The organism is Amycolatopsis sp. cmx-11-51, assembly GCF_047608665.1.
In the GTDB taxonomy this organism is placed as follows: Bacteria; Actinomycetota; Actinomycetes; order Mycobacteriales; family Pseudonocardiaceae; genus Amycolatopsis.
Map to the genome: position 1 here is coordinate 1 of NZ_JADNQO010000021.1, position 56,821 is coordinate 56,821.

Consider the following 56,821-nt stretch of genomic DNA (forward strand, 5'->3'; position numbering starts at 1 on the left):
GAACCCTCGGAACCCGCCCGCCGACACGACAGTCGGCCAACAACCCTGCCCACACAACGAATTTCGACCAAACCCCGCCACCGCAACAAACTCGCCCTACTCCACAGTCCCATGTGCAAGATCGAGGCTAAGGCCGCCGAGGTCGTCTGTTCGGCAGGAACTTTCCAGCAACGGCCGAGATAGCTCAGAGCGCCATGCACATTGGCACCCGTTCGACTCGACACTGGCGGATCTTCACGAGTTTGACATGCAGCCCTGCCGCCTAACGTCAAGGTCACCTTCCTTGCCGACAGGCGGAATACCATCCACCGCCACGATGGAACCTGCCCAACTCCTCGTTGATCCCGAGCGAGGTTTGGTGGCGGTAGAACCCTTCAATCGACAGTGCCGACCGGCCATACGGGCGCGCCTCGGGATGCTCGTCCCCTCAGTCCAGCTGAGAGTTCAACCCGGCTGGGAAACGAGAGCTGGACCGCGACCGATGATTTGACGATCGACCCCGGAGAGCAATTGTTGCAAATCGCTTGAAAGGATCAGCTCCAGCCCGCAGGAGTCCGTGTGGGCGTTGCGGCTGCACTCGGGGGTGGTGGTACGCATCGGACATCGCCTCTTGGACCGCGCAGTGGTGCCCGCAGCTGCTGCACCAGGATCTGATCTCGGCGACGGTCTTCGCGAGGTCGGTGCCGGCGGTGGCGCCATGGCATGGGCTGCGCTGCCCGTGTCGTTATCGCGGTGTGCAGGTTGCCTTTTTGACCGATTTAGCGTCTGCGCGGGGTCGGGGCGCTATCATCGCCAAAATGCCTGGGGAGGTGGTTCCATGGATCCGGACACGTCTGACGAACACACGAGAGGCGGTTTCACCGCCGATGTGGTCAGCATGGAAGAAGCGCGGCAGAAGCTGCTCGAGGTGAAGGCCTACTTTCAGGCCAAGACCGACAGGTTGGCGGCCTTGCCCGGCGCGCTCGACGACGCCTTCTTCAGGGGACACGCGGGTGAGACAGGTCAGTACCAACGGAGTTATCAGGCCTTCGGCCGCGAGTGGGACAATCAGTTCAGCAGAATGCTTGTGCTCGAACAACGGTTCGTTGACCTCATCAACGAGCACGGTGCAGCACTGAAGCAGGCCATCGCGATGTATTCGGAGGCCGACGACGCCGCGCGCACGACACTCGAATCCATCCTCGGCAGGATGCCGTAGCCACACCTTGGGGGGATAATGGTGAACGAATGGCCGCCGCCTGCCGATGAGTCGAGCAGATTGCTGGCCGAAGTGGACACCGGCGAAATGCCGCACGCCGCCGGGTTCGCCGCCTGTCTTGAGGCGCTGGCGAACAGCTCCAACGTCTACGCGTGGATCCCGTGCATCGGCACCCTCTACGAGGTGAAGTACGAATTCCACAACCGCGGCGTCCCTGGTCACGATTACGGTGCGTCTTCGATCCCCGTGGCGACTCCCGACGAATACCTGAATGCGATGACCAAGCCGCAGTACGTCTCCTCGGTGATCGAGCACCTCGGCACGACGCCGGAGCACTTCATGGCATTCGCCGAAGTGCTGTCCGGGCAGCACGTCCTGATGAGCGACTCGGGGTATGCCGGTCCCGACGCCTACTCGCCGCCCATCGATTGGGCGTTCTACAACCTCGCGTTCGACAAGGGTGCCGACACGGGCTCGGCATCACAGGACGTCAAGGAAGCCCTCGCCGACTTCGCCGAGCTCAACAGCGCAATACAGGTGCTGACCGAGGCGGTGTGGGAAGGCCCCGGACAGGTCGCCGCGCTGAACAAGTTCACTCAGCTGATGAACTTCCTGATCCACGTCCGGGGGCCGATGCACGCGGAGTTCGGCGCAACCCTGGTGGCCTACGCCGCTCTCGTCAAGTCGGCCAGGAAGCAGCTGGACGGGATCATGGGCCAGGCGGACGCAGCGATCCGCAACCTGGACGCCTCCCCGATCGACCTCATCAAGACCTTAGGAGTGCTGCTGACCTTGGCGGGATTCATCCCCGCTATGCCGTACGCGCTTTCCTTCGGTATCGCGGTGGCCTCCATGGTGGCCTCGAAGCTCGAGTCAGTGGCGAAGAGCCGCCAGGACCCCGAGGAGATCACGATTCCCACCGAACAGTCCAGCTCGTGCGTGGACATCCTCCACTGGTACTTCAAACAGGCGCGCGCGACGTGCGAAGCCCTCTCCGACGGCATCGGCAAGCTGTCGAAGCGCCTGCCCGAACTGCTCGACGAGGTGGTGAACTCGGTGCCGGAGGACGTGCACCTCCCGGAACAGCTCAGGGAACTGCCGCAATGAGACGCTGCCACTCCTTCCCGGACGGCCGGGGACCGGCGCGGTGGTCGAACTGGTGGTCGAGACGATCGAGTCTACGAAGGCGCGGTTCGTGCGAGCGCCGACGGAGTTGCGCAGTAGCGCCCACGTCCTGGAATGCCCGGCTGTAACCCCGTGTCGTTCTGGGCTGAGGCTCTTTGACCTCCCATACTGGTGAGAACGCTCGAGGTACGAGGCCAGGAGGAGTAGCCGTGCGCGTCCCGCGTCAGTCACCCTCTCTCGCACGCTGCCTGCGGCACATGAGCGCAGACAGGACTTGAGGCGGTAAGTCAGCCTCTCGGTCGGGACAGCCGCTCGCCGGTCGACGGGTGGTGCCGGGTCCAGAGGTAGCTGGTGCCGGTCCTCGACCACTGTCCAGAGCTGTCTGCTGATGGACAGGGTCGGCCGCTTGCGGGTTGAGCCGGGCTTTGGTGACGCGGCCGCAGGTCTCGCCGAGCCCGGCCGGTTCCAAGAGCTGGCCGTCCTGCACATTCGCTGTGGTCGCGGGGTGCGACTTCAGCAACGCGCCTTGAACGACAGGCAGGCCGAGCCGTCCGATCGCCAGCCCGGCCCCGCCGCGGTGTTCTCGGGCACGCGGGGTCAGCTTTGTCCGGCGGGGGCCGGCACGCCGGTGATCGGCAATCCGGCAGTTCGTCGTCTCTTCTCCTGCAGCATCGTCCGCTCATCGGCACGAGCGGACGTGGCAGTCGGAGCTTCCAGGCCAGATTAGTGGAGGACTCATCCCACTACCGCGCTGAGCTGGCAACTGAAGCGCTCGGCCGCGGTCACTGCTCGGCGTCCAATCGAACCTGGAACCGCCTCGTCGCATGCCAACTATCGCCTGTCGTCACAATGTGCTGGTGGGCACGCAGGCGATATCTGCAAGTGCCGGCTGGAGTCCGCGCGGAAGGGGCTGTCTCCTCGCCTGTGGAGTGCTGTGCTCATTGTGTCGTTACCGGCGCCGGCGTACTGACGGGCTGAGCGAAACGAACGGTGGGGCTGAAATGGTGGGCCAGACAACAGCCAGCACGACCAGGGTCGTGAGGTGATCGAGGTGAGCTGATTGGTGGGGCTGCAGTGGCTTGACCACCGGGGGTGGTGGTGGACAGGTTGCCGTTCGAATCCGCGGCCAACGCCCCACCGTCACCGATGATCGCCGATCTCCTCGGTCGTCGTATCCATGATCAAATCCTGGTACTTGCCCTCCATCCGGCAGTTCCAGCCCTGGAACAAGTACTGCATCGTCACCGATATCTCACCGAACACACCATCGATGAGCTTCTGCGTTTTGCGCGCGCTGAAGCAAGTTGGTATGACGAAACACCGGCCTCGGCTTTTCGTGCACGACAGCGGGTCCCCCTCACCGGCGCTGAGATCCAGGGACGCCCTTCGACGCGGAAAATAATCATTCCGGCATGATTCGCCCGGGTTGTTCGTTTATCCCGGCACCGGCCGGGTATACGGTTGCCATGCCGGACGTCATCACTCCCCCGAGTCGCCCGACGGCCCACGCCATCTGGCGGATAGACCGTGTCGAGAATTTCCGCTACCGGGCAGAGTACTGCTGTCGGGGTCGCGCACCGGGAACATTCGACGTTCTGCTCAGTCCTTGTCTGCGTGAACGGGTCACCCTGCCCGCGCACGCGACGGATTCTGACGTGGTGCTGTGCGCCGTGGGTTTGATCCTCGACAGTGTGCTTCCGTCGGCTCTCGCCCTCCTTCCAGAGATCGACCTGGCGGTCATGGCCTCTACGGATGCGTCATTCGTCTCGGAACTACGCAGCCGCCTGCGGTCACCGAGCTGACGGCGGGATGAGCCAGGTGAGCCGGGCGGCGATACTGCTGGGGCTGGGCCTCGGCGGATTCGTCGACGGCATCGTCGCCCACCAGATCTTGAACTGGCACCACATGTTGTCGAGCTGGTATCCACCGGACACCGCGGAGAACCTGCACCTCAATATGGTCGGCGACGGGTTGTTCCATTTACTGTGCCTTCTCTTCGTGATCGCCGGTATCACGTCGCTCAATCGCGGTCGCCGCCTGCCCTCGCGAACCCTCTGGGGCGGCGTAGCGGTCGGGTGGGGCGTGTTCAATCTCGTCGAAGGCACTGTCGACCATCTGATTCTCGGCGTGCACCACGTTCGCTCCGGGCCTGATCAGCTGGGGTACGACCTCGGTTTCCTCGCGCTCGGCGCCACACTCGTGGTGATCGGCCTGCTGATGTCCCGGCGTGCAGCCAACGCGGACTCGGGTAGTCCTGACGTATGAAACCCGTCAGTTCCTTCGTGTCGTTGAGTCCTTTCGTACGGCCGACTTTCCTGTCGCCGCCGTAGCATCGCGGTTCGCTGCGTGCCAGCCGCATCCGCTGATCGTCACTGTCCCTGGGCGCGTGGATCTCCTCGGCCGTCTTCGAGCTGGCTGGTGGCCGTGAGCGACCGGTACAACCGCGTATTGGCTCCTTCGCCGCTTGCGGCACGCGATTGGGTCATGCTCAGCGGGGGAACACCGCGGTATGACCACTGCGATCAAGTCGGTGTTTCGTCTGTTAGCGGCGCTCAGGCGCGCATCTGCCGTTCATCCCCGTGGTGTGCTGCTAGCGGGCGAGGTTGTCTCGGTATCAACCGAATCCCTTCCACTTCGGCCTGGGCCCGTGCTCGCCAGGATGTCGAAAGGCGCGGGAATGCCGGGCGCCGTGCCTGACGCGCTGGGGCTGGCCCTGAGGTTTGGCACCTCACCCCGGCACTGGGACCTCCTGCTCACCACCTCGATGCCCGGCCGCCGCATCGGCCGAATGCTGCCTTGGCCCCTACGCTCCTGGAACAGCGATCGGTACTGCAGCCTCATGCCCTACCGCGTCGATGACCGAAACCTCTGGTTCGGTGCCGAGGTGGCCGACCTGCCGGTGGATCGTGCTTCGATCGCCGATGTGGTCCGGTCGCTGGACGACGGTCCGCTGCGACTACGGCTGAAGGTAGCTGAGGCCGGAGCATCGTGGCGCCCAGTCGCCGAGATCGTCCTGTCGCGCGTCGACACCGAAAGACCGGGCATCGCCTTCGACCCGGTGACGGCCCAACCGCCCGGGTTGCGTTTGGTGCCGCAATGGCTGGCGTCGATGCGCGCGGCCGCTTACTCCGGTAGCCGCGAGGGAAGACCGCGCTTACCGTGACGTCGTTTCGAAGCCGCACGTCCTGCTCGAGCAACTACCGGAACGCGCCGGGCTGTCGGTGGCTTTGTCGACGGTGACTCCGCGATCGAAGCAGGCGGGCCCACGCACGGCCTGTGGCGGCGTTGGACCAGGCCCGCCGGGAAACCGGGACCGCGTCGAGACCGAACCCTGATGACGCCCAGCCGGCTCGTCGTGGCGACAGCGCTCAGACTGGCCGCCCACTCGCGAGCAGGCCCTCGGTCGCACTTGACGGGCTTGCATCCAGCTTTGTCAATCGAGTGGGGCGGCGTCGACCCGTTGTCCGTGCTCGCTGATCTCAGCACCAGAGAGATCCACTACGACCCCGACAAGGTCCTCGCACCCGCGTGAACTTTCGATCGCCACCGGCATCTGCTGGGTGTCGAACGACCAGGGCCACCGGCTCCGGACGGAGTGTGGTCCCGGGCACAGGCGTCGATACCTGATCACGAGTTCACCCCTCTGACTTCCTCAGCGCCTTCCACCTGCCCGGCACCGAACTGCTTGGACGGAACCTACTGCTCGAGGGCCACTTTCTGGTGTCCGATTCCTGTTGGGCGTGCGGACTACCCACCTGCTCGACGAGGAAGACCAGCACTGGGCCCGAAGTCGAGTTCCTCGCGACCAGCTATATCAACGGCGGCTGGATCCGAGAGTACGCCGCGCCCTCACCGAGCAGATCGCGATCAATCGGAGAATCTACCGCGAAGCGCGGCAGGTATCGACATGCTGCATCCGGCGTCCCGCCCCTGTGTGGCGACTTCGTTACGGCTGTATTCGGGAATCCCTGATCGCAGATACGAGCCCACCGCGACCGCAGACTCCACGGCGCGCCGAACGGCGTCGTCCGTGCCTCGCCCTCACGTCAATGGTAAGCGGTACGCACCTCGTAGCGCCGCTCCGCGTAGGCGAGATCGTCTCGCCACAACCGCGCGGACGCGCGGCGCATCAGCGGCCGGAGCATCGGCGCGATCCGCGTAGCCTTGGCGAATCCCGGCCGGTCCGACGCGGCGATCGTCGCTTCGATCACGGCGGTGCGCGGGCGGCCGTCGTGGCCGGCACCGAGCGGGGTCGCGTGGGTCTCGACCACGCTTCCCGCACCTTCACCCTCGACGATCGTCATCACCACGGTGCGCGGCTCGGGACAGGTGAACTCAGCGATCACCGGCACGCCCAGCTTGCCCGCGAGCCGGAAGGTCACCTCGACGACAAACCGGTCGTCCGCCTCGGCGACGTCGTTTCCTTGCGGCGCCGAGAGAACACGCAGCCGAGCGAACGAGTACGGGTGGAACCAAGCGCCGTGCCAGGGATCGAGGCGATTGGCGACGACGTCCTCCGGTTCGCAGATCCCGGTCAGGGTGGCGACAGCGTCGATCATGGCATTTCCGTCCGGCCTTGGCGCCACGAACGGCCGCTCGGTGGGAGCTTCACCTCCAAGCCGGTCGAGCCGCGCCCACACGAGGACGCCGTCGTCATAGGACGGGAAAGGCGTCCAACCGGGCCGCTCAGGACCGACCCGCAGACCGTGCCAGCGGCAGACCAATTCGCCGCAGTGCACGCGAGCCTGATCGAGGGGCGCGCCCAGATGGGGACACGCGCCGGGGCCGATCGTCGTGAGTCCGTCTTCGCCGCGCCAGGCCACGAGTTCCTGCGTGCCGACCCGGAGGCCGAGGGGTTCGTTCGCACGAATCGCACGGCTGGCCGCGACGACGTACCAGTTGCCCGCGGGACGCGCGTCGGCGCGTTTGACGGCGCCGGCGATCAAGGTGGGACTGCAGTCGCGGTAAGTCGGTTCCTGCCGCACCCAGGCCGGCTCCTGGAACGGCTGGACCGGCCACCGCTCCGGCCAGCGTTCGATCACCTGTCGCCTGAAGTCCACAAGTCACACTCCTGCCGTGCGATCGACCGAGCCGACCGACGACAAGCATCCTCTGATATTTGGAGCGATTGCGCAACGCTTTGGCCAGGAGGTTCAGGCTTTCAAGCTTTCGGCGACAAGATCCAGCGCGTCGGTCAGCTCGTTGACCCACGGGATGTCGTTGACGTTGCGTTCCTTCCACCCCGGACCGGCCAGGGCGACGTCGAACCCGCGGCGCTGCAGACGCTGGCTCAGCATGTCGTCGGCGGTGTTGACCGACATCGACCACAACAGAATCAAGACCGGGTCCAGTTTCGACGCCATCCCGAACGTGGTTTCGGCGGAAGCCATCTGCCCGAGGAACACAGCAGGGATGTCCACTTCGGCCATCGACGCCCGGAGAACCTCCATCGGCAGGCTGTGCCGCTCTTCCGGACAGCAGGCAAGGAGCACGATACGGCCGGGGGCGGTGTTGGCGAACCTGCCGCTGAAACGCTGGAGCGCCAGCGAGACTTCGGCGGTCAACGCCCATTCCGACTCGAAGCACACGTCGCCGCGCAACCAACGGCCTCCGAGGTTGCGCAGGACCGGGACCACCACGCCTGCCCACATCCCGGCGGGGCCGAGCGCGTCGAGGGTCTCGTCCAACAGCGCCGCCAAGGACGTGAACTCGAGCTCCTCAGCGGCCGTCTCGATCTCGTCGGCTCGTCGCTTCACGGAGATCTCGGGGATCGCGTCTTCATCGCCGGAGAACGCCGCCGCAGCGGCCTCGCGGGCACGCATGCCACGATCGGTGAGCCGCTGCATGTGCTGAAGCCTGCGCACGTCGGCATCGGAGTACCGGCGATGGCGCCCATCCGCGCGAAGCGAGGGGCCAACCCCGTAGCGCGTCCCCCAAGTTCGGAGCGTGACCGGTGAGACGCCCAGCAATTCCGCAACCTTGCCAGGGGTCCACGAGCCCGCACCCCGGGGTCCGGCAGGGTGATTCATCTCGTCGACGTCCATCAACTCCACGTTTCCACAGGACGGAAACCGCCTGTCGGCACGCCCGCTTCCCCTTGCCTCCCTCCGGGCGGCTGACAACCGGTCAACGTCCGCCTGAATCGCGCAACATCATGAGCATCAACCGGTTTTGCGCCACAAGTCATAGCGTGTGTGGCTGCTGTACCCGTACAGAACAATACTCCGTCGACCGCCGAACACTCAGGCGCTAGCGATGTGCGCGTACGGTCCGCACCGCGCCTTCGAGGCTGCGATCGATCGAGCCGATCCGATTTCCGGTCGCACAAATCGCTTGCGCAACGTTTCAGTGGGACAATTGACGTACACAGCTCCGAAACGTGCCCTGAGCTGGAAATACTCCGGACTCTACTGTGTGTTTTCGCATCGATTCTCGCGTGCGGGGGCTTGCGCGATCAGCGTCGTTCCAGCGTCGGTGCGCTCCACGCTCAGCGTGAGCCGGAAACCGAGCAGGAGCATCACGTGCAGGAGATAGAGCCAGAGTACGAGTGCCGAGAGGACGCCCACCCCGGTGAGGCCGCCGAACGGGATGCTCCAGTCGAGCGGGATGGCAAGGAACAGGAGAAAGCCGTGGAAGAACCCCGCGAGGAAGGAGGCCACCGCGAGGGCGCCGAGCAGCAGGGGTCTGCGGCGCGCACCGCGCGGCGCACTACCGACGAACACGATCGCGGTGACGGCGGCGATGATCAGCCAGTCGATATGAAAGGACACCGTGATTCCCCAGAACGTCGACCAGCCACCCCCGGTGTACAAGTCGGCGACGACATCCGCGGTGGCGAGCGGCACGATCGCCAAAGTCGGGCTGATCAGAAGAACAGGGACGAACATCAGGCGCCCGCGCCAGCCGACGAATGCCCCGGGCGAATGGCCGGACACCTGCGCGAACCCGCGCAGCAATCCTTCGCCGTAGAAGGTGGCGGGAAGCAAGGTCACCACCAGCGCGGTCCACGGGCTACGCAGCGCGGCGGAGGTGAGCGCGTCCAGGGCGGCGCCCGGATCGTGAGTGGGCGGCAACGCGTCGCCCCACCGGGAGACGCCGTGGAGGACGAACTCCGGCGAAACGACGAAAGCGGCTCCGCGCAAGGCGACGAGCGCGAGCGGGACCACAGCCAGTATGGCGAAGAACGTCACGCCGGCGGCCCAGAGCGACAGGTCACGCCCCTGCAAGGAGTGCTTGACGTCGCTCAGCACCACTCCGGTCCGGCGCCGGACGCTTCCGCCACTCACTCCGGCGCACCGGCTTCGGCTGAAGACGGAGTCGCGGGCTGGTCGCGGTTACACGCACACGACGCTTCCGGAAGCGCATTGACGGTCCGCTGGTTGCGTGCGGTGCAGACGCTGGCCCGACCGATCCTCAAGGTGCCTCCGGACGTGCTCACCGGCTGCGGGGTCCTGAGCGCTGGGGCCGCGGTGTTCCTGGCCTCGGCGAACGGCTGGTGGCTGTGGCTCGCACTGGTGGCACTCCTCGCGACCGGGGTGTTCGACGGGCTGGACGGGGCGGTCGCACTGCTCACCGGCCGGGCGCGGCCGGCCGGCGCGGTACTGGACGCGGTCGCGGACAGGGTCACCGAACTCTGTTTCGCCGCGGTGCTTTTCGTTCTCGGCGCACCGTTCGCCTGGTGCGCCGGGCTGGCGATGCTCCTGCTGTTGCACGAATTTCTCCGGGCACGTGCCCAGGGCGTGGGGCTGCGGGGCGCCGGGGCGATCACGGTCGCCGAACGTCCGACGCGCCTGATCGTGGCGGCAGTCGCGGTGACGGGCGTCGCGCTCGCTCCGGCCGGCACACCGTGGACGGGCTGGCAGTGGGCGGAGACGTGCGCGGTGCTGTGGGCCGGGTTGTCAGTCATCGGCCTGATTCACCTCTCGATCGCCGTGGCCCGCGGTCTCCCGGACCGCTGGGCCGATCAGTCCGGCGACGATCGCGGCTGACATCGCGACCAACGGCAGACCTCCGCCGGGATGGGCTGAGCCACCGGCAAGGTAGAGGCCGGGAATCGGGCTGAAATTGGCCGGCCGGAGGAGAGCCGCGCGAGGGCCGTTCGACGAAGAGCCGTAGATCGAACCGCCCGGCGCCCCGGCTTCGTGTTCCAGTGTGGCCGGTGTGCGAATTTCGCGCCATAGCAAGCGATCGCGGACGTCGAGTCCGCGCTCGGCCAAGACATCGAGGACACGATCCGCGTATTTCTCGGCCAGCCCGGGCGCCGCCCAGTCCACTCCGGACTCCGGGTCGTGCCGGGGGGCGTTGACCAGGACGAACCACGATTCGCAGTCCGGCGGGTGCAGGTCGGGATCGTCGGGAGCGCAGATGTAGACCGTAGGATCCGGCACCGGGTGCGGATTCTTGCCGAAGATGGCGTCGAACTCCGCGTCGTAGTCCGCGGGGAACAGCACCCGGTGGTGGCGGGGAGACGGCGTCACCCCGCGTAGGGCGAGCAGCAGCACGAACCCGGCCAGTGACGGCTGAACCTGCCGGAGCGCCCGGCGAGGCGCCCGGGCGCGCGGGTCGTCGAGAAGATGGCCGTAAAGATGCGCGGCATCGGCGTTGCACACCACCGCCTTCGCCGCCAGGCGTTCACCGTCGGCGAGACGTACCCCGCTCACTCCCCCCGCTCCCGTCTCGATCGCGGTGACCTCGGCGCCGGTCCGGATCTCGACGCCGAGTTCGGCGAGCCTGCCCAGTAGCGCGTCGCCGAGCCGGCGAAGCCCTCCACGGACGTGCCAGCTGCCGAACTCCTGCTCGACGTAGGGCACGACAGCCATGACCGCCGGAAGCTTGCGGGGATCTGATCCCGTATAGGTGGCGTAGCGGTCGAGCAACATCCGTGCCCGCGGATCTCGCAACCGGCGGCGTCCGAGCCCGCGCAGGGTGCGCCACGGTGCGATGGCGAGGAGGTCGCGGACGCCGGTGGCGTGCCGGAGCAGGTCCCGGGTGCCGCGCAGCGGACGCCGGAGGACTTGTTCGCCGACGAGGTCCCAGAGGTGTTCCGCCTCCCGCATCAGACAAGTCCATTCCGCACCGGCACCGGTACCGAATGCGTCATCCAGGCTGCGGGACACCTCAGCCCGGTCGTGGGGCATGGCCAGTTCGGTACCGTCCGCGAAACGGTACTGGCAGGCAGGATCGACCGGCACGACGTCGACCACTTCGTCGAGGTCGGTGCCCGTCGCCGCGAAGAGTTCGCGGTAGACACCCGGCAGAGTCAGCAAGGACGGACCGGTATCGAAGGTGAAGCCGTCCCGGCTGAAGGTTCCCAGCTTCCCCCCGCATCGCGGAGCCCGCTCGAGCACGGTCACCACATGACCGGCCGCGGCGAGCCGGGCGGCGGCCGCGAGTCCGCCCATACCGCCACCGACCACCACGACGTCGCTCATCCGGTCTCCTTCTGGCGCAGCGCGCGGTTCTTCCAAGCGATTCGCCCATTCTTTCGTGCCCACCACGAGCGGGCGATGAGTCCGACAAGGGTGAGAATCGAGACCGGGTGAGCCAGGCTGTCCGGCCAGACCCGGCCTCGGGTGCGGCGTGCGGTGACCACGCGTCCGGCGACGCCCGCGGCGTACCCGACGAGTCCGGCGCGGGATCCGGTCAGGGCCGCGACGGCGGGCAGGACCCAAATCCCCAGCAGCGCGGCGGAGATCGCCACGGCTCCGGGCGCCGATCCGGTGGCCGACCAGAGCGATTTGGCGTAGCCGTCGCGCAATTGCGGCCATGTCTCGTACATATGACATTCGGCGACCCCGCTGCCGTCCGCGACCACACCGCGTCCGCCAGCGCGTTTGACCGCCCGCATCAGCGCGATGTCGTCGAGGACTTCATGGCCGACCGCGAGGAAACCACCGCATTCGCGCAGCATCGCGGCGTCGATCAGGAAGAACTGGCCGTTGGCGGCGGTGAGCGAGGGCCGCGGCGAGCGCTCGGCCTGCCGCAACGGCAACAGCACCAGCCATGACCACTGCAGCAACGGCTGCACCAGGCGAGCACCGGCACCGTCCGCGCGCTGCCGGGGAAATGGCGAAACGGCGTCCAGACGCGCCTCGCGTAGCAGGGAAACCGCCGCCGCGACGGCGTGCGGGGCGAGCACGACGTCAGCGTCGACGCACACCAGGACAGAGCCACGGGCCCGCTCGGCGAGTTGATGGCACGCGTGCGGTTTGCCGAGTACCCTATCCGGCGGTTCGACTCCGGTGAACACGGCAACCCGCGGGTCCTCGCCCGCGACCTGCCGCACGACCTCCGCTGTTCCGTCGGTCGAACAGTCGTCCAGCACCAGGATTTCGACGTCGTCGAGCCCCTGCTGTTCCAGCAACGACCTCAAAGCGGGCGCCACACGCGAAGCCTCATCCCGCAGAGGAAGCAGGATCGAGACGGCCTCCGGACAACGGTCCGGTTTCTCCGGTGGCACCCGGACGATGCGCGCGTTGTAGGCCGCGTGCCCGGCCGCGGCGACGGCGGCCGATGACGCCGCCCGCACGATCAGGCGGCCGAGTGAGACCACAGCCACCCCCGCACGATGCGCACGGTGAACGGCACAGCCAAGGCTCCCATGGTCAGGCCGCCGACCAGTGCCACCCACGGGCGGCCGAAGAAAGCGAGATGCGCCCAGATCGACGAGAACCACGTCCACAGGTACATCACCGGGGCAGGCCCGGTGGCCAAGCTCGGCACTGGATCTTCGGCTCGGGGTGACAACAGATGCAATACCGCCTGGATGATAGCGGCGACGAGCAACCAGCCCAGAAAGTTGGTCAGCGGGATCCCCACGACGCCGGGCAAAGACGGCTCCGGCGACACCCACGTCCAGTAGCCTTCGTCCACCATCTGCGGGTCGAGGAACACATCCCAGGACGCCAAGGCGCAGGCCGCCACCACGACGACGCCGGCCGGTCGTTCGGCCAGCGCTCGGCCGACCAGGAGCGCGGGCCAAGCCATCATCAGCCACGCCAGTGGGATGAGGACCGGTACGCCGGCGACCGACCAGCCAAGCAGATCGGTGTACTGGTAGTGGCCGAATGGGAAGCCCGTGTGCAGACCGGTGATCTCGGCGAGCAAGCCGCCGCCTCCGGCCACGACGACGAGCGTCACGACCGTGCGAACCCCGGCACGTGCCCAGGCGTCGGCGAGCGATGCCGAGGCGAAGCAGACCACTGTCAGGATGGTGAGCGGCGTGCGCTCTCCTGGATCAGTGACCGAGTAGAGAATCTGGCAGAGCACGGTCGCGGCTGCGAAGGTCCACGCGGCCAGCGCGCGGGGGAATGTCAGGGAACGTGAGAATGCTGCAGTCCGCGTAACCATCACAACGCGACGATGGACCTGGCCGACCACCACACAGACTTTTTCCCACCATGCCAACAAAAAAGTCTTCACGACACACTGCCAAATGATCGGGACGACACTAACGAATGTATTCCTGTCACACCCGGCGGGCGCCCTGACCCGGCGGCGGGGCGAGACCGGGCCCGTCGAGGGCGGGCGGGTGGCCACACCACCCTCGTTCACCGGGACGTCACTTTCGATTCGTCAACGACCCGCGCCGACCACCACGACGAACAGCCCTTCTGACGCTTTCCTTGCCATGTCGACGACACGTCCTCCAGGTGCGACGGATCACCGGGTCCAGTGGACAAGCTACACCAGGTATGAAACGGTTGCGAATCGAATGGGTCGGCAACTGGAGGGTGGTCGGATGGCGGTGACCGTGGCGGCGGGAGTGGCGCCGGCGGAGGAGTCACCTGCCGTGTGGCTGGACAGGGTAGGTGAGCGTTGCCTCGCCGAGGCGCACGACTTCGTCACGGCGCGGGCGGCGGAACATCTCTCGGGTCATCGCGAAGGCGCACTCGCGGAAACCGTGATACCCGAGTTCGTGGCGGGCGGTAAATGCCTGCGGCCGATGTTCGCCCATGTCGGCTGGTGTTGCGGCAGACCGGAATCGGATGCCGCGCTCCGTGCCGCGTCCAGCTTGGAATTGCTGCACTGTTTCGCATTGGCGCAGGACGACGTGATGGACGGATCGTCGGTCCGGCGACGACGCCCCGCCCTGCACGTGCGGTTCGCCCGCTGGCATGCCGAGCAGGGGTGGAGCGGTTCCGCGACGCGGTTCGGCGAATCGGCGGCGACCCTGTTCGGTGACCTGTTCCTGGTCTGGTCGGAGCAGTTGCTGCGGGAGAGCGGCCTGGATCCGCAAACACTGGCTCGGGGCTGGCCGGTGTACGACCTGATGAGGGCCGAACTGGCCGTCGGCCAGCTCGGCGATCTGGTGAACGACGCGCGCTCCCTGCCCAGCTGGGACGGTCTTCTCGATGTCCTGCGGCGCAAATCCGGCAACTACACCGTCCGGCGCCCCCTGGAATTCGGAGCGGCGCTGGCCGGATGCGGGCCGGCCGTGCTCGCCGGGCTCGCGGAGTACGGCGGTCTCCTCGGCGAGGCGTTCCAGTTCCGCGATGACCTGCTCGGCGTGTTCGGCGACCCGGCGATCACCGGAAAACCCGCGGGACAGGATCTTCGTGACCGGAAGGCGTCCAGCGTGATCGTGCTCGCAGCCACTATGACCGACCGAGGGCAACGAACCGAGCTGACGAACCTCATCGAACTGACCACTGTGGACGATGCTGCCGTCTCGCGCTGGCGAGAGCTCATCGTCGCGACCGGGGCACGAGAACGCCTCGGAGAGCTGATTCGGGAGCGCGCCGAGAAGGCTCTCGCGGTGATCGATCCGGCGGTCGTACCGCGGCACGCCGCGGAAGTACTCGCCGTGCTCGCCGCCCGGTGCACGGAGCGAGACCAGTGAAGACGGTGCCGGGGCCGACGAACCGGGTCGTCGTGGTCGGAGCGGGACTCTCGGGATTGGCCGCGGCGCTGCACCTGGCGGGTCGAGGACGCGAGGTCGTCGTCCTGGAACGGGACAACGGGCCAGGCGGACGGGCGGGCCGGATCGACCGAGACGGCTATCTGCTCGACACCGGTCCCACCGTCCTGACCATGCCCTCGATTCTTCAGGACACCTTCGGGGCCGTCGGTGCCGAGCTGGCCACGGAGCTGCCGCTGACCCGTCTGGATCCCGCCTACATGGCCCGGTTCGCGGACGGTAGTTCTCTCCCCGTGCACACCGACGGCCTGGCGATGGCGGACGCGGTCCGCGAGTTCGCCGGGTCGGCCGAGGCCGCCGGTTATCTCCGGCTTCGCGACTGGCTCACGCGGCTCTATCGCGCCGAGTTCGACCGGTTCATCGACAGGAACATCGACTCCCCGCTGGGCATGGTCCGGCCGGAACTGGCCCGCCTGCTCGCGCTCGGCGGCTTCCGCAAACTGGAACCCAGGATCGGCGCGTTCCTTTCCGACGAGCGTCTGAAGCGTGTCTTCACCTTTCAAGCCCTGTACGCGGGCGAGTCACCGATGCGCGCCTTGGCCCTCTACGCGGTCATCTCTTACATGGACACGGTCGGCGGCGTGTACTTCCCGCCCGGTGGCGTCGCCGCCCTCCCCCTCGCTCTCGCCAGGGTCGCCGCGGCAGCCGGAGTGACCTTCCACTACGGCGACGCGGTGGAAGGGCTCGAACGGACCGGCCCCCGCATCTCGGCCGTCCGAACGGTGTCGGGTGAGCGCCATCCGTGCGACGCCGTAGTCCTGACTTCCGAGCTGCACGAGAGCTATCGGTTGCTGGGGCACGCTCCGCGACGGCCTGCCCCGCTGAGGCCCGCGCCGTCCGCGCTGATCGTGCACGCGGGCGGTCCCGCCCGCGAGACAGACACGGCGCACCACACGATCTCGTTCGGGCGAGCGTGGGACACGACGTTCGACGAACTCATCACCGACGGCCGCCGGATGTCCGACCCGTCGTTGCTGATCACCCGGCCCACCGCGACCGATCCCGGACTCGCGCCACCGGGACGGCAGTTGTACTCCATCCTCGCCCCGGTACCCAACCTCGAACGCGGGAACATCGACTGGAGCATCGAAACCGCGCCCTATGCCGCGGAAATCCTCGACTTGGCCCGAAAACGCCTGCTCCCCGGATTCGAACCGGAGTTCACCGAGATCATCGGCCCCGCCGAGTGGGCTGAGCGCGGACTGGTCGCCGGGACACCGTTCAGCTATGCCCACTCGTTCGGCCAAACCGGACCGTTCCGGCCGAAGAACCTTCCGCGTGGTACCGAGAACGTGGTCCTCGCCGGAGGAGCGACCGTACCCGGAGTCGGCGTGCCGACAGTGCTGATCTCCGGGCGGCTCGCCGCCGACCGCATCACCGGGGTGACACGCGGTCGCTCACGAACCTTCGACCTGGCGAGAGAAGGCGCGCGATGACACGACGAGAACTCGATGCCGCCGGGATCGGCACTCCCGCGCTTCGCGACGCTTATGCCCGATGCCGTGAGCTCAACGCCCGGCACGGCCGTACGTACTTCCTGGCGACACGGCTGCTGACTCCGGCACAGCGCCCGGCCATCCACGCGCTCTACGGGTTTGCCCGCTGGCTGGACGACATCGTCGACGAGCCGGCGCCCGGTGCCACACCGGACACTCTGGACGCACAGTTGTCCGCAGTGGAGGATCGCTTCTTCGCCGACCTAAGTGCGGGCCAGAGCGAAGATCTCCTGTTGACAGCCGTGATCGACACCGCGACTCGATACACGTTGTCCCCGGCGTACTTCAAAGCCTTTTTCGCGTCGATGCGGATGGACCTCACTGTCACCGGCTACGCCACGCGGGCCGAACTCGACACCTACGTGCACGGCTCGGCGGAGGTGATCGGCCTTCAGGTACTCCCGGTCCTCGGCACAGTGTCCTGCCGCGAGGAAGCCGCTCCTCGCGCGGCCGCACTGGGAAAGGCCTTCCAGCTGACCAACTTTCTGCGCGATGTCGCCGAGGACCTCGAACGGGGCCGCGTCTACCTCCCCGCCGACGAACTGTCCGCGCACGGCGTCGACCGCGACCGCCTGAGCTGGTGCTCGAGCAACGGCGGCGCGGATACCGCGGTGCGAGCCGCGATTCGGCACCAGATCGCGGAAACACGACGGATCTACGCCGAAGCCAGGCCCGGGATCGCGATGCTGCATCCGATCTCACGGCCGTGCGTGAGTACCGCGGCGACCTTGTACGGCCGGATCCTGAACCGGATCGAAGACGCCGATCACGACGTCTTCGCCGGCCGGGCCACGGTGTCGCGCGGGCTCCGCCTCGCAGTCGCCGTCGGCGCCGTCGCCCGCACCCAGTGGGCACGACAGCGGCATGCGGCGCCCGCTCCCCCGATGGCGGTGGCCTGACGTGGGCAAAGTGGAGTACCTGCTCGTCTTGGCTGCCTGCGTGATCGTGACGCTCCCGCTCGAACTCGCAGGTGCTCGGGTGTACCGGCGTCCGCGACGGCTGGCCCGCGCGCTGCTTCCGGTAGCCACGGTGTTCCTGGTCTGGGACGCGGTGGCGATCGCCGGCGGCGTCTGGAGCTACGCACCCGAGCTGGTCACGGGAATTCGCGCGCCTTTCGCCATTCCTCTGGAAGAAATCCTCTTCTTCATCGTGATCCCCATCTGCGGGGTACTGACCTACGAGATTGTCCAGGTCACCCTCGCCGCCTTCCAGCGGCGCGGCGCGAAAGCGGTCCGGCGATGATCCCCTGGGGCTACACCGTGCCCGTCGTCGTCGCGGTCGCCGGGGTCGTGTTCGCTGAACTAGTCCTGCTGCGGACCGGGTTGTTCCGACGGCTCCCGTACTGGATCACGATCGTCATCGTCACCGGTTTCCAGATCCCGGTCGACGGCTGGCTGACCAAACTGTCCGAACCGATCGTCCTGTACGCGCCCGAACACCTCACGGGTTGGCGGTTTCCCTGGGACATTCCGGTCGAGGACTTCCTTTTCGGCTACGCACTGGTCACCGCCGTCCTGCTGTTATGGGAACGGGCCCGGCTACGAGAAGAGGAGCAGGCGTGAGCGGCATGGCGCGCGACGGTCTGCCCCGTGCGACCGTCCCCTCGGCGTTCGACACCGAGGCTCGCTGGTACGACCGGCTGGTCGCCAGGAATCCGGGTTACCACGAACATCTGCGGCTCTCCGCCCTGCGGCTCGACCTTCCCTTCGAGACGCGCGGGCTTCGCCTTCTGGACGCCGGCTGTGGCACGGGCGCGTCCACAGCGGCACTGCTCTCCGTGGCGCCGGACGCCGCGATCACGGCGTTCGACGCGTCCGGGGAGATGCTGAAAAGAGCTCGCGCCAAGTCCTGGCCGGCCAACGTCGAGTTCGTGCACACGCCCGTCAAGGAACTCGCCGGCATCCAAGGACCCTTCGACGCCCTTCTGGCTGCGTACCTGCTCCGTAATCTCGCGGACCCCACAGGCGAATTGCGGCGGCTGCGCGGGCTACTGAAGCCGGGTGGCCAAATCGCCCTGCACGAGTACTCGGTACGGGATTCCCGGCGTGCTCGCTGGATTTGGAAAGTGGTGTGCGCGGGCGTGATCATCCCGCTCGGGAAGGTCACCACCGGCGACGCGACACTCTACCGGCACCTTCGCCGCAGCGTGCTGGAATTCGACGGCATCGGGGCGCTGACCCAGCGCCTGTACGACGCGGGATTCACCGATGTCCGCACCGAATCAATGCCTGGCTGGCAACGCGGTGTCGTGCACACCGTCCTCGGTACCAATCCGCTGGAGACACCGTGACTCCCTCTCTGGGCACCGACCCTCGAATCGTCACCCGGCCGGCACTGGCAGGCCTGTCCGACGCCGGAAAGACCTGGCGACGTCCCACCGCGGCGGTGGTGGGCGCGGGAATCGCCGGGCTCACAGCGGCCACCGGGCTGGCCGAACGCGGCGTCACCGTCACCGTCTTCGAACGTGAAACCCATCTCGGCGGTCGAGTCGGCGGCTGGCGGGAGCGGTTACCGGACGGCTCCGACGTCACCATGAGCCGCGGCTTCCACGCATTCTTCCGTCAGTACTACAATCTCCGCGCGCTGCTGACCCGGACCGATCCTCACTTGGAACGGCTCACACCGCTGACCGACTATCCACTGCTCGACGCGCACGGTCGAACCGACACCTTCGCCGGGCTCCCCCGCAATCCGCCTTGGAACGCGCTGGCCTTCGCCTGGCGCAGCCCGACCTTCACACCGCGAGACCTGTTGCGGATCAGCGGCCGGGACGCGCTGCCCTTGGCGACGGTCAGCGTGCCGAAGACGTACTACGAGCTGGACAAGACGGATGCGAAGTCCTTCCTGGAGTCGATCAACTTCCCGGCGGCAGCACAGCACCTCGCGTTCGAAGTCTTCTCGCGGAGCTTCTTCGCCGACCCGAGCGAGCTCTCAGCCGCAGAATTGGCGACCATGTTCCACCTCTATTTCTTGGGCTCCAGCGAAGGTCTCGTCTTCGACGTGCCGACCGAGCCCTTCCCACAGGCACTGTGGGATCCGCTGGCGGCCTATCTCGCCGACAGGCGGGTCGAGATCCGCACCGGTACCGAGGTGAGCGCGCTGGAGCGCACCCCCGACGGGTTCGACGTCGAGGCAGCCGGCCGCACCGAACACTTCGACGCCGTCGTCCTCGCCTGCGAAGTCACCGGGCTGCGAAAGATCGTCGCGGCGTCACCGACACTCGGCACGGCTCCCTGGCGCACCGCCGTCGGCGCCCTGCGCACGGCGCCCCCCTTCCTGATCCGACGGCTCTGGCTCGACCGCCCAGTCCACCCTGACCGGTCACCTTTTCTCGGCACCGGAAGCGTCCCGCCCCTTGACAACATCAGCCTGCTAAATCGATTCGAGGGAGAAGCCCGGCGCTGGGCCGCGCACACCGAAGGCTCCGTGGTCGAACTCCACGCCTACGCGGCCACCGAAACCGATCAGGAAAGCCTGGCAGGCGCCATGGACGAACGACTGCACGAGATCTACCCGGAAACGCGCGAGGCAGGCGTGATCGGCGCGATCAACCTGTGGCGCCAAGACTGTCCGCTGTTCGGCGTCGGCGACTTCGCGCGACGCCCCACAGTGACGACACCGGACCCGGCACTGGCACTGGCGGGCGACGGCATCCGCATCGATCTGCCAGTCGCCCTCATGGAACGCGCCGCGGCCACCGGCTGGACCGCGGCCAACACCCTGCTACAGCACTGGGGGATCACCGGGCACCCGGTCCGGTCGGTTCCCAACCGCGGCCGAATCGGTGTTCTCAACCGCCTGGCCGAGTCACGGTACTTCACCGGAGCACGAGTGTGACGAGGGCGGACGCGGACCTCGCCGGGTCAGTACGGTGACCCGCCTGCAACGGTGTCCAGCAGGCGAGCCAGCTTCGGACGCGGTGCGCGAGTAGTCGGCACAGCCGGGGATTCCGCGCCCAGATACCGAGTATGCCGCAGCCTCGTCCGTCGTTGACGCTTCACGAAGGACACTCCTCGTATCGGCGCCGCCATGTCTCAGAAGACCTCTCTCCGATTTTCCTGCTCGACCAAAGCGTCCAAATCAGACAGCCGCTTCAGCCCGGCGAGCGGCTGCCGCATGCGCTGGTTGTCCCGCAGCCTGGCGGCGTTGCGATCGAGAAAGGCCCAGTAGCCCGCCGTGAACGGGCAGGCGTCGGGACCAACACGGACCTTGGGATCGAATCGGCAACCGGCGCAGTGATCGCTCATACGATTCACGTACGCCCCGCCCGCGGCGTAAGGTTTCGTCGCGACGACGCCACCGTCTGCGTACTGGCTCATGCCGATCACGTTCGTCGCCATCACCCACGGGAAACCGTCGACGAAAGCGGTGGCGAACCACTCACTGAGTTCACGTGGCTGGTAGCCACGCTGCAAAGCGTGGTTGCCGAGGATCATGAGTCGTTCGATGTGGTGGGCATAGCCTCGATCACGTACTCCGGCCAGCACGGTGCCGAGACAGCGGGCTGTCACCGCTTCCGGATCGAGATCCGACCACCACGACGGTACTGGGTTGTCGGCTTGGAGCCGGTTGCTGTCGAGATAGTCCGGGCCCAGATGCCAGTACAGATGCCACACCCATTCACGCCAGCCGAGTACTTGGCGGACGAATCCCTCGACGCTCCCGAGGGGCGCCACGCCGTTTTCGTAGCGGCGTTCGGCTTGCTCGACCACATCGAGGGGATCAAGCAAGCCAAGGTTGAGCGGCACGGACAGCAGGGCATGAGACATGGCCCAGTCCTCGCTGAGCATGGCGTCCTGGTGTCGCCCGAAGGTGGCGAGCCGCGTGTCCAGGAATACTTCGAGTGCGCGCTGTGCTTCGGCATTGCTGATCGCGAACCTGCGTGGGCCATCTGCTCCGACCGGACAAATCTTCCCTCGGCGGGTGAGGGTTTCGAGATCCGAGCGGACCTGCTCGTCGATGTCGTCTTCGCTCGGAAACCACGGTTTCGCCACGTCGAGAGTCCGCTGTTTCGGTGGCGGCTTTCGATTGTCATGATCGAAGTTCCATCGCCCCCCGGCAGGTTCTCCATCGGGTTCCATGAGCACCCCCGAACTGCGGCGCTGGTCTCGGTAGAAATCCTCCATCAAAAATCTTTTGCGTCCCTGTGCCCAGGAAGCGAAGTCCGCCTTCGAACGAACGAACCCGCGTGTCGGGAAAATCTCGGTGACCAGACCTTCGGCGTGCAGTCTGCGCACCAACCGGTCTGCCGCGTGGGACCCTGGTTCGTGCACGACGACTGGCTTGCCCAGCTTCACCAGTCCGGCTCGGTAGGTCTCTGCCCGTATCAAGGTGACCCGCTCGCCGAGCTCTGTCTCGAGCCGTCGCAGTGCGGCGAGAACGAGATGGAGCTTCTGCCTGTGATATCGCTTGTGCGCGAGGGCGTGCGCCGACTCGATGAGCACGATCGGCCGCTCGGCCAAGTCCCCACCATAGAAGTGTGGACCGAGCTGATCGGCGAAAAGCCACAAGGGTTCCCGCATGACACCAGCTTGCCGGTCCGGCGAGTCACTCGCATCACGACAACACGGTCGTGGCGGCGTGTAAGGACCCACTCCCCCACCTGCCGCCGTGAGACGGGCGAGCGGTGCACCCACCGCGGCCGGGCGCACCGCAGCCGTCCCGCAGCACGTGCTCATCACACCGGCGGGCACCTGCTGGAACCGCTACGCTCCACACGACCCACTCACCGGTCTCGCTACCGAACACGCTCCGAACGCCGCCGCTCCGCTCATGTCGAGCGCGTCTTCGGATCTGCCGGCGGTGGGCCTATCGTCGGAACCAGCGCCGCCGCTTGAGTGAGGTTTCCGCGGGGTCGGTCGGCTGCAGTCCCAATCTTCCGGTCAGGAAGAAGGTCCCACTCACGATGTCGCCGCGCGTGGGTGGTTGATCGAGGACGGTGGTCGCGATAGCGACGTCGAGTTCGATCGCGGCGATGGTGCGGACCCGGATCCGGTGGAATGCCGTGCCGGTAACGGTATTCACGGGATTCTCGATTTCGATGACCTCGCCTGCGAACAGCGCGTGGGCGGAGGGCGTCCAGCCGGGCGAAGGTTCTACGGGCCGGATAGTTCCGGAGGGGATGAAGTGGTCGGCGGCGAATTTCGGCCCGTCATCGCCCTGTGCGGCGTAGTAGGCCTAGGCGTCGACGTGCACGGTGACGTCTTCTGCCAGGGCCGCCAGCACCAGGGATCCGTTCTCGAGCCGCCCGCCGGAGTGGGCGAGGACCGCTCGGTCTTCTAGCTCCACCGCGATGGGACAGATCAACTCCCCATCGACTCCGTCGAGGAGTTCGAGCATCGCGGTCTCGTCATCGACGAGGCGGACGTCGCGCACCGGTACCGCGGGTGCCGTGCCTGCCAGACACGGCAGGAGGAACTCGATCTCGCGGTTGCGGATCTGCGCGACCAGCCGGGCGCCAGAGGGATCAGTCCATACATGTTCGCTGATCTTCCTGGCGATCTGCCGGGCTGTGCCCGCACTGATCAAGGAGACGACCTTCTCCCCGAACTCGTCCTGGCTGGTGACACTGATCCCGATCGCCTCGAAGTGGCTGGACACGATCACTCCCCCTGTTCCACCGTCGACTGGAGACTACTTGCCGGGCCGGAACAGGGTCATCGGGTCTATGTGGGGCGCGGCGGGCAGGGCGGCGCGGCCGCCCAGTGGCTCTTGCGCCGCCGGGCGGGCACTAAGGGCCGCCCACGAGGTCGTATGCCAGGAAACAGTCGTTGGAGGCCTGGACGATAACGCTCGTCACTGTCTCTCCCCGCGGGACGATGCCTGCGGTGAACACGAGGTGCGAAGATCCGAACACGGTGAGGACGGCATCGACTTTCGCCAGCTCCGTGTCCAGGCCTGCACGAGGTGTGCAGTATGTCGTTGTTTTTGTTCAGGAGTTTTTCGTCCGGCCTTCTCCCCGGTCAGGTGCATTCTCAGAGTCCTCATCGACTGAGCGAACCGCTGTCATACAGGACATCGACGGGCTCGGAGCGGATTGTCTCCTCAGCCATCGCCACTCCCGCGGCGCGGGCCGAACCCCCAGTGAACCGGCCCGCGCCCGACGTCGCGGCGATCCCTCTACGATCGCCGCGAGTTCCCGCCACCCGACCATGGTCGACCCGGGACCGGTCCCGGCGCATGAGTGCCGGGACCCCATATTCCCGGGCTGCCGTGCCCCTTCACCTACCGCAAGTAGTCGACTACTCACGTTAGGTGAAGCCGGGGCGGTCGTCACTCTCCGGGCATCTTCGTGCGTGCGCTGAATGTGGGTGTCGCACCCCCATGTGCGGGCACCGCCGAACTGAAAGCATCACTGCCGTGACGCCCCAGCTACCGGCGACGTCCCTGCCGCTGAAGTGGTGGGTGCACGGCCAGACCCCGCGCGAACGGAAAGCGGACAAGCCCGCATGGGCGGACTTCGCCGAACACGCCGTCACCACGCTTCTGCCGGAGCGCCCCCCAGTTGGTGACTGGCGTGTCGCGTTCGCCGGGGTCTTCAGGTCGTTCGTCGACGCCGCGTGCCGTGCGGCGGTCCCCGGCGACCTCGCCGACGCGGACATCGACGCGCTCCGTCAGGGTTTCGCGGCTCAACTCAACCAGCATCTGCTGAAGCTCTCGGTCCGCACGCTGGTCCTCGAACTCCACCGTGCCCGCAAGGCAGGAACCCTCCAGGGCGAGACGCCTGAAGAGCGCTTCGCGGACTTCGTGCGGCAGCAGTCCACTCCGGCCGGACTCGTCCGGCTGTTCGGCGAATACCCGGTTCTGGCCCGGCTGATCGCCCAGTCCTGCCTTCACGCCGCCGAAGCCAACGCCGAAACGCTCACCCGTTTCTCCGCCGACGCCGACGCTCTGCCCTGCTCGGTCGCGGACGGCGAACTCGGCACGCTCGTCGAGGTCGCGGGCGGGATCGGCGACTCGCACGCGCGGGGACGTTCGGTGAAACTGCTCCGTTTCTCCAACGGCGCCAAGGTGATCTACAAACCCCGGCCGCTGATTCTGCACGAGCGCTTCACCGAGGTCGTCGAACAGCTCAACAAACGGCTTCCCGGCCTCGAACTGCGGACCGCGGACGCTTTGCCGCGCGACGGCTACGGCTGGCTGCGGTTCGTCGAGCACCGGCCGTGCGGCGACATCGCCGACGTCGACCGCTTCTACCGCCGCCAGGGCATCCTGCTGGCGCTCCTGCACGCGCTCGACGCCACGGACGTGCACTACGAGAACATCATCGCCGACGGCGACCAGCCGGTGCTGATCGACATCGAGACGCTGTTCCAGCCGTCGCCTGCCGAACCGCCGGACGGCGACCCCGCGGCGGCGATGCTGGCGCGGTCGGTCCAGCGCACGCTGCTGCTCCCCCAGCTCTTCGCCGGGGAACACGGCGCCGTCGACATCTCCGGCCTGGCAGGCCGAGGCGGCAAGCTGCCCACCGACCGGGTCGATTGGGCCGATCCCGGCACCGACCACATGCGGCTGGTCCGCGTGCCCGGCGAACTCGCGGGCGGGAACAACCTCCCGCGCCTCGACGGCCGCGACGTCGCCCCCGCCGAGCACAGCGCGGCGCTGCTGGCGGGTTTCCGGCTCGGCTACGACGCGATCTCCAGCGCGCGGGACGAACTCGCCGAGCACCTCCGGCGCTGCGCCGAGGACCCCATCCGGGTGCTCATCCGGCCGACGAACTTCTACTTCCGTTTGCTGGACGAGACCACCCATCCCGACCTTCTTCGCGACGCCGCCGACCGTGACCATGCGTTCGACCTGCTCGAAGAGGACTCGGCCGGAGAGGAGAAGCTCCTCCGGCTCGTGCCGCACGAGCGTGCCGACCTGTGGGCGGGCGACGTCCCGATGTTCACCTCGGCCCCCGGCTCGACGTCGCTGCAGGACTCACGCGGCGACAGCGTCGAAGGCGTCGTCGACCGGCCGTCGCTGGACACCGTGCTCGCGAAGGTCGCCGACATGGACCCACTCGACCAGCGCGACCAGGAGTGGTTGATCTCGGCCACCCTCGCCATCAGCACGGCGACCGCCGGGCACCACGGTAGCGGCGAGACCGTCGAAACGGCGGTGCCGAACCAGGCACCCGACGCGGAACGCCTGCTGGTCACCGCGTGCGGGATCGCCGATCACCTCGTCGCCAACGCCTTCTCCGACGAACGCCGCTCCAACTGGCTCGGGATCGAACTCGTCGACGACCGCTACTGGACCGTGCTGCCGATGGGCGCGGGCCTCGGTGAGGGCTACTGCGGGGTCGCCTTGTTCCTCGCCCAGCTCGCCGAGCTGACCGGGATCGCGCGTTACCGCGACCTGGCCGCGTACGCGATCACGCCGCTCCCCGGCCTCTTCGCCACGCTCCGGGCCGACCGTGAGCTGGCCGCCACCGCAGGCTGCGGAGGGCTGCTGGGTCTCGGCGGCGTCGCGTACACGATCGCCCGGCTCAGCACCCTCGTCGGTCTTCCCGCGGGCGACCTCATCGAACAAGCCGTCGAGCTGATGCCCGACGCCACCTCCGAGACGCCGTCCGGATTCACGACGGGCCTCGCGGGCGGCGTAGCCTCGATGCGCTCGGTGTATGTCCAAACAGGACTGGAGACGGCGCTGGCACGGGCGGGTCGCTACACCGAGCAGTTGCTCGATCGCGAACGTCCACAGAGGACGGATTTCGCGCACGGTTCCGCCGGGATCGACTGGGTCCTGCGTGCGCACGACCGGACCGGCGAAGAACCGCCCGGAAAGGCGGACGATCGGGCGGAAAGCACCGGTGGCTGGTGCGACGGTCTCGCGGGCGCCGCTCTCGGCCTGGCGGCCAACCTACCCGATCCCGCCAACGCCCTGGAACTGGACCAGACCGTCAAACGGTTGTCCGACGAGGCACCCTTGCGGGATCTCAGTCTGTGCCACGGCGAGTCCGGAGTCTTGGAAGTGTTGTGCGTGCTGGCGGAGAACGGGCACACTGGCGCCGCCGCGGCGGTACGACGGCGGACCGGCCATCTGTTCGCCGCCGTCGACCAGCGCGGTACGCGCTGCGGGACCCCCGGCGCGATCCCCTCGCCAGGGCTGCTGAGCGGCCTGGCGGGCATCGGCTACGGGCTGCTGCGGCTGGGATTCGGCGATCTGGTCCCGTCCGCGCTCCTGCTCCGCCCCGACCGTCCGCATCCGGCGGCCACCATCGTTCAACCGGCAAACCGAGTATGAGGAGAAAACCCGAATGTACGAAAGAGATCTGCCCGCCACCGAAGACGCCCTCGGCGCCGTGAACCTGCCGCGCGCCCTTGAGGTCGGCTCGCGCAACCACGCGCTGGCGGGCAGCAAGCCGCGGCTGAGCGCCAACCCGCTCGCCACCCTGTCCGGCGACCCCGGCTCGCCGTCCGTGGTCAGCGTCTTCGCCGGCGGCTGGATCTGAGAAAGGCTCACGAAGGCGGGCTCGCGCCGCCCGCCTTCGTGATCAACTCTTCGCCGTAGCACGGGAATCCGCTCGCTATAGTCACGGCGGTGGGGATCCGTTCGTCGCGGGTGATCGGTCGCGACGCTGAACTGGCCGAGCTTTCCGAAGCTCTCGATCGCGCCATCGCCGGCCGCGGCGGCGCGATCTTTCTCGTGGGCGAAGGCGGGATCGGCAAGTCCCGGCTCGCCATCGAAGCCGCTTCACGAGCGGTCGCCGCGGATATCCCGGTCCTGCAGGGCAGGGCCAGTTCGATCGGCCCGCTCGTCCCGTTCCGGCCGTTGACCCAGGCGCTGCTCTCGCACTTCCGCGGCGGCGGCCCGCCCGAAGCGGCGGAACTCGACCCGTTCATCCCGGTACTCGCCCAGCTCGTCCCCGACTGGAGCCAAGGCGACCGGCCGCGGGAATCGGGCTCCTTGATGGTGCTCGCCGAAGCGGTGTTCCGGCTGCTGGCCGTCACCAGCCGCGACCGCGGCTCGCTCCTGGTCCTCGACGACCTCCAGGACGCCGACGCCGAAACGCTGTTCATCCTCGAATACCTGGTCGACAACCTGTCCGCGGCGCAGACCCTGTTCGTCGGCACACTCCGCAACGAACCCTCCGATGCCCTCCGCCTGGCGACCTCCGGTGCCCAGCGGATGAGCTGCGCGGTCCTCGAACTCGGCAGGCTCGGCCTCGCCGACACCCGCGCCCTCGCCGCGGCCTGCCTGGAGACCGAGCCGGGGTACCTGCCGGCGCCGGCCGCGGAACTGTTGTGGCGCAACAGCGCCGGCCTTCCGTTCATCGTCGAGGAACTCCTCCACGGCATGGTGAACGACGGCCTGCTGGTCGAGAGCCGGGACGGCTGGCGCGTCATCGGCGAGCTTCGCGCCCGCGTGCCCGCCGCGCTGGTCACCAGTATCGGCGTCCGGATGGGGCAACTCGGCGAACAGGCGGGAGAACTGCTGTCGGTCGCCGCGATCATCGGCCGCCGTTTCCCGCTGTCGGTGGTGCAGACCGTCACCGGCACCAACGACCGAACGCTGCACAACCACCTGACCGCCGCGGTGTCGGCGAACCTGGTGACCACCGACGAGACGACGCCAGGCTGGTACGCCTTCCGGCATCCGCTGACCGCGGAAGCGCTCCTGGAGCGCCAGTCCCCGGCGCGGAAGGCGGCGCTCGCCCGTCAGGCCGCCGACGCCGTCGAGAAGCTGTACCCGGGACTGCCGGGCGATCTGTGCGCGCTCGTCGCTTCGCTCCGGCTGACCGCGCTGGACGAGCGGGCGGCGGGACGGCTGTTCGCCGAAACCGGTCGTCGCGCCCTCGACGCCGGTGCCGCGGACTCCGCGGTCACGATGCTCACCAAGGCCGTCGACCTGCTCGCCGGGGCCGACGCGGGTGATCGTGCCGAAGTCCTGGAGACGCTGCTGTACGCACTCGGGCAAACCGGTCAATTCGACCGCGCCGTCGAGCTTTCCGCCGGTTTCGGCGAGATCGGGACACTCGAACGAGCCGCGAAACTGCATACCCAGCTGGCCTGGGCCGCCTACATCGCCGGACGGCACGACGAATGCCTCGGCCAGATCGAACGCGCCCGCGCTCCTCTCGGTTCGGCGATCACGCCCGCCCAGCGAGCCGCGCTCGACGCCGTCGAAGCGAACCTCTGGCTCGACGTCCCAGGCCGGACCGGCACGGCGGAACGACTCGCACGTCAGGCCTGGAAAGTGGCCGAGGAGACCGCGCAGCCGTTCGTCGTCTGCCAGGCGCTCCAGGTGCTCGGCATGCTCGCGCTGTCGCGTGACCTCGCCGAATCCGAGCACTACATGCAACTCGCGCGGCGGACCGCCGAAGACAACCACCTCCACCACCTCCGCACCCAGGCGCTGGTCCGGCTCGGTGGGCATCGCGTGCTGATGAACGGCGACGAGCAGACCCTGCTGCTCGCTCGCGCCGACGCCCAGCGGACCGGATCGATCACACTGCACTGCGCGGTCGATTCCGTGCGCACCATGCACGCGATCCTGCGCTGCGAGTTCGAGACCGCGCACGCACTGCTGGAGGAGAACCTCGCCGTGCTCGGCAGGCTCCGGCTGACCGCGCTGCTGCAGTACGCGCATATGACCACGGCGATGTCGGCCGGGCACCGGGCGGACCGCCCGGCGATGGAACAGGCGCTCGAGGACTTCCGGGAGAGCGGCGGCGAGAACGCGCAGGAGATGGTGCTGAGCATCGGGCTGGCGCGGGTCTTCTGCTCACTGCTCGAGGAGGACTTCGACCGGGCACGCCGGGAACTCGAGCAGGTGACCGAACTGGAGGACCGGCGGCCGAGCCGGTTCCACCTCGCCGGGCAACACGGGCTCAGGACGCTCGTCGACACCCTCGGCGGCGCCGCGTGCCCCGAAGCCGGATCCGCCGTGAGCGGGATGCGATGGAACCGGCAGTTCGTCGAATTCGCGCACGCCGTCGAGCACGGCAGGCGAGGCGACGCGACCGAAGCCGGGCGAGCGGTGGCAGCCGCGTTGAAGACGTCGGAGCCCTATCCGCTGGCCCGGCACCTCGGACTCCGGCTGATCGCCGAACCGGCCGCCGCCGACGGCTGGGGCGATCCGGCAGGCTGGCTCAAGCAGGCCGAAGAGTACTTCCACGGCCGGGACATCCAGGCGGTCGCGGCCGCCTGCCGGAGCCTGCTCCGCAGACTCGGCGCACCCGTCCGGCAGCGCCGTGCCGGTGTCGACCGCGTCCCCGGCGACCTGCGCGCGTCCGGCGTCACCGTCCGCGAGTACGAGGTGCTGGTGCTGCTCGCCGAGCGCATGGGCAACAAGGAAATCGGCGCCCGGCTGCACATCTCCCCCAGGACGGTCGAAAAGCACGTCGCGAGCCTGCTCGCCAAGACCGGTCTCGCCGACCGTTCGGCCCTCGCCGAACACGCCGCCGGACCGCGACCTGGCATGCTGTGATCCATGAGCGACCTCACCGTGTACGGCGCCGGCTGGTGCCCCGACGTGAAACGCAGCCGTGCCCTGCTGGACGCCGAGGGTGTCGAGTACGACTACATCGACGTCGAAGCGGACTCCGGCGCCGAAGAGACCGTGCGAGCACTGCAGGACGGTGAGCGGCGGATCCCGACCATCGTCTGGCCGGACGGAACCCACCTGGTCGAACCGAGCGACGACGAGCTCACCGCGCACCTGAACCGATGACCCTGCCGGACGTCCCGGTCGGCACGAGGGTCGTCGTGCGCTACCGGATCGAAGGCGGGTTCACCGACGCGCTCGGCTACCTGCGCTCCCGCGACGACGCGGAATGCACCGTGGAGACCAAACGCGGTCTCGCGACGATCCGGCTGGCGGATATCGTGCTGGCGAAGACGGTTCCGCCGCCGCCGGTGCGGCGTCCCGCCTCGTGAGCGGTTCAGGCGAGCGGCTTGTCCAACACGGCCTTCACGTGGCTGAAGGTGTCGATCGAGTAGCGGCCGTGATAGCGGCCCATCCCGCTCTCCCCCACCCCACCGAACGGCAGGTCAGGCGCCGCGAGGTGGATGATCGCCGCGCCGAACACCAGTCCACCCGACGACGTCTCCGTCTCGATCCGGCGCTTCGTCTCCTCTGATTCGGTGAAGGCGTACAACGCGAGCGGCTTGTCGCGTTCGTTGACGAACGCCAGCGCCGCGTCGACGTCGGGAACTTCGATGATCGGCAGGATCGGGCCGAAGATCTCGTCCTGCATCACCGGGGCGTCCGGAGAGACGTCGGTGAGCACGGTGGGCGCGATGTACTTCTCGCCGGGGTCGGCCTTGCCGCCGACGACCGCGGTTCCGTTGTCCAGCAAGGCGGCGAGCCGGTCGTAGTGCCGCGTCGAGATGATCCGGCCGTAGGAATCACTGGTGGCCGGGTTCTCGCCGAACATCCCTTCGACGGTCTCGGCCAGGTGCTCCGCCAGCTTCGGACCGGTGCCGCCGATCGCGAGGACGTAGTCGGGTGCGACGCAGGTCTGACCCGCGTTGGCGAACTTGCCGTAGGCGAGCCGCTGCGCGGTCAAGGCGAGATCCGCGCCCGGCTCGACGATCGCCGGGCTCTTCCCGCCCAGTTCGAGCGTGACCGGTGTGAGGTGCTTCGCGGCCGCGGTCATCACGATCCGGCCGACGGTCCCGTTTCCGGTGTAGAAGATGGTGTCGAACTTCTGCTCCAGCAATGCCGTCGTCACCGGGATCGCGCCCTCGACGACGCGCACGCCTTCGACGTACTTCGGCAGGTGCTCGGCGATCGCGGCCGAGGTGTTCGGAGACAGTTCACTCGGCTTCACGACCGCGCAGTTGCCCGCCGCCAGCGCCCCGACCAAGGGCGCGAGCACCAGTTGCAGCGGGTAGTTCCACGGCCCGATGATCAACGCGACTCCGAGCGGTTCGCGCACGACGCGGCCACTCCCCGGCCGCAGGGTCCGGGGGATGTCGGCGGGCTCCGGATTCAGCCAGGTGTCCAGGTTCTCCAGCGTGTGGTCGATCTCGTTGCGTACGAGCGCGATCTCCGCGCGCTTCGCCTCGGCGGCGTTCTTGCGCAGGTCGGCGTAGAGCGCCTCGAGGAAGACGTCCTCCTGTTCGGACAGGAGAGCGCGCAACCCCATGAGCTGCGTCCGCCGCCAGGCCACCGGTTTGGTGACACCGGAACGGAAGAGTTGGCGCAGGGCATCGACGACGGCGGGCGCATCACTGCTGATCATGATCTCGAGCCTAACAACGCGAGTCCAACTGCGGCCAGTTCAACGCCAAGCAGTATAGGGCGTTATACAGAGGAGTGGTCCGTGAAGGCCTCCTTGAGGGACTCTGGGTCCCTTAAGGAGGCCTTCACGGACCACGAACTACGCCTCAGCGCGACAGGACCGCAGGGGTCGAGGAGGCGAGCGCTACGGGTAGCTGATCAGGTTGCTCGGCGTGGTCCCCTGCGGGGTCGCCGCCCCCGCGTCGTTGATCACGTGGGTGATGGTCCCCTTGTAGTTCAGCGACACCGTCACCAGGTTGTGGAACCGGACGCCGGAGCGGTTCGGCACCTCGAACGCGTGATACAGATTCACCGACGGGTTGTCGTTGAAGAAGCAGTAGCTGCCGAGGCCCCACGCCTCGTGTGTGGTCACGTTGTCCCCCACCTTGTAGGCGGCGTAACCGTTGAGCCCGTTGGGACTCTTCCACCCCGCTTGGTCCGGGACGTCGTACGGGATCTCGTTCTGGAAGAAGATCGTCCGGCCGTTCTGGCCGTTCCAGATCACCTGGTACTTCTGGTAGTGCTCGACGAACAAACCGGTCGCCAGTACGTTGTCGCCGTTGACGACCACGCCCGTGTCGCCGGTGTTGATCGTCCAGCCGTACGTGCCCGGGTTGCCGTGGTCCGCTCGCCAGGCCCAAATGTGGTCGATGATCGTGTCACGGCTGTTGACGATCAGGCTGTTCGTCGCCTTCCCCGCAATCTGACCACCGATCCGGAAGAACACGTCCTGCAGTGTCGTCGGGTTGGCCGAGTGATTCGCCGTCGAGCCCGCCGGGCCGACCGTGAGCAGGGACTGCGAGTTGGTCGTGCCGGCGTCGAACAGCAGGCCCTTGAGCCGCACACCGTCCACGTCGGCGACCCGCATCGCGTCGACGCCATTGTCGGGCACCAGCGTCGGATATCCGATGCCGAGGACGACGGTGTTCGCCTTGCTCACGTTCAGCGTCTGGTTCAGGTGATAGACGCCAGGCGTGAAGAACAGGTTGCAGCCCTGCGAAAGCGCGGTGTTGATCGACGACGCCGTGTCCCCCGCCTTCACGACGTGGAACCGGCTCATCGGCAGCGAGCTGCCAGGGGTGCCACCGTTGACCCAGCTCGGCCCGGAAGCGTTGGTGCGCAGGGAAGGCAGGAAAACGCGGTATTTGCCGGAGCCGTCGAGGTAGAGATACGGGACGTCGCGGGACACCGGCGTGGTGCCGAGCGTCGTCTCCGGCGGGTTCGGGAAGGTGTTCGCCGGGGCACCGTTCGTCCCGGAGAAGACCATGTTCCAGACGCCGCCCTCCCAGCTGCCGTAGTTGCTGTCGCGGGTGTACCACTGCTGTTGCGAGATCGACGCGGTCTTACCGGAAACCTTGCTGTCAGCCGTGTAGCCACCGCTGGCGAAGCCATAGCTGGCCGGGAAGAGGTTCAACCCACCGCGGATGTCCATTCGCCGGAACGGCGCGGCCTGCGCGACGGCCCAGCGGGTCGCGCCGCTGCTCGGAACGACGGCGAGGTTCTCCGTCGAGCGCCAGAAGTTCTGCAGCGCCACTCCCTTGTCCGACTCGTTGAAGGCGTCGACGGTCACGTCGCCGTTGATCACGACGTCGCCCGGGTTCTGCCCGAGACCGGCGACGGAGGTGTAGTAGCCGACGTCGTCGTGGATCCCGCTGTAGACACCGGGTTTGAACAGGTGCGCGTACCGGCGTTCGGTGAACTGCGCGGTCAGGGTGTCCTTCTGCTGGTTGAAGTCCGCGTCCAGCCGGGCCTGGACCGACTGCGCCGACATGCCGGGGTCGAAGATCCGCACGTTCGGGCCGAAGTCCGGGACGTCGGCTTGGACCGGGCAGGACGCCTGTGTCGTTCCGATCGTGTAGCTCGCCGAGGCCACCGAGGAGTTCGCCAAGCCTGATTGCAGCGCGATCGCGGAAACCGTCGAGGAGGCGGAGACCATGATCGGCCCGGTGTACGCAGTGGATGACGCGGTCGGCATGGAACCGTCCACTGTGTACCGGATGGTCGCGCCGACGGTCGCTGTCGACAGCGTCACCGAACGGGCACTCGGGTAGCTGCCGCCAGGCGGGTCGAACGTCGGCGCGGCGACCGTCGTGCCAGTGCCGCCGTGCGTGTGGCTGAAGTGCGGGGTTTCGTACTGCGGCCCGTTCTTCTCGTAGGTGAACCAGTAGTCGAGCACCGTGCCGGTGGCGAGCGAACCGACGGTGTGCCGCCACGTGCCGCCGCTGTCGGTCATCCGGACGTTCTGCTGCCCCACCCCAGGAACACCGGTGTAGTGGAGGTCGACGTACCGCGCGGTCGTCGCCGGTGTGAAGGAGAGCTGCGCCTGGGTCGCGCTCGAGGACGCGGCACTCTGGCTGTAGTCGGCGGCCGCGGCGGCGGTGGCACCGACGAGACCAGCGGCGATCAGGAGCGCCGAGAGGCCGAGGGCGAGCACCCCCCGGACCTCTGTCCGTCGTTTGGGCCGCACAAGGATTCGGTTCACGTCGTGACACCTCCGGCGTTGGAAATCCACGGGCGAAGCAATTCGTTGCGCGCCACAACAAAGTAACCTTCCGCGCGATATGTCCGGATCACGCTTCGGTAACAGTGGTGGTCCAAACCACTGACTACTCCTGGCGGCTCCGCCGGATACGGCCATCCTGCCGCCCGGATACCCCTATGTGGCCTCTTCAGGCGTCCGGGACGACGTACAGCGTCGAAGCTTCCCCGCCGTGCATGGCACTCAGGCTGGCCCGGCAGGCCAGCAGTACTTCGCGGTTCGCGGCCGTGTCCGGCGGGACGCCGCAGCCGTCGCAGGAGAGCTCGACCGATCCCGGGGCGGTCTCGTCGACCTCGACGACGACCGTGCGATCGCACCGGCGGCACCAGCGGTGCCCGGTCACGACCACGATGTGCATCGGATCGGAGATGCACTGATGCACCCAGCAGCGGTGCACGTAGCAGGTGGTCCGGGCGTGCGCGCTCAGCCCGTGTTCCTCCGCCACGTCTTCGGCGGCGAGGATCGCGGCCAACCGCCGGTCGGCGATCTCGCCGTACCGGTCCCGTCTTCGCGCCGGAGGCGCCGAGTCCGCCGGGGTGAGCAGTCTGAGATGAGCCCGTGAGGGTGGCGAAGTCCGTAGCACCATGGGGGTCTCAACCTTTCGGCGTCCACGGGAAGTCATATCAGGTCACGCCCGATTCCGCCGGAGTGACACCCGACCGGGGGATATCACGATCCCGGGAAGGCACGTTTGTACGGCCCTTGTATTCGCGCTGCTCATGCTGGCCCGACAACGGGCGAGTTCGTTTCAGGAGGCAGGAATTGTTGACCAAGGTAGCCGTGCTCGCGACAGCGACCGCGCTCTCTTTCGGCGTGGCCGCACCGGCCAGTGCCGAAGTGACCGTGACCGCGTTGCCCGCGGCCAGCATGGAAGCGGTGCTCAAGGCCGCGCAGATCGACCCGCGACGAGCCGACAACGCTTTGACACCAGGCGCCAAGGACAGCGTGCTGCTGGTCGAGCAGGCGTTGGCCGACAAGGGACTCCTCGACCAGCAATACGTCGACGGCCACTTCGGCACGTCGACGATCACGGCGTATTCCAGCTATCAGAAGTCGTTGGGGTACACCGGGATCGACGCTTCCGGTCTGCCGGGCAAGACGTCGCTCGAGAAGCTGGGCGACGGCCGGTACACCGTTACCGCGACGGTCGCGGCGGGTAGCCGCCTGACCTACCACGGCAAGGCGATGAACACCCGCACCAAGGCGATGCTGGTGAAGGCGGAGGGTCTGCTCGGCAGGCAGCTGACCATCACGCAGGGCTCGTACAACCCCGGTGGCGTCGGCGCTTCGGCCGGGACGCACGACGGCGGCGGCGCGCTCGACATCGGCGTCGAGGGGATGTCCTCGGCCACGCGGACCGACGTCGCGAAGAAGCTGCGCCAGGTGGGCTTCGCGGCTTGGGTCCGGACTCCGGCTCAGGGTTTCGCCTACCACATCCACGCCATCGCTCTGTCCGATCCGGACCTGTCGTCCGGCGCGCAGCACCAGGCCGGTGACTACTACCTCGGGTACAACGGCCTCTCCGGCCGAGGTTCCGACGACGGCCCCGCCGTCTCGCCGAAGCTCACCTGGGAGGAGTACCAGCGCGCGTGACCCGCTTCCCGAAGGCCACCTTCCGCCGACGTCGATCATCGGCGAAAGGTGGCCTTCGGGCCGTCCAGGAAGCCCCGAGTAGGCTTCGGCGCGACGGCAAAACCAGCGGGAAGGGAACATCGCGTGGAGGCTCAACCTGTCGGTCAGTGGCTCGACGAGCTGGCTTCGAAGGCCTCGACGCCCGGTGGTGGCGCGGCGGCCGCGATGAACGCCGCCGTGGGTGCCGCCCTGGTCTCCATGGTGTGCAATCTGACCATCGGCAAGCCGAAGTACGCCGAGCACGAAGCGACGATGACGGAAGCACTGGCCAAGGCCGAAGACCTCCGCGGTCGCGCACTCGGCCTCGCCGCCGACGACGCCGCCGCGTTCGACGCGGTGGTCTCCGCGTACAAGCTCCCGAAGGCCACCGACGAGGAGAAGCAGGCCCGCAGCGCCGCGATCCAGGCCGCGCTGGTCGGCGCCGCCGACGTTCCCCTGCGCACGGCCGCCCTCGCCGCCGAAGTCGTCGATGTCGCCGCCTCGATCCTCGAAGGCGCCAACACCAACGTCATCTCCGACATCGCGGTCGCCGCCTCCTCCGCCAAGTCCGCGCTCGAGTCGGCCGTGGTCAACGTCGAGGTCAACCTCGCGTCGATGTCCGACGAGCAACTGCGCAAGGAGACCGAGGCCCGCCTCGCCGAGCACACCCCCGCAGCCGGGCGCGCCGACGCGCTCGTCGCCAAGGTCCGCGAGAGGATCGCCCGATGACGCTGATCGACGGGCGCGCGATCGCCGCCGCCATCACCGCCGAAGTCACCGAGACCGCCGCCAAGCTGCGCGAATCGGGCACCACCCCGACGCTGGCCGTGCTCGTGCCGACCGACGACGACGCCACCGCCTGGTACGTGCGCTCGATCGAACGCGCGGCGAAGAAGGTCGGTGTCGACTGCCGGGTGGTCCAGCTGGAGAAACCGACCGGCGAGGACGTCACCCGCGAACTCGACAAGCTGTCCGCGGACCCGGCGGTCCACGGCATCATCTGCCAGACGCCGCTGCCCGAGGGCGTGACGCTGGACGACGTCGGCGCGCACATCGACCCGCGCAAGGACGTCGACGGCGCCAACCCGGTCAGCCTCGGCCGCCTCACCGCGGGCCTCCCGACCTACGCGCCCGCCACCGCCGCCGCGGTGCTGGAGATCCTGAAGCGTGAGCAGGTCGTCCTGTCCGGCGCCCAGGTCGCCGTCGTGGGCCGCTCGACCGTGGTCGGCAAGCCCGCCGCGCTGCTGCTGCTCGGCGAGAACGCGACGGTGACCGTCTGCCACTCCCGTACCAAGGACCTCGCGGCGGTCACCAAGACCGCGGACGTCCTGGTCGTGGCGGTCGGCCGCGCGCACTTCATCGGCGCGGACCACGTCAAGCCCGGTGCCGTGGTGATCGACGTCGGCACCAACCCGACGGCCGAAGGCGGGCTCGTCGGCGACGTCGACCAGGCCGCTGTCGAGGGGATCGCGGGCTCGATCACGCCGGTACCCGGCGGCGTCGGCCCGGTCACGACGTCACTGCTGCTGCGGCACACCGTCACCGCCGCGCAGGCCTGATCCAGGACCCGGCGACGGCGGCCACCGTCCTCCGCACCTGCTCTGCCTCGGGGGCGGCGCCGGTGCGGTCGGCGAACAGCAAGTGAGTGGCGCCGATGAGCGTCGCCGCGAGCGTGTCGACGTCGGCGTCTTCGGTGATCCTGCCCTTTTCGCGTTCCGCCGCGAGGTAGCCGGCGATCATCACGGCGGCCTGGGTCAGCACCGGGACCCCGGCAGGCCACTGGCGGCGCAATCGGGCGCGCAGTTCGTCGCGGAAGATCACGAGCGGGACGATCGCGACCGCGACCGACTCGAACACCGCCGTCAGAGCTTTCGCCAGGTTGTCGACGACCGTTCCGGTACCGACGGCCTCGCGAAGGCTCTTTTGGTCCAGCTTCTCGACGCGGTCCAGCACGAACTCGGCGAGGAACGCGTCGAAGTCGTCGAAATGCCGGTGCAGCACGCCTTTCGCGCAGTCCGCTTCGGTGGTCACCGCGCGGCTGGTGAGCCCGCTCGGCCCGTCCCGCAGCAGGACCCGTTCAGCGGCGTCGAACAACTGCGCGCGCACGGCACGAAGAGCTACCCCGGTCGGCATACGGCTCCCTTGCGTTGACGAGTGGGCAAATGCCCACTTAGGGTGGGCGCATGCCCACTCTAGCTTCGGGGCGGGAGCCTCACCGGCATCGGCAGGCCGCGGAATCCTTCGGCGGGGACGTCGAGCGTTACGACCGCACCCGGCCCGCCTATCCCCCGGAACTCATCGACCGCCTCATCACCTCCGCTCCAGGCCGCGAAACCCTCGACGTCGGCATCGGTACCGGGATCGAAGCGCGCCAGTTGCGGGCGGCGGGCTGTCAGGTCCTGGGCGTCGAACCGGACCCGCGAATGGCCGCGTTCGCCCGCCGGAGCGGAATCGACGTCGAGGTCGCGACGTTCGAAACCTGGGAACCGGCCGGACGCCGGTTCGATCTGCTCGTCTCCGGCCAGGCCTGGCACTGGATCGACCCGGTCGCGGGCGCCGCCAAGGCCGCCGAAGTGCTGCGGCCGGGCGGGGTCTTCGCCGCGTTCTGGCATGTGCCCGAACCGCCGGAGGAGGTCACGGACACCTTGGCGGACGCTTACCAGCGGCTCGTGCCGGACGCCCCGATCGACCTCAAGAGCGTGCCGACACAGCCTACTGACCCGTACGGTCCGCTCATCGCGAAGGTCGCAGACGGCCTGCGAGAAGTCGGCGGATTCGGCGAACCGGAGCGAAGCCGTCACGACTGGGATCGGGTCTACACCCGCGACGAATGGCTGGAACAGCTCCCGACGTTCGGCTCGCTCACCTGGGTCGAACCTGTTGTCCTACAGGAAATTCTCGCCGAGGTGGGCGCGACGATCGACGGCATGGGCGGTCGGTTCACCACCCGCTACGCCACCGTCGCGATCTCCGCGATTTGGGAGTGACCGGTGGCGGAAGCCGTGCCGCTCCCGCCACCGGAGTCCGTCAACGCGTGACGGGGATGTTGGTCAGCCCGTTCACCGCCCTCGACACGGAAGGCAGATCGAACTCGATCGTCCACTGTGTACTGTTCGCGTCGCCGGTGTTGGCCAGCGTGTACTTCCCGCCGTACCCGCTGTCCCAGACCGAACCCCTGGCGAACGTGGCGGACAGGCTGGGCCCGGCCGCCTCCGCCGTGACGACGACGCCGAACAGGCCCGCCGCCGACGCCGTGGCCGCGATCGCGGCGAGCAGTCGTTTCCTCGTCATTCCGTGCCTCCGCATCGTGTTCCGGCGAGCGAGCACGCGACCGGAAGTCCCTGACCTGCGGCGTTGAAACCGAACGTCGCCGTGCCGCCGGGTTTGACGCTTCCGTTGTGCGTCGCGTTCCCGAACCGGTAGTGCCGGCCGGTCTTGGTCAGCACCGAACTCCACGAACTGCTGACCGTCGTCCCCGCGGGCAGGTCGAACTCGACCGCCCACGTCCCCACCGTGGCCGAACAGGTGTTGGTGATGGTGAAACCGCCGCCGTAGCCACTGTCCCACACCGATTTACGGGCGAACGCCGCCGTCAGGCACGCGCCGGGATTCGGCGTGGTCGTGATGGTCGGCGTGGTCGTGGTGGTGGGTGTGCCCGTCGACGAGGACGGCGGAGTCCCGTCGACGGACTTCAGGAACAGCGAAGACGCGGCGTCGGTCGTGCTCGCGTCGACCCCGTGCCCGCCGGTGTAGTCCCGCTGCTCGTTCTTCGCCCAGTCGGCGATCGGTGTGCCTCCGACGTCGAGGTGTTTATACGCGGTGCCATCCCAGCCGAAGACGTAGACGCGGTGCCGTTCGGCGTAGAAGTCGTTATACGGGCCGTTGTCCGTGAGCTGTTTGGTCATGGCGTTGTTGAAGAACACGTTGCGGTAGCCGGAACCGCCCGACCACTTGACGGCCTTCTTGCCCGCGCCCCACCAGATCGGATACCAGTTCGAATCGTCGGGACCGCCGCCGCCCTCCTCGCCGCAGTTGGCCCGGCAGTTCCCGGAGCGGTGCGCGTAAGGGACCTTGACCGTGTTGAGTTCGAAAAGGTTGTTGCGCTCCCAGCCGCCGTGCAGGTTCAGGTCGGAGTCGAACGAGTTGCCGATCACCACGTTGCCCGAGGCGGACCACTGGAAGGTGAAGTGCCGCAGCAGGGTCGTGGTGTTCCCGGCGTAGAGGGAGTCCCAGACCCGGGAGCCGCGGAAGTAGCCGTTGCCGCCCTTGCCCTTGTTCCACGAGCCGTTGAGTTCGTTGTAGACGATCTGGAGGTTCTTGGCCTCTTCCGTGACGATCGGGTGCGACCCGGTCATCTCCGCGCGGATGCCGCGGACCCACGAGTTCGCCGCCCACTTGAACACGATTCCGTGCATCTCGGCGGCCGGTGCCATGTTCCCGTAGTTGTTGTTCGCCTCCGCCGGGTTCAGGCCTGGCATGTCCTGCGTGAACCCGAGGTTCTCGAATCCGACGCCGAGCACCGGGTCGACCAGCGGCGCCGCCTTGGAGTCGTAGGTGGCGCCGTCGATCGGGGCCGAGCCGTCCGAAGTGGACGTGACCGGGACGTCGTACTCGAGGGGTTTGTCGAGGGTGATGGTGCGCGCGGACGTGTCGAGCGCGGTGATCGTGAAGATCTGCTGGCGCATGTGCATATTGAGGAGCGGGAACGTGGTCGGGGTAGCCTGCTGCTGCTCGTAGAACTTCCGCGAGTTGGCCGCACGGAGGTTGACCAGGTTCCCGGCGGCGAGTGACGTCAGGGCGCCGCTGCCCGCCAGGTGGACGACGCGCTCCCCCGTCCGCGCGGCGAACGCGGTGTCACCCGGCTTGCCCCGCAGCTTCACCCCGGCCTTCCAATGGACGTTGATCGTGCCTTCGAAGATGTCCTTGCGATTGGCGGGCGCCGACGAGTAGTCGCTCGCGTAGGACGAGTGCACTCCCCTGGACTGGACACGGAACAGCCCGCGTCCCGGCCACAGCCAGCCACCCTTGCCCGCACCCGAGGTCATCCCGTCCTCGTCCCAGTCGGAACCGTCCGGGGTGAGGGCGTCGTACAGCGTGTTCGTGTCGGGCTTGTAGACGAACTTCGTCGCGTCCCTACCCGCGCCGCGCAGGATCAGGTAGTCCGCGTCGACGTGGATCTCGTGCGTGACGTCGAACCGCCCGGCCGGGAAGGTGATCGTGCTCAGCTTGGTGTAGCTCCCGGACGGCGAGCACGCGCCCTTGATCCCGTCGATCGCCGCCTGGATCCCGTTCGTGTCGTCGGCGCCGTCGTCGGGCTTGACGTTGTACTGGCTCGCCAGTTCCGCCGCGGTGACCTGGCAGGTGGCGTTCGGATTCACTTCCCCGGAGCCGGGCAGCGCGCCGCCGCCCCGGTACCCGGCCTTGGACCAGTCATAGAGCCCCGTGACCGGCACGCGGCGATTGGCCGCGCCGACATCGAGGCCGGTCAGCGCACCGGGGCCCGGCGCCGCGGCCGCCACCTCGGGTGGTACCTGCAGGAGTGCGACGGTGGCGACCACGGCGGCGACCGCCGGTAGGACGGCACGACGAAGAGGACTTTTTCGGGACACCCGAAACCTCCGTGACGGACTGACGGAAGGTGTTGCGGCGTGTACACCCGGACCCCGTCTTTATAGTTCACATCCCTGTCGCCCGTCAACGGATGTGAACCACGTCCACGTATGTGAACGGTCCATCACCACTGCCGTCGCGGAAGTGTGCGCCACGGTGCGACCAAGCCGTGGAGGCCTCCTTCCTACCTTGAGAGCAGGGTCCGGGCAGAGTCGCAGAGCTGCCGGCGGCAATCCGGACTTGTCGTCGCTAGTGCCTGCCAGACTCGAGCGGGGAGGATTGGAGACGTTCAACGTCCGAGACCTCCCCGCTCGGGCATGTGCCGGGGTTCCTTGGGGAGGCATGTTCCTCAACCTCTGTTGATCAAGCTCCGCAACCAATGTGACCCCGCGCGGCCTTCACAGTGACCCCACTGTGACATTGGGTCGCTGAGCGTCTCCAATGCCACATCGGGAGCACCCTTCGCCACCTCAGGCGCAGCCAAGACCGAGCCTGCTCAGCCTTCCCCGGTACGGAAGCGGTCGAGCACCCGCCGCTCCCGCTTGGTCGGGCGCCCCGCACCTCGCTCCCGCCGCGCCACGGGTATCGCGGACTCGGGCGGCGGTGCGGGCGTCCTGTCGATGAAGCAGGTCGCGGCATCGACGGCGCCGACGCGTTTCTGGATCACCCGCGTCACTTCCAAGATTCGCGTGGTGTCGTTGACCCTGGCACGCACCTCGTCGCCCGCCACGACCGTGGTCGCGGGTTTGGCGGGTTTGCCGTTCACGCGGACATGGCCGCCACGACATGCCGCGGCGGCGTCCGGGCGTGTTTTGGTCAGCCGGACGGCCCACAGCCAGCGATCAACTCGAGTGGACTCCACAGCCGTACATAGTGGCCCATCCACGCTCGCGATGCCCACCCACCTGGCCCGTGCTTGAAGAAAAGAAAGCCGGCGATTATTGCCACCCGTCGAGGTACTGGGTATAACTTGTTCTAAATCCCTCAACGGTGAGGATGATCACATGAGCGACGAAATCAAGTGGCGAAGCACATCGGGACGATTATCCCGCCGCGTTTTCATCGCAGGAACTGGTTCTATCTTGGGCGCCGCGGCGCTTGGCGGGACCGCTTCCGCCTCAGCCGGGAACAAGCCGTCCGCGAGCAACTCGATCGCCGACGCCGCACGAGTCCCGGCGCTCGTCATCGGTTCCGGCTACGGTGGCTGTGTCGCCGCGCTCCGGCTCGCCGAAGCGGGTGTCGACGTGCACCTCGTCGAACTCGGCATGGCGTGGGACACCCCTGGCACGGACGGCAAGATCTTCGCCAACACCACCACCCCCGACTACCGGTCCTTCTGGCTGCGGACCAGGACCAAACAGCCGCTGAGCAACTTCCTCGGGTTCCCGATCGACAAGGACGTCCCGCGCCACACCGGGATCCTCGACGCCGAGGACTTCGGCGGCATCACCGTCTACCAGGGGCGCGGCGTCGGCGGCGGCTCGCTGGTCAACGGCGGGATGGCCGTCACGCCCAAACGCGAGAACTTCGGCGCGGTTCTGCCCACGGTCGACGCCGACGAGATGTACGGCGTCTACTACCCGCGCGCCAACGCTGGTCTCGGTGTCGCCACCATCGACCCGAACTGGTTCGAGACGGCCGAGTGCTACCAGTACGCGCGAGTCGGCCGGAAACACGCGCGGCGGTCCGGTTTCCCGTTCCTGTTCGTCCCGGACGTGTACGACTGGGACTACATGAAGAAGGAGCAGGCGGGCACGGTTCCGAAGTCCGCACTGGCCGGGGAGATCCTCTACGGCAACAACGCGGGCAAGAAGTCGTTGCAGCAGACCTATCTTCCGCGGATCAAGGCGACGGGACGCGTGACCATCTCACCCCTGCACCGCGTCACCACGGTCACCCCCGCGTCCGGCGGCGGCTACACCGTGATCCTGGAACAGCTCAACACCAGCGGCACGGTCACCGCGACCAAATCCGTGACCGCGGACAAGGTGTTCTTCGCCGCGGGCAGTGTCGGCACGAGCAAACTACTGGTCAAGCTCAAGGCGACCGGCGCGCTGCCCAACCTGGGCAACGAGGTCGGAAAGAGCTGGGGCGACAACGGGAACGTCATGTGCGGCCGGGCCAACCACATATGGGACGCCACCGGCGCGCTGCAGTCGTCCATCCCCACCGCCGGCATCGACAACTGGGCGGCGGGCGGCGCGTTCGCCGAGGTCGCGCCGCTGCCGACCGGTATCGAGACCTTCGCCTCGTTCTACCTGTCCATCACCAAGAACCCCAACCGGGCGACGTTCTCGTGGAACGCGAGCGCGAACAAGGTCGACCTCGACTGGCAGACCGCCTGGAAACAGCCGTCGATCAACATGGCGAAGACGATCTTCGACAAGATCAACTCCAAAGAAGGGACGATCTACCGGACCGACCTCTTCGGCATCTACAAGATTTGGGGCGATCATCTCACCTACCACCCGCTCGGCGGCGCGGTGCTCGGAAAGGCGACCGACAATTACGGCAGGCTACACGGTCACCCAGGGCTTTACGTGATCGACGGCTCACTGATTCCGGGTAATACTTCGGTGAACCCGTTCGTCACCATTACCGCGCTGGCGGAAAGAAACATCGAAAAGATCGTCGCCACTGATCTGTGAAGACAATCTTTTAAGGGCCGGGGCGGTCGCCCCGGCTCATTCTTCAGACGAGCACTTTTATATGGTCGGCAGGACGCAGACGGTGTCGATTCCCAAAACGTGGTTCAGCCGCCCGAAAGCGAGCCAGGAACCAATGCTCATGCTCAGTTCCACGATTTCCTTCTGGCTGTAGTGCTCGCCCATCCGCTTCCAGAATTCCTCGTCGATGCCGTGGTGGTCGAGCGCGTAGCGTTCGGCGTACTCGGCGGCCAGCCGGGTCCGCTCGTCGAACGCGTCGGTGGTGCGCCACTCGGTGACGGCGTCGGCGAACTCCTCCTCGACCTTCACGCCGTCGCGATCGGTCCGCCAGTCCAGGCAGAAGACGCAGCCGTTGATCTGCGCGATCCGCAACCTCGCCGCCTCGAACTCGCGGAGCCCGAGCGTCGTGTGCGAGTAGACCGCGAGCGAGAGTTTCGACGCCGCGACGCCGATGCCGGGCACCATCTCACCCCAGACGTAGCCGATCGGGTCCTTGCCCTCCGGGATGTCGATGTTCATCGCGCGCTCCTTCCGAGCTTGCCGGTGGCCGGTCGCAACGGGACGTCGAGTGCGTCGTAGAGACCGGGTTTGAAGTCCACGAGCCAGTCGATGGCACCGACCAGCCTGCCCACCGCGGTCGCGTTGCCGCCGGCGGACCGGTTCTCGCCCTCGTCGGTGGCCTCGATCGAGACCTCGATCCTGGGGCGGCCTTCGATGATCACCCGGTGCGCGCCGTCACCGCTGGGCGGCGTCGGCCAGTCCGGAGCGCACGAGGCGTGGATGCGGGTGACGTGCTCGATGACGATGCGAGGCTCGCCGTCCACGATCCCCTGCACTTCGAACCGGACCGCGCCCTGCGTGCCGGCTTCGAACTCGCCCATCGCCCGGGTGGTCACGGTTTCTTCCAGCGGACGGCGGTCGAGCGTCTCGCGGATCTCGTCGAGGTCGACGCCGAGGCCGCGGGCGATCAGCCGCACCTGCCCGCCCCACACCATCGTGGGGACCGACGGGGCCAGCATCGGCGGCTGATAGTTCATCGGCTGCCCCATGCCGACCAGGTAGCGGACGGAATCCGGCTGGTCGTAAGTGGAGTAGTCGAAGATCTCCTGGCAGCGCACCGCGTCCACGGTGGTGCCGAGCCCGCTGATCAGCAACGGCAGGATGTCGTTGCCCCAGCCGGGATCGACGCCGGAGACGAACAGGGAACCACCGCCATCGGCGATCGCGGCGAGTACGGGCTCTCGCAGTTCTTCGGGCGCGTTGCGCTGGTCGTACAGCGCGTAGAGCGCGGGTGTCACGACCACCGCCCCGGCCCGGATCGCGCGGATGATGTCGGCCAGCGCTTCAGCGGGCCGGATGTCGCCGGACGCCGCGTACACCACCGCCCGCGGCCCCGCGGCCAAAACCGCTTCGACGTCATCTGTCGCCGCCACACCCAGTCCACCGTCGACACCGGCGAGCGCGGCCGCGTCGCGGCCGATCTTCGCGGGGTCGTGCACGAGCACACCGGTCAGTTCCAGCGCCGGATGCGCGTCGACGGCCCGGATGGAGGCGCGGCCGATGTTGCCTGTACCCCAGACAACCGTGGGAATCATGGAGTCGAGGTTAACCGAATCCCCGATCGGTTCCCAGCACCGAAACAATTACGAAAACCGCAGGTCAGAGTGCATTACTCGGCTTCATTCGAGGCGGCAACGAAAGCGTTCCGGTACGCGGAACGGACACCGTTCCCTTCGCTGAGCGGCAATACCGGTTCGGCCGTTTGCGAGCCTGGTGTGTATTGTTCCCGTTCGTGACGAGCCCCGAGTCGGACAGAACCCCGCCGCCGGTCATCCGGCGGCGAGCCGTCGTGACCGGCCGTTAGGCCGTTTCCTTACAGGACACGGCCTAACGGCGGCTCTCTCGCTTTCCGGTGACCGGAGCGCTGTTCCGTGCGCCCGGCCGGGCTTCGCCCTGTCCAGCGCACGGCTTCTCCTGTTCACCTTCTGCTTGGGAGTCGTCAGTTGCCCCTGTTCGTCTATGTCCTCGGCCTTGCCGTCTTCGCGCAAGGCACCTCCGAATTCATGGCCTCCGGTCTCGTGCCCGGGATCGCCGGCGACCTGTCGGTCCCCGTCGGCGCCGCCGCCACGCTGACGTCCGCGTACGCCGTCGGGATGATCGTCGGCGCTCCTGCCATGGCCGTGCTCAGTGCGCGCTGGCCTCGCCGCCGGGCGCTGGCCGGGTTCCTGACCGCCTTCGTCGTGGTGCACGTCATCGGCGCGCTGACGACGAGTTTCCCGGTGCTGTTCGGCACCCGGATCGTCGCGGCCGTCGTCAACGCCGGATTCCTCGCCGTCGCCATGCCCGTCGCGGCCGCATTAACACCACCGGGAAAGCAGGCGCGGGCGACCGCGGTCCTGCTGGCGGGTATCACGCTGTCGTGTGTCGCCGGCGTGCCAGCCGGAGCCGTGCTGGGTGATCTCGCGGGCTGGCGCTCGGCGTTCTGGGCGGTCGCCGCCTCGTGCCTGCCCGCGCTGGTGCTGGTGTTCCGTTCGGCGCCCGCCGACGCGGCCGGCCCGCGCGAAATCTCGATCAAGCGCGAAGCGAGCGAGCTTGAAACACGTCCAGTGCGGCAGGCGATGATCCTCGCGGCCTTGGTCAACGGCGCGACCTTCGCGACGTTCGCGTTTCTCGCGGTCATCGCGACGGACGTCGCCGGTCTCCCCGCCGCGGCGGTTTCCGGATTGCTGGCGGCCTTCGGCGTCGGCGCGTTCATCGGGGTCACCGTGGCGGGCCGCACGGGCGACGGCGGACTTCGGCGCGGTCTGATCCTGGCGTTGTGCGCGTTGCCTGTCGGCTGGACGGTGCTGGCGGCGACCAGCTCGCACCCGGTCGCCCTGTTCCTCGTGACCACTGTCCAAGGTGGACTGTCGTTCGGCTGCGGTTCGGCACTCGTGGCCAGGGTCATGCACGTGGCACCCGGCGCCCCGGCGCTGAGTGGTTCGTTCGCGACCGTCGCGCTCAACCTCGGCGCGTTCCTGGGTCCGGTGCTCGCCGGCTCGGTCACGGAGTCGACCGGCGACTACCGGTACGCCATCTGGATCAGTGCGGCACTCGCCGTCGTCGCGCTCACGCGGGTGCCGAGTCGCTCCTGAGCCGCGCGTGCAGGTGGACGTCGTGCCAGCCGTCCGCGTGCAACATCGAAGAACGCAGGGTGCCTTCGAGACCGAAGGCTGTCTTGTCCGCGACACGGCAGGAGGCGGCGTTCGCGATGGAATGCAGGAGGAACAACCGGTTCAACCGGATGGTTTCGAACGCCCACCGCGTCAACGCCGCCACCGCGCCGCCCGCGATCCCGGTGCCCCGCGCGGAAGGGAGAACCCAGTAGGACAACTGCGCTGAGGCCTCGAAAAGCGAGATGGTGCGGAGGCCGACCTGCCCGACCGCCCGGTCTTCACGGGCGTCGACCACCGCCCAGCTCGCGTCCGTCTCGTCAGCCCAGCGCTGCTCCCAGCCCGCGATCCAGGCGCGTGCCTCGTCCTCCCCGTCGATACGGCGGATGTGCCAGCGCTGGATCGCGGGACAGGCGAACGCGGCTTCGACGCCCTCCACGTCGTCAGCGGACCAGGGGCGCAACACCAGCCTGTCGTCGACGATCAGGCACGGCTGCTTGACGGCCCGGAAAGTACCGGCGGGCAGGGCTGGTCCGATGAGCAGGGGCACCGGCCCATCATGGCGCATCGAGGCCGCCGACCTGGGTAACATCGGCCGGACCATGGAGATGATCACCGTCCCGGCGGGCGAAGTAACGCTTTCGGACCGGCGGACGCAACGAAACTGGACCGTCGACGTCGAGTCCTTCCTGCTCGCGCCGGTCCCGGCCACCCGCGAGGGCGATAGGCTTCCCGTCGTCGACGTCTCGTGGCTGGACGCCCTCCAGTTCTGCAACACGCTGTCCGAACGCGAAGGGCTGACCCCGGCGTACGGACTGGACTCGTTGTCGTGGGACCGGTCCGCGAACGGCTACCGCCTGCCGTCCGAGGCTGAATGGGAGCACGCCTGCCGCGCGGGCACGACCGGCCCCCGCTACGGACCGCTCGACGAGATCGCCTGGTACCGGGAAAACTCGGCGGAGTCTGTGCACGACGTCGGCGGGAAGACGCCCAACGCGTGGGGCCTGCACGACATGCTCGGCAACGTCTGGGAATGGTGCTGGGACGTCTACGACGCTGAGGTGTACGGCGAGTACCGGGTCCTGCGGGGCGGCGGATGGTTCGACGAACACTGGAGCTGCCGGGCTTCGGTGCGGCGCCGGAGCCACCCGACCTTCCGCGTCGACGACGTCGGCTTCCGCCTCGCCCGGACACTGTGACCCCGCCTACAGCGCACGACGGTCACACGATTGAATGACGCCACGAACACCCGGCCAGGGTGTCGGACCCTGGAGGACACCGTGACCGGACCCGCTCCCCGAGACGTCGAACGCGTCTATTCCACCGCCGACGTCGTCGCGAAACTACGCCGTCTCGCCGACGCTCTCGAGACTGAGACCTCGTTCCGCATCCAGATCGCCGGGGAACGTTTCCGTGTCCCTGCCCGCGCGCAGTTCTCGATCGAGCACGAGCGGGGTGACGGCGAGGAAGAGGTCGAGTTCCAGCTGAAGTGGAAGATCGAGGAAGCGGACTCCGACGACGATTCCGAGGGCACCGTCGTCTGACCTTCTGTCCACAAAGGACACGCTGGGCGGGCTCGTATTTCCGTGGCGAGCCCGCCTGATTGGCGGGTAGCCCGTCCACGGATGCTCGCCCGTGCTTCACCGGACACCACGACACCCGCGACGATGACTCAGACGATGCCACCGTTGGCGCGCAGGACCTGGCCGTTGACCCAGCGGGCCGGACCGGCGAGGAACGAGACGACCTCGGCGATGTCGGCCGGGGTGCCGAGGCGTTCGAGGGGCGGCTGCGCGGCCATGCTCGCGATGGTTTCCTCGTCCTTGCCGTCGAGGAACAGCGCCGTGGCGGTCGGGCCGGGGGCGACCGCGTTCACAGTGATGTCGCGGCCACGCAGTTCACGGGCGAGGACCAGGGTGATCGCCTCGACCGCCCCCTTGGTGGCGGCATACGCGGCGTAGCCAGGTAGAGCCAGCCCGAGCACCGAGGTGGAGAAGTTGATGATCGCGCCGCCGTCGCGGACGCGGCGGGCGGCCTGCTGGTCGACCACGAAGGTGCCGCGGATGTTGGTGCGGTGCAGCCGGTCCAGCCGGTCGAGGTCCAGTTCGGCCACCGGCGCGAGATACATCGTCCCGGCGGCGTGGACCACCACGTCGATCCCGCCGAAGGTCTTCTCCGCGGTGTCGAAGAGGGCCGCGACGGCGTGCTCGTCGGCGACATCGGCCTGGACGGCGATCGCCAGGCCGCCGTCGGTGGCGATCGCGTCGACCGCGGCCTGCGCCTCGTCCTTGTTGCCGCCGTAAACGACGACGACCGCGAATCCGTCGGACGCCAGCCGCTCGGCACTCTGCCTGCCGATGCCGCGTGACCCGCCGGTGACGATCGCTACGCGTGTCATGTAAGGCTCCCATCAGATGTTTCCGTCGATAACACGATCAACGTATCATCGATACTGAATCAGCGCTACCGCAATTGTGTTACCGTTGATACATGACGTTGACGACGAAAGACCGGTTGGTCCGCGCGGCGGCGGAGTTACTGGTGGACGGCGGACGCGACGCGTTGTCGACGCGTGCGGTCAGCGCCGCCGCTGGTGTGCAGGCGCCGACGCTCTACCGGACCTTCGGCGACAAGGAGGGCCTCCTCGACGCGGTCGCCGCCCACGGCTTCCAGAGCTACTTGTCGGGAAAACACTCCCTCGGCGAATCCGACGACCCGGTCGGCGATCTCCGGCGCGGCTGGGATCTGCACGTCGAGTTCGGCCTGTCCCGGCCTGCCTTCTACATGCTCATGTACGGCGAACCTCGCGTCCGCGAAGCACGTAAGGAGGCCGACGCGATGCTCCGCCGGATCGTCGAACGCATCGCCGAGGCCGGTCGTCTGCGCGTACCGGTCGAACGAGCCGCGCAATTGGTGCACGCGACCGGAATGGGGGTGATCCTGTCCCTCATCGCGAGCCCGCCCGAGCAGCGTGACGCTGACCTGATCATCGCCGCACGCGAACACGTCATCCAGACGATCACCACCGACAGTGCCGACGACGCTTCGGACATCCCCAGCCGCGCCATCGCGCTCAAGGCCGCGCTGGCGAAGGAACCCGGGAACGAGCTGACCCAGGCCGAGCACGCACTGCTCGCGGAATGGCTCGACCGGGTATCGCGTTAGCCGACCGCTCGCGCGGCCGCGACCGCCTGCCCGGCATAAGACCGTCCGAAAAGGACAGTGTGGACGAGAAGCGGGAACAGCTGGTGTACCCCGATGCGCTCGGTCCAGCCGTCGGCGAGCGGTGAGACCTCCTGGTAGGCCGCCAGTACCCGGTCGAGCAGCGGGCAGCCGAACAACTGCAGCATCGCCAGATCGGTCTCGCGATGACCGCCATGCGCGGCCGGGTCGATGAGTGAGGCCTCGACGGCACCCCACAGGACGTTGCCGTTCCACAGATCGCCGTGCAGGCGGGCCGGTGGCTCGGCCGGCCCTGCCGCTTCCGGAAGCCGCGCGCAGGCTCGCTCGATGACCGCGGCTTCGTCACCGGCCAAAGTGCCTTCGTCGACAGCGCCGCGCAAATAGGGCAGGACCCGGTGTTCGGCGTACCACCGCGGCCAGTCCTCCCCCGCCACGTTCCGCATCGGGGCCAGGCCGATCCACGCGTCGCCGGGTCCGCCGGGCGGCGCCGCGCCGAACGTGGGCGCTCCAGCCTCGTGCAACGCCGCCATTCCCCGCCCCAGCCGCTCCGCCGCGTGATGCGTCGGGCGCCCGCCACCCACCAATTCGGTGACCAGCCACTCGTCGTCGTTTCCGCGGATTTCGGGCACCCGCACGGCGCCGGCTTCCCCCAGCCACCGCAGTCCAGCCGCCTCCGCGGTCGTCGCGTTCCGCGCGTGACCCCGTTTGACGATCACGGTGTCGCCGCTGTCCAGCACCACTTCGGCCACCGCGCCCTTGAGGTCCCGCTGTTCGACGACGGCTCGTCCGGTGATCCTCGCGGCCGCCTCGGCAGGCGTCGAAACCTGGGTCATGCCCGCAACCTACCTCCACCGATCGGAGGAACGCTCAATGTGTGGAGTGCTCCGAGAGTTCGTCATACCGCCATCGCCGTGATGCTCGGCACGGCGTTGGTCGGCTGCACGCAGCCGTCGAACATCGGCCAGGCCAAGAGCGCCGGCGCCACGACGTCCGCCAGCGAGCCGACGACGACACCCAAGCCGTATCTGACCACCACGCCCACACTGGAGGTCACCGGGGAGGCGGTCGAGCCCAGCCGCGGAGGGCGTCGTCGGGCTGACGGTCACCGTGGACTCGGTCAAAGCATCCGACGCCGACATCGACGGCCTGCCGCTCAAGGACGGGGACAAGGCCAAACTGCATGGCAGAATTTTCTTCTTCGTCCGCGCGAAGCTGTCGAACGTCGACGGCACCGACCTGTCCGAGGTGTACGCGCCGAACCTCAGCGCCAGGACCAAGAGCGGCGGCTCGGCCTTGCACCCCGCTTTGGCCGAACGGCACGCGGTCTACGCGATCGACACCCTCGGCGAGGCGGGCGGAAGCGTGCAAACGGCGCCGTTCGAGGACATCCGCGACCGTGCGGCCGCTCTCGATGACGTCTTCGAGACCTTGGGGCTGACCGCGGTGCACCTCGTTGGCGGTTCGACCGGCGGCTGGCACGCGGTCAACCAGGCGATCCACGCACCCGGCAGGCTCGCGTCCATCGGGTTGCTGGACGCGCGCATCGTTTCGGCGCTGTTCGCCCGGAAGGTGTTCTGTACGGCGCGCCCGCTGCCGTGCTCGACAGCGAACGCCTGTGGTCGCTTCCTCACGTGGTCCGCCGGGAGGACATCTTCGACCAGCCCGCCGCCACGGCTGGTGCTCGCCCTGTTCGGCGGGCGTAGCGTCGTGCACGATCCGGTCGCTGCCGCTGCCCGCTTCGAGAGCCTGCTTCCCCATGTCGACGTCGAGATCCTGCCCGACGCCGGCCACTACCTCTATCTCCGGCCGGAGGATCGCGACCTGATCGTCGACCGCCTCCTCGAGTGGCTCGCTTGGGCAGCCCGCGCACCGGAGCCCCGGCGCGCGGCGACCAGACTGGCCCGGCACGCCGCGATCAGCCGGGCTGAGGCGGCGCTTTCACCGTGGCCACACAGCGGGCAGGACATCGTGACGGCGCCAAACAGCTCGTCGACGGAAACGGTCAACGCGGTCGTGCACGAACGGCACCAGCGGTGCCGGGTGATCGGGTTGACGTGCAGCGGGGAGGCGACACACTGGTGGATCCAGCGTCCGTGCACGTGGCAGGTCAGGCGGTCGACATCTTCCGCGTCGTCCTCCATCGCCGGCAGGACCGGCAGGGTGCGGCTCACCGGGTTCAGCCGCGTGGTCGAGGCCAGTGTCGTGGTGTTCATCGCTTTCTCCTTCCGGCTTTTATCGGGACGTCGATGGGCGAACGCCGGATACGACAGCCGGGCAGCCTTTTTCGAAGATCTTTCGCGGTCTCCCCCTACCGGGTGATTTGATCTTGGTCGAAGCCAAAGCGCTACCCCATTCGGGTTGACGACGCGTACCTTTCGGATCATGGCACCCGCACTCGTTCCACTGTCCACATCGGACGATCGCGGGCCCGGCTACCTGCTGCTTCCGCCTGCTGGAGGCACACCCCGCGCCTTCGGCCCGCTCGCCGCCGCGAGCGACACCGACGTTTGGGGCGTCGAATATCCCGGGCACGGGGAACGGCTCGCGGAGACCCCGGCGGCGTCCGTCGAAGAACTGGCCGCGCGGCTGACCGACGAGATGACGTCGGAGTGGTTCTCCCGCACCGTGGTAATCGGCTTCGGGATGGGAGCCTTCGTCGCCTTGGAGACGGCCCAACGGCTGGGCGCCGTCCCGGGCGCGTTGATCGTCGTGGACGCGTGCGCCCCACAGCGGCGCTCGCCGGACAAAAACGCCAAGGCCGGGGCTTCGGCCATGGGCCGGGTGTTCGGCCGCACCGGGCTCACCCCGGTCGCGGGCTACCGCGACTCACCCGAAAGCTGGGAGTACGCCCTGGACCTGCTGCTCGGCGACCTCCAGCTGCTGAACGCCTACCGTGGGCCCGCCAGGACCCGGCTCTCGTGCCCGATCGCGGCGATGCGCGGCACCGATGATCCCGCGTTCGCCACGGGCGACGACGCCACCGGTGGCTGGCGGGTGTGGACGTCCGGCCCGTTCGTGGGGCGCGTCGTCCCCGGCGGTCATCTCGGCGTTCTCGACTCCGGCAGGGAGGCGGAGTTCTGGGCCCGCATCCGCCGTCTGGAGGCAGCGTTCCTCGGGGTCGAACCGGAAGTCGCCTAGGCGTGTTTCTCAAAACCGCAGGCAGCGAAGGAGCCGACATGACTTCAACAAGCTGTTCCGGAAGGTCGCGTCGCCGAAGTAAACCTTCGACGGCCCGAACACCGACGGCAAGGCCCACTGGTCGAAGTTCGCCGGCAAGTACGAGCACGCGTCCTTAACGGAATCGGTCACAACGTGCCGCAGGAGTTCGCCAAGGCCGTCATCGACGTCGACAGGTTCTAGCGGGCCCCGGTGAGGTGTTCGAGCGCCAGCTGGGACAGGCGGACGAACCCGTACCCGCGTTCCGCCGCTTTGTCCGGGTCGAAGTCCTCGAACGTCGAACGGTCGGCCAGCAGGTCCGCGGCCGTCTCGCCTCCGTTGAGCGTCGGCGTCGCCAGTTCCGGGACGAGGGCGGCCTCGAGGGCGGCCCGCACCTCGGGATCGGCACGGAAGGCACGGGCGCGTTCGGCGAACAGCAGGTAACTGGCCATATTGGCCTCGGCACTGGCCCAGACTCCGTCCATGTTCTCCGTGCGCAGCGGCTTGTAGTCGAAGTGGCGCGGCCCGTCGTAGCCGCCGTGCTCGAGCAGGTCGACCAGGAAGAACGACGACAGCGCGTCGCCGTGACCGAACACGAGGTCCTGGTCGAAGCGCGGGCCGCGCTGACCGTTGAGGTCGATGTGGAACAGCTTGCCCTGCCACAGCGCCTGCCCGATGCCGTGGACGATGTTGAGCCCGGCCATCTGCTCGTGCCCCACCTCGGGGTTCACGCCGACGATCTCGTGGTTCCGCAGCGTGGAGATGAACGCGAGAGCGTGCCCGACGGTCGGGAGCAGGATGTCACCGCGCGGTTCGTTCGGCTTCGGTTCGAGGGCGAGCCGGAGGCCGTAGCCCTGGTCGATGACGTACTGGGCGAGGAAGTCGATGCCCTCACGGTAGCGATCCATCGCCGCGCGGACGTCCTTCGCGGCGTCGGTCTCGCTGCCTTCGCGGCCGCCCCAGAGCACGAAGGTCGCCGCGCCCAGTTCGGCGGCGAGGTCGAGATTTCGCAGCACCTTTCGCAGGGCGTAGCGGCGGACGTCGCGATCGTTGCTGGTCAGGCCACCGTCCTTGAAGACGGGATGACTGAACAGGTTCGTGGTCACCATCGGGACGACGAGGCCGGTTTCGGCGAGCGCGGCCTGGAACCGCCGCAGATGCCGCGCGCGTTCGGCGTCGGCCGAACCGAACGGGACGAGGTCGTCGTCGTGGAAGGTGACGCCCCAGGCGCCGAGATCCGAGAGGCGGTGCACGGCCTCGACCGGGTCGAGCGGGCCCCGGCTGGCCGGACCGAACATGTCGTTCCCCTGCCAGCCAACGGTCCACAGCCCGAAGCTGAACTTGTCCTCACGCCTCGGTGACTGAGTCATCACGCCTCCACCAATTAGTTTGATGCCTGAACTTATCGACGCGCACCCGCGCGGGTCAAGGCTTTCGTTCAGGCATCGAACGAATACACTCGCGCGATGATCGGCACGCGTCCGGCGGGACAGCACACAGTGCGGCAGCACAACGCCGCTCTCGTCCTCGGCGCGATCGCGGACGGCCCGGGAACTTCGCGGGCGGGACTCTCCGCGGACACCGGACTCACGAAGGCCACCGTGTCGAGCGTGGTCGACCGGTTGATCGCGGCGGATCTCGTGGCCGAAGGCGCGCCGGAGCGGCGCGTCGGACCGGGACGGCGCGGCACCGTCGTGTCGCTCTCCCCCACCGGGCCACACGGACTCGGCATCGAGATCGGCGTCGACTACCTGGCGTCCTGCCTCGTCGACCTGAACGGTGCCGTCCGGTTCGAGGAGGTCCGGTACGCGGACAACCGGACTCCGCGCGTCTTCCAGCGCGTGTCGGCGTTCCTGCGCAAGGCGCGGAAGCAGGCGGAAACACTCGGCGTGCCCGTCGGCGGTGTCGGTATCGCGGTTCCGGGTCTGGTCGAATCCGGCCTCGTGCGGCTCGCCCCCAACCTGGGCTGGCGCGACGTCGATCTCGCGGATCGGCTCGGCGAGACCTTCGCCGTCGCCAACGAAGCCAACTTCGCCGCGCTCGCCGAACTCTGGCACGGCACCGCGTTACCCGATTTCGTCCACGTCTCCGGCGAGATCGGGATCGGCGCGGGAATCGTGCTGGACCGCGCCTTGTTCGAGGGCGTGCGTGGCGCGGGCGGCGAGATCGGCCATCTGCCGGTGGCGCCCGACGGCCCGCCGTGTTCCTGTGGCGCGAACGGCTGCCTGGAAAGAATGGCCGGACAGGAAGAGATTCTGCGACTGGCGGACGCGAAGACGGTGGACGACCTGATCTCCGCGCTGGAATCGGGAAACGCCACAGCGCTCGCCGCCGTCACCACCGCCGCGGGCCATCTCGGCATCGGACTGTCCACTGTGGTCAATCTTATGGACGTCCCCGCCGTGGTGCTGGGCGGAACCTACGCGCGCCTCGAACCGTGGCTTCGTGAGCCACTCCTCGCCGAACTGGAACGCCGCGTACCCAGCACGGCGTGGTCGCCGGTGCGCGTCGTCCCTTCGGCGCTCGGCACGGGGGCCGCCGTCCGCGGCGCGGCCTGCTCGGTGATCCGCGGCATCCTCGCGGATCCCGAGCACCATCTCACGACTCACTGGCCATCCGATCAGGACGCTCGGGGTCGGTGACCCCGGGCAGCGACGGCTCGATGGCCTGCGCGCGCTCCTCGATGTCCGCACGCTGGACACGCCGGGCGTAGGCGATCAGTTCATCGCGATCCGCGTGCGGGAGCCAGCCCTGCTCGCAGCCGGTCTCCAGCCGCACGAGATACCGCACCAGCTCGACCGACTCGGCGCCGAAGTCCCGCATGCGCCGCGTCAGCAGTTCCGCCGCGCCGAGGTAGCCGTTGTTCCAAGCGTGGACGGCCAGTAGCTGCGCCGTGGCGGCGAGGATGTCACCGAGGTGGAACCCGCCCTCCGCGGCGAGATGCCCGGCGAGC

General features: G+C 67.9%; 53 protein-coding genes and 1 pseudogene (1 of these 54 cut by a window edge). 29 read left to right on the plus strand and 25 right to left on the minus strand.

Going from position 1 to position 56,821, the window contains the following annotated elements; genetic code table 11:
• Positions 1 to 817 precede the first annotated feature (817 nt).
• Both ACM6LU_RS36065 and ACM6LU_RS36070 read left to right on the plus strand, forming a co-directional pair.
• On the plus strand, positions 818 to 1,198 hold the full coding sequence (locus ACM6LU_RS36065; protein WP_414942344.1) for a hypothetical protein: 381 nt from the start codon (positions 818 to 820) through the stop codon (positions 1,196 to 1,198).
• 21 nt (positions 1,199 to 1,219) lie between these two features.
• Entirely contained in the window at positions 1,220 to 2,305 is a 1,086-nt protein-coding gene (locus tag ACM6LU_RS36070; protein ID WP_414942345.1) for a hypothetical protein, read from the plus strand.
• A gap of 1,170 nt (positions 2,306 to 3,475) precedes the next feature.
• On the opposite strand, the pseudogene ACM6LU_RS36075 reads toward ACM6LU_RS36070, so the two are convergent.
• A pseudogene (locus ACM6LU_RS36075) lies at positions 3,476 to 3,670 on the minus strand (manganese catalase family protein); the annotation flags it as partial.
• Between the two features lie 462 nt (positions 3,671 to 4,132).
• Here ACM6LU_RS36075 and ACM6LU_RS36080 point away from each other — a divergent pair.
• On the plus strand, positions 4,133 to 4,588 hold the full coding sequence (locus ACM6LU_RS36080; RefSeq protein ID WP_414942346.1) for a DUF2243 domain-containing protein: 456 nt from the start codon (positions 4,133 to 4,135) through the stop codon (positions 4,586 to 4,588).
• 244 nt (positions 4,589 to 4,832) lie between these two features.
• Positions 4,833 to 5,486, plus strand: coding sequence for a hypothetical protein (locus ACM6LU_RS36085; protein WP_414942347.1), 654 nt, complete (start codon positions 4,833 to 4,835; stop codon positions 5,484 to 5,486).
• 883 nt (positions 5,487 to 6,369) lie between these two features.
• Here ACM6LU_RS36085 and ACM6LU_RS36090 read toward each other — a convergent pair.
• The 3 genes from ACM6LU_RS36090 to ACM6LU_RS36100 all read right to left on the minus strand — a co-directional run bounded on the left by ACM6LU_RS36090 (position 6,370) and on the right by ACM6LU_RS36100 (position 9,609).
• Positions 6,370 to 7,383, minus strand: a complete 1,014-nt coding sequence (locus ACM6LU_RS36090) for a DUF5914 domain-containing protein (protein WP_414942348.1) — start codon at positions 7,381 to 7,383, stop codon at positions 6,370 to 6,372.
• Between the two features lie 93 nt (positions 7,384 to 7,476).
• Positions 7,477 to 8,367 (minus strand): MerR family transcriptional regulator, encoded by an 891-nt coding sequence (locus tag ACM6LU_RS36095; RefSeq protein ID WP_414942425.1) that lies wholly within the window; start codon positions 8,365 to 8,367, stop codon positions 7,477 to 7,479.
• Positions 8,368 to 8,730: 363 nt separating this feature from the next.
• On the minus strand, positions 8,731 to 9,609 hold the full coding sequence (locus ACM6LU_RS36100; protein WP_414942349.1) for a YhjD/YihY/BrkB family envelope integrity protein: 879 nt from the start codon (positions 9,607 to 9,609) through the stop codon (positions 8,731 to 8,733).
• A gap of 102 nt (positions 9,610 to 9,711) precedes the next feature.
• On the opposite strand from ACM6LU_RS36100, the gene ACM6LU_RS36105 reads away from it, so the two are divergent.
• Positions 9,712 to 10,311: a CDP-alcohol phosphatidyltransferase family protein gene (locus tag ACM6LU_RS36105; RefSeq protein WP_414942426.1), complete on the plus strand. Its 600-nt coding sequence runs from the start codon at positions 9,712 to 9,714 to the stop codon at positions 10,309 to 10,311.
• Here the strand turns inward: ACM6LU_RS36105 and ACM6LU_RS36110 are convergent.
• The 3 genes from ACM6LU_RS36110 to ACM6LU_RS36120 are packed head-to-tail and all read right to left on the minus strand — an operon-like array spanning position 10,222 to position 13,744.
• Complete coding sequence (locus ACM6LU_RS36110) at positions 10,222 to 11,754, minus strand: phytoene desaturase family protein (protein WP_414942350.1); 1,533 nt, start codon at positions 11,752 to 11,754, stop codon at positions 10,222 to 10,224. The two genes, ACM6LU_RS36105 and ACM6LU_RS36110, sit on opposite strands and share 90 nt — an antisense overlap.
• Positions 11,751 to 12,881, minus strand: a complete 1,131-nt coding sequence (locus tag ACM6LU_RS36115; protein WP_414942351.1) for a glycosyltransferase — start codon at positions 12,879 to 12,881, stop codon at positions 11,751 to 11,753. The genes ACM6LU_RS36110 and ACM6LU_RS36115 overlap by 4 nt, the downstream gene beginning before the upstream one ends.
• A complete protein-coding gene (locus ACM6LU_RS36120; RefSeq protein WP_414942352.1) occupies positions 12,854 to 13,744 on the minus strand; it encodes a carotenoid biosynthesis protein in 891 nt (296 codons plus the stop codon). The genes ACM6LU_RS36115 and ACM6LU_RS36120 overlap by 28 nt, the downstream gene beginning before the upstream one ends.
• 319 nt (positions 13,745 to 14,063) lie before the next feature.
• Between ACM6LU_RS36120 and ACM6LU_RS36125 the strand changes: the two genes are divergently transcribed.
• Genes ACM6LU_RS36125 through ACM6LU_RS36155 form a run of 7 tightly spaced genes read left to right on the plus strand, consistent with a single transcriptional unit; the run spans position 14,064 to position 20,575 of the window.
• Complete coding sequence (locus tag ACM6LU_RS36125; RefSeq protein WP_414942353.1) at positions 14,064 to 15,164, plus strand: polyprenyl synthetase family protein; 1,101 nt, start codon at positions 14,064 to 14,066, stop codon at positions 15,162 to 15,164.
• Positions 15,161 to 16,678 carry a phytoene desaturase family protein gene (crtI, locus tag ACM6LU_RS36130; protein WP_414942354.1) on the plus strand — a complete coding sequence of 506 codons (1,518 nt, stop codon included), beginning with the start codon at positions 15,161 to 15,163 and terminating at the stop codon, positions 16,676 to 16,678. The genes ACM6LU_RS36125 and crtI overlap by 4 nt, the downstream gene beginning before the upstream one ends.
• On the plus strand, positions 16,675 to 17,637 hold the full coding sequence (locus tag ACM6LU_RS36135) for a phytoene/squalene synthase family protein (protein WP_414942355.1): 963 nt from the start codon (positions 16,675 to 16,677) through the stop codon (positions 17,635 to 17,637). Before crtI ends, ACM6LU_RS36135 begins: the two co-directional genes overlap by 4 nt.
• Position 17,638: 1 nt before the next feature.
• On the plus strand, positions 17,639 to 17,980 hold the full coding sequence (locus ACM6LU_RS36140) for a lycopene cyclase domain-containing protein (RefSeq protein ID WP_414942356.1): 342 nt from the start codon (positions 17,639 to 17,641) through the stop codon (positions 17,978 to 17,980).
• Positions 17,977 to 18,300 (plus strand): lycopene cyclase domain-containing protein, encoded by a 324-nt coding sequence (locus tag ACM6LU_RS36145; RefSeq protein ID WP_414942357.1) that lies wholly within the window; start codon positions 17,977 to 17,979, stop codon positions 18,298 to 18,300. The genes ACM6LU_RS36140 and ACM6LU_RS36145 overlap by 4 nt, the downstream gene beginning before the upstream one ends.
• 5 nt (positions 18,301 to 18,305) lie before the next feature.
• Positions 18,306 to 19,028 carry a class I SAM-dependent methyltransferase gene (locus ACM6LU_RS36150; protein WP_414942427.1) on the plus strand — a complete coding sequence of 241 codons (723 nt, stop codon included), beginning with the start codon at positions 18,306 to 18,308 and terminating at the stop codon, positions 19,026 to 19,028.
• Positions 19,025 to 20,575, plus strand: coding sequence for an FAD-dependent oxidoreductase (locus ACM6LU_RS36155; RefSeq protein WP_414942358.1), 1,551 nt, complete (start codon positions 19,025 to 19,027; stop codon positions 20,573 to 20,575). Before ACM6LU_RS36150 ends, ACM6LU_RS36155 begins: the two co-directional genes overlap by 4 nt.
• 197 nt (positions 20,576 to 20,772) lie before the next feature.
• Here ACM6LU_RS36155 and ACM6LU_RS36160 read toward each other — a convergent pair whose 3' ends face one another.
• The 3 genes from ACM6LU_RS36160 to ACM6LU_RS36170 all read right to left on the minus strand — a co-directional run bounded on the left by ACM6LU_RS36160 (position 20,773) and on the right by ACM6LU_RS36170 (position 23,338).
• A complete protein-coding gene (locus ACM6LU_RS36160; RefSeq protein ID WP_414942359.1) occupies positions 20,773 to 22,260 on the minus strand; it encodes a cryptochrome/photolyase family protein in 1,488 nt (495 codons plus the stop codon).
• Between the two features lie 286 nt (positions 22,261 to 22,546).
• Positions 22,547 to 22,762, minus strand: coding sequence for a hypothetical protein (locus ACM6LU_RS36165; RefSeq protein WP_414942360.1), 216 nt, complete (start codon positions 22,760 to 22,762; stop codon positions 22,547 to 22,549).
• Positions 22,763 to 22,915: 153 nt separating this feature from the next.
• Complete coding sequence (locus tag ACM6LU_RS36170) at positions 22,916 to 23,338, minus strand: hypothetical protein (protein WP_414942361.1); 423 nt, start codon at positions 23,336 to 23,338, stop codon at positions 22,916 to 22,918.
• A gap of 759 nt (positions 23,339 to 24,097) precedes the next feature.
• Between ACM6LU_RS36170 and ACM6LU_RS36175 the strand changes: the two genes are divergently transcribed.
• The 5 genes from ACM6LU_RS36175 to ACM6LU_RS36195 all read left to right on the plus strand — a co-directional run bounded on the left by ACM6LU_RS36175 (position 24,098) and on the right by ACM6LU_RS36195 (position 30,603).
• On the plus strand, positions 24,098 to 26,968 hold the full coding sequence (locus tag ACM6LU_RS36175) for a type 2 lanthipeptide synthetase LanM family protein (RefSeq protein WP_414942362.1): 2,871 nt from the start codon (positions 24,098 to 24,100) through the stop codon (positions 26,966 to 26,968).
• A 13-nt stretch (positions 26,969 to 26,981) separates the two neighbouring features.
• A complete protein-coding gene (locus ACM6LU_RS36180) occupies positions 26,982 to 27,176 on the plus strand; it encodes a hypothetical protein (RefSeq protein ID WP_061982621.1) in 195 nt (64 codons plus the stop codon).
• A gap of 89 nt (positions 27,177 to 27,265) precedes the next feature.
• Entirely contained in the window at positions 27,266 to 30,154 is a 2,889-nt protein-coding gene (locus ACM6LU_RS36185) for an ATP-binding protein (protein WP_414942363.1), read from the plus strand.
• Between the two features lie 3 nt (positions 30,155 to 30,157).
• Positions 30,158 to 30,397 carry a glutaredoxin family protein gene (locus tag ACM6LU_RS36190; protein WP_414942364.1) on the plus strand — a complete coding sequence of 80 codons (240 nt, stop codon included), beginning with the start codon at positions 30,158 to 30,160 and terminating at the stop codon, positions 30,395 to 30,397.
• On the plus strand, positions 30,394 to 30,603 hold the full coding sequence (locus ACM6LU_RS36195) for a ferrous iron transport protein A (RefSeq protein ID WP_414942365.1): 210 nt from the start codon (positions 30,394 to 30,396) through the stop codon (positions 30,601 to 30,603). The genes ACM6LU_RS36190 and ACM6LU_RS36195 overlap by 4 nt, the downstream gene beginning before the upstream one ends.
• 5 nt (positions 30,604 to 30,608) lie before the next feature.
• Here the strand turns inward: ACM6LU_RS36195 and ACM6LU_RS36200 are convergent, their stop codons facing one another.
• From ACM6LU_RS36200 to ACM6LU_RS36210, 3 genes are all read right to left on the minus strand, one after another.
• A complete protein-coding gene (locus tag ACM6LU_RS36200; protein WP_414942366.1) occupies positions 30,609 to 31,913 on the minus strand; it encodes an aldehyde dehydrogenase family protein in 1,305 nt (434 codons plus the stop codon).
• Positions 31,914 to 32,096: 183 nt separating this feature from the next.
• Complete coding sequence (locus ACM6LU_RS36205) at positions 32,097 to 34,433, minus strand: chitobiase/beta-hexosaminidase C-terminal domain-containing protein (protein WP_414942367.1); 2,337 nt, start codon at positions 34,431 to 34,433, stop codon at positions 32,097 to 32,099.
• 187 nt (positions 34,434 to 34,620) lie between these two features.
• Positions 34,621 to 35,076, minus strand: coding sequence for a hypothetical protein (locus ACM6LU_RS36210; RefSeq protein ID WP_414942368.1), 456 nt, complete (start codon positions 35,074 to 35,076; stop codon positions 34,621 to 34,623).
• Positions 35,077 to 35,252: 176 nt separating this feature from the next.
• Here ACM6LU_RS36210 and ACM6LU_RS36215 point away from each other — a divergent pair, with 176 nt between their 5' ends.
• The 3 genes from ACM6LU_RS36215 (at position 35,253) to ACM6LU_RS36225 (ending at position 37,660) form a co-directional block, all read left to right on the plus strand.
• Entirely contained in the window at positions 35,253 to 36,083 is an 831-nt protein-coding gene (locus tag ACM6LU_RS36215; RefSeq protein WP_414942369.1) for a peptidoglycan-binding protein, read from the plus strand.
• Positions 36,084 to 36,206: 123 nt separating this feature from the next.
• Entirely contained in the window at positions 36,207 to 36,830 is a 624-nt protein-coding gene (locus ACM6LU_RS36220; RefSeq protein WP_414942370.1) for a cyclodeaminase/cyclohydrolase family protein, read from the plus strand.
• On the plus strand, positions 36,827 to 37,660 hold the full coding sequence (locus ACM6LU_RS36225; protein ID WP_414942371.1) for a bifunctional 5,10-methylenetetrahydrofolate dehydrogenase/5,10-methenyltetrahydrofolate cyclohydrolase: 834 nt from the start codon (positions 36,827 to 36,829) through the stop codon (positions 37,658 to 37,660). The genes ACM6LU_RS36220 and ACM6LU_RS36225 overlap by 4 nt, the downstream gene beginning before the upstream one ends.
• Here ACM6LU_RS36225 and ACM6LU_RS36230 read toward each other — a convergent pair.
• A complete protein-coding gene (locus tag ACM6LU_RS36230; RefSeq protein ID WP_414942372.1) occupies positions 37,641 to 38,234 on the minus strand; it encodes a TetR/AcrR family transcriptional regulator in 594 nt (197 codons plus the stop codon). The two genes, ACM6LU_RS36225 and ACM6LU_RS36230, sit on opposite strands and share 20 nt — an antisense overlap.
• A gap of 50 nt (positions 38,235 to 38,284) precedes the next feature.
• Here ACM6LU_RS36230 and ACM6LU_RS36235 point away from each other — a divergent pair, with 50 nt between their 5' ends.
• Positions 38,285 to 39,088, plus strand: a complete 804-nt coding sequence (locus ACM6LU_RS36235; protein ID WP_414942373.1) for a class I SAM-dependent methyltransferase — start codon at positions 38,285 to 38,287, stop codon at positions 39,086 to 39,088.
• Between the two features lie 40 nt (positions 39,089 to 39,128).
• On the opposite strand, the gene ACM6LU_RS36240 is transcribed toward ACM6LU_RS36235, so the two are convergent.
• From ACM6LU_RS36240 to ACM6LU_RS36250, 3 genes are all read right to left on the minus strand, one after another.
• Positions 39,129 to 39,392, minus strand: a complete 264-nt coding sequence (locus ACM6LU_RS36240; protein ID WP_414942374.1) for a cellulose binding domain-containing protein — start codon at positions 39,390 to 39,392, stop codon at positions 39,129 to 39,131.
• Complete coding sequence (locus ACM6LU_RS36245; RefSeq protein WP_414942375.1) at positions 39,389 to 41,710, minus strand: cellulose binding domain-containing protein; 2,322 nt, start codon at positions 41,708 to 41,710, stop codon at positions 39,389 to 39,391. Before ACM6LU_RS36245 ends, ACM6LU_RS36240 begins: the two co-directional genes overlap by 4 nt.
• Positions 41,711 to 42,207: 497 nt before the next feature.
• Complete coding sequence (locus tag ACM6LU_RS36250; RefSeq protein ID WP_414942376.1) at positions 42,208 to 42,573, minus strand: RNA-binding S4 domain-containing protein; 366 nt, start codon at positions 42,571 to 42,573, stop codon at positions 42,208 to 42,210.
• A gap of 220 nt (positions 42,574 to 42,793) precedes the next feature.
• Between ACM6LU_RS36250 and ACM6LU_RS36255 the strand changes: the two genes are divergently transcribed.
• Positions 42,794 to 44,359, plus strand: coding sequence for a GMC oxidoreductase (locus ACM6LU_RS36255; RefSeq protein WP_414942377.1), 1,566 nt, complete (start codon positions 42,794 to 42,796; stop codon positions 44,357 to 44,359).
• A gap of 57 nt (positions 44,360 to 44,416) precedes the next feature.
• Here the strand turns inward: ACM6LU_RS36255 and ACM6LU_RS36260 are convergent, their stop codons facing one another.
• The gene (locus ACM6LU_RS36260; RefSeq protein WP_414942378.1) at positions 44,417 to 44,896 is read right to left on the minus strand and encodes a carboxymuconolactone decarboxylase family protein; all 480 of its coding nucleotides are present in this window, start codon (positions 44,894 to 44,896) and stop codon (positions 44,417 to 44,419) included.
• Positions 44,893 to 45,972, minus strand: a complete 1,080-nt coding sequence (locus ACM6LU_RS36265; protein WP_414942379.1) for a dihydrodipicolinate reductase — start codon at positions 45,970 to 45,972, stop codon at positions 44,893 to 44,895. Before ACM6LU_RS36265 ends, ACM6LU_RS36260 begins: the two co-directional genes overlap by 4 nt.
• A 408-nt stretch (positions 45,973 to 46,380) precedes the next feature.
• Here ACM6LU_RS36265 and ACM6LU_RS36270 point away from each other — a divergent pair, with 408 nt between their 5' ends.
• The gene (locus ACM6LU_RS36270) at positions 46,381 to 47,511 is read left to right on the plus strand and encodes a Cmx/CmrA family chloramphenicol efflux MFS transporter (protein WP_414942380.1); all 1,131 of its coding nucleotides are present in this window, start codon (positions 46,381 to 46,383) and stop codon (positions 47,509 to 47,511) included.
• Here the strand turns inward: ACM6LU_RS36270 and ACM6LU_RS36275 are convergent.
• Complete coding sequence (locus ACM6LU_RS36275) at positions 47,486 to 48,079, minus strand: GNAT family N-acetyltransferase (RefSeq protein ID WP_414942381.1); 594 nt, start codon at positions 48,077 to 48,079, stop codon at positions 47,486 to 47,488. The two genes, ACM6LU_RS36270 and ACM6LU_RS36275, sit on opposite strands and share 26 nt — an antisense overlap.
• Before the next feature lie 52 nt (positions 48,080 to 48,131).
• Here ACM6LU_RS36275 and ACM6LU_RS36280 point away from each other — a divergent pair, with 52 nt between their 5' ends.
• Both ACM6LU_RS36280 and ACM6LU_RS36285 read left to right on the plus strand, forming a co-directional pair.
• Positions 48,132 to 48,728, plus strand: a complete 597-nt coding sequence (locus tag ACM6LU_RS36280; protein ID WP_414942428.1) for a formylglycine-generating enzyme family protein — start codon at positions 48,132 to 48,134, stop codon at positions 48,726 to 48,728.
• An 81-nt stretch (positions 48,729 to 48,809) separates the two neighbouring features.
• A complete protein-coding gene (locus tag ACM6LU_RS36285; protein ID WP_414942382.1) occupies positions 48,810 to 49,073 on the plus strand; it encodes an amphi-Trp domain-containing protein in 264 nt (87 codons plus the stop codon).
• A gap of 128 nt (positions 49,074 to 49,201) precedes the next feature.
• On the opposite strand, the gene ACM6LU_RS36290 is transcribed toward ACM6LU_RS36285, so the two are convergent.
• Positions 49,202 to 49,927, minus strand: coding sequence for an SDR family oxidoreductase (locus ACM6LU_RS36290; protein ID WP_414942383.1), 726 nt, complete (start codon positions 49,925 to 49,927; stop codon positions 49,202 to 49,204).
• A 92-nt stretch (positions 49,928 to 50,019) separates the two neighbouring features.
• Here ACM6LU_RS36290 and ACM6LU_RS36295 point away from each other — a divergent pair, with 92 nt between their 5' ends.
• Positions 50,020 to 50,694, plus strand: a complete 675-nt coding sequence (locus tag ACM6LU_RS36295) for a TetR/AcrR family transcriptional regulator (RefSeq protein ID WP_414942384.1) — start codon at positions 50,020 to 50,022, stop codon at positions 50,692 to 50,694.
• On the opposite strand, the gene ACM6LU_RS36300 is transcribed toward ACM6LU_RS36295, so the two are convergent.
• Positions 50,691 to 51,545: a fructosamine kinase family protein gene (locus ACM6LU_RS36300; RefSeq protein ID WP_414942385.1), complete on the minus strand. Its 855-nt coding sequence runs from the start codon at positions 51,543 to 51,545 to the stop codon at positions 50,691 to 50,693. The genes ACM6LU_RS36295 and ACM6LU_RS36300 overlap by 4 nt on opposite strands.
• Before the next feature lie 62 nt (positions 51,546 to 51,607).
• The gene (locus tag ACM6LU_RS36305; protein WP_414942386.1) at positions 51,608 to 51,748 is read right to left on the minus strand and encodes a hypothetical protein; all 141 of its coding nucleotides are present in this window, start codon (positions 51,746 to 51,748) and stop codon (positions 51,608 to 51,610) included.
• Between the two features lie 71 nt (positions 51,749 to 51,819).
• On the opposite strand from ACM6LU_RS36305, the gene ACM6LU_RS36310 reads away from it, so the two are divergent.
• Together ACM6LU_RS36310 and ACM6LU_RS36315 are read left to right on the plus strand one after the other, a co-directional pair.
• Positions 51,820 to 53,031 (plus strand): alpha/beta fold hydrolase, encoded by a 1,212-nt coding sequence (locus tag ACM6LU_RS36310; RefSeq protein WP_414942387.1) that lies wholly within the window; start codon positions 51,820 to 51,822, stop codon positions 53,029 to 53,031.
• A gap of 63 nt (positions 53,032 to 53,094) precedes the next feature.
• Complete coding sequence (locus ACM6LU_RS36315) at positions 53,095 to 53,850, plus strand: thioesterase II family protein (RefSeq protein ID WP_414942388.1); 756 nt, start codon at positions 53,095 to 53,097, stop codon at positions 53,848 to 53,850.
• 218 nt (positions 53,851 to 54,068) lie between these two features.
• On the opposite strand, the gene xylA is transcribed toward ACM6LU_RS36315, so the two are convergent.
• Positions 54,069 to 55,238: a xylose isomerase gene (gene xylA / locus ACM6LU_RS36320; RefSeq protein WP_414942389.1), complete on the minus strand. Its 1,170-nt coding sequence runs from the start codon at positions 55,236 to 55,238 to the stop codon at positions 54,069 to 54,071.
• Between the two features lie 96 nt (positions 55,239 to 55,334).
• On the opposite strand from xylA, the gene ACM6LU_RS36325 reads away from it, so the two are divergent.
• Positions 55,335 to 56,510, plus strand: a complete 1,176-nt coding sequence (locus tag ACM6LU_RS36325; RefSeq protein WP_414942390.1) for an ROK family transcriptional regulator — start codon at positions 55,335 to 55,337, stop codon at positions 56,508 to 56,510.
• On the opposite strand, the gene ACM6LU_RS36330 is transcribed toward ACM6LU_RS36325, so the two are convergent.
• Positions 56,467 to 56,821 carry the 3' portion of a hypothetical protein gene (locus ACM6LU_RS36330; RefSeq protein WP_414942391.1) on the minus strand. 107 nt of this gene lie beyond the right edge of the window, so the window shows 355 of its 462 coding nt (coding positions 108-462); its start codon lies beyond the right edge, outside the window; the stop codon is at positions 56,467 to 56,469. The two genes, ACM6LU_RS36325 and ACM6LU_RS36330, sit on opposite strands and share 44 nt — an antisense overlap.

Bases quoted from the DNA above. Each gene is read 5' to 3' on its own strand.
- ACM6LU_RS36065 (WP_414942344.1), top strand. From the start codon at position 818: ATGGATCCGGACACGTCTGACGAACACACGAGAGGCGGTTTCACCGCC.
- ACM6LU_RS36080 (WP_414942346.1), top strand. From the start codon at position 4,133: ATGAGCCAGGTGAGCCGGGCGGCGATACTGCTGGGGCTGGGCCTCGGC.
- ACM6LU_RS36085 (WP_414942347.1), top strand. From the start codon at position 4,833: ATGACCACTGCGATCAAGTCGGTGTTTCGTCTGTTAGCGGCGCTCAGG.
- ACM6LU_RS36095 (WP_414942425.1), bottom strand. From the start codon at position 8,367: ATGGACGTCGACGAGATGAATCACCCTGCCGGACCCCGGGGTGCGGGC.
- ACM6LU_RS36110 (WP_414942350.1), bottom strand. From the start codon at position 11,754: ATGAGCGACGTCGTGGTGGTCGGTGGCGGTATGGGCGGACTCGCGGCC.
- ACM6LU_RS36125 (WP_414942353.1), top strand. From the start codon at position 14,064: ATGGCGGTGACCGTGGCGGCGGGAGTGGCGCCGGCGGAGGAGTCACCT.
- ACM6LU_RS36135 (WP_414942355.1), top strand. From the start codon at position 16,675: ATGACACGACGAGAACTCGATGCCGCCGGGATCGGCACTCCCGCGCTT.
- ACM6LU_RS36145 (WP_414942357.1), top strand. From the start codon at position 17,977: ATGATCCCCTGGGGCTACACCGTGCCCGTCGTCGTCGCGGTCGCCGGG.
- ACM6LU_RS36150 (WP_414942427.1), top strand. From the start codon at position 18,306: ATGGCGCGCGACGGTCTGCCCCGTGCGACCGTCCCCTCGGCGTTCGAC.
- ACM6LU_RS36160 (WP_414942359.1), bottom strand. From the start codon at position 22,260: ATGCGGGAACCCTTGTGGCTTTTCGCCGATCAGCTCGGTCCACACTTC.
- ACM6LU_RS36180 (WP_061982621.1), top strand. From the start codon at position 26,982: ATGTACGAAAGAGATCTGCCCGCCACCGAAGACGCCCTCGGCGCCGTG.
- ACM6LU_RS36190 (WP_414942364.1), top strand. From the start codon at position 30,158: ATGAGCGACCTCACCGTGTACGGCGCCGGCTGGTGCCCCGACGTGAAA.
- ACM6LU_RS36195 (WP_414942365.1), top strand. From the start codon at position 30,394: ATGACCCTGCCGGACGTCCCGGTCGGCACGAGGGTCGTCGTGCGCTAC.
- ACM6LU_RS36200 (WP_414942366.1), bottom strand. From the start codon at position 31,913: ATGATCAGCAGTGATGCGCCCGCCGTCGTCGATGCCCTGCGCCAACTC.
- ACM6LU_RS36210 (WP_414942368.1), bottom strand. From the start codon at position 35,076: ATGGTGCTACGGACTTCGCCACCCTCACGGGCTCATCTCAGACTGCTC.
- ACM6LU_RS36225 (WP_414942371.1), top strand. From the start codon at position 36,827: ATGACGCTGATCGACGGGCGCGCGATCGCCGCCGCCATCACCGCCGAA.
- ACM6LU_RS36230 (WP_414942372.1), bottom strand. From the start codon at position 38,234: ATGCCGACCGGGGTAGCTCTTCGTGCCGTGCGCGCGCAGTTGTTCGAC.
- ACM6LU_RS36235 (WP_414942373.1), top strand. From the start codon at position 38,285: ATGCCCACTCTAGCTTCGGGGCGGGAGCCTCACCGGCATCGGCAGGCC.
- ACM6LU_RS36240 (WP_414942374.1), bottom strand. From the start codon at position 39,392: ATGACGAGGAAACGACTGCTCGCCGCGATCGCGGCCACGGCGTCGGCG.
- ACM6LU_RS36260 (WP_414942378.1), bottom strand. From the start codon at position 44,896: ATGAACATCGACATCCCGGAGGGCAAGGACCCGATCGGCTACGTCTGG.
- ACM6LU_RS36265 (WP_414942379.1), bottom strand. From the start codon at position 45,972: ATGATTCCCACGGTTGTCTGGGGTACAGGCAACATCGGCCGCGCCTCC.
- ACM6LU_RS36280 (WP_414942428.1), top strand. From the start codon at position 48,132: ATGGAGATGATCACCGTCCCGGCGGGCGAAGTAACGCTTTCGGACCGG.
- ACM6LU_RS36290 (WP_414942383.1), bottom strand. From the start codon at position 49,927: ATGACACGCGTAGCGATCGTCACCGGCGGGTCACGCGGCATCGGCAGG.
- ACM6LU_RS36295 (WP_414942384.1), top strand. From the start codon at position 50,020: ATGACGTTGACGACGAAAGACCGGTTGGTCCGCGCGGCGGCGGAGTTA.
- ACM6LU_RS36300 (WP_414942385.1), bottom strand. From the start codon at position 51,545: ATGACCCAGGTTTCGACGCCTGCCGAGGCGGCCGCGAGGATCACCGGA.
- ACM6LU_RS36315 (WP_414942388.1), top strand. From the start codon at position 53,095: ATGGCACCCGCACTCGTTCCACTGTCCACATCGGACGATCGCGGGCCC.
- xylA (WP_414942389.1), bottom strand. From the start codon at position 55,238: ATGACTCAGTCACCGAGGCGTGAGGACAAGTTCAGCTTCGGGCTGTGG.
- ACM6LU_RS36325 (WP_414942390.1), top strand. From the start codon at position 55,335: ATGATCGGCACGCGTCCGGCGGGACAGCACACAGTGCGGCAGCACAAC.